This window comes from Bdellovibrio sp. (assembly GCF_036384735.1).
Lineage (GTDB): Bacteria > Bdellovibrionota > Bdellovibrionia > Bdellovibrionales > Bdellovibrionaceae > Bdellovibrio.
This window is the reverse complement of the sequence record NZ_DASVLT010000039.1, coordinates 1-55147: the sequence shown is the minus strand read 5'-3', so window position 1 is coordinate 55147 and position 55147 is coordinate 1. Positions and strand designations below refer to the sequence as shown.

The following is a 55147-nucleotide window of genomic DNA, read 5'->3' as shown; positions in this document are numbered from 1 at the left end:
CATGAAGCGTTCAAAGATCTGCCAGTTCGCCAAGGCATTAAAATCCAAACGCATTTTAAAACCAGCAGCTGCGATTCGCACTAAAGCCTGCGCTTCATCATGAAGATCTCGACCGATTTTTACTTTGATGGTGTCAAAGCCTTCTGACTTCAATTCATCAAGCAAACCATTTTCAAGATCTTCAATATGAGTCAGAGTGAAATTGTTTTTAACCGGAATTCCGAAATCAAAAAGATTTCTTTTCTTATCGCGAGCTTCAGCATCACGACGGGCAAGCCAAATTGTTTGTTCGATCTGTGAACTGATTTTTCCAGCTCGCAAGCCTGCTAGCTGCTCTTCTAAAGAGGCATCGCCCAGCTCGGGCCATGGTTGAAGATCACCATAGCCTGCAAGACCATCGGACCACTCAACTTTAAACAGCACCCCTTCACGCGGAGTCGGCAAACTCACAGCGTTCAAGGATGAAACTGGTTTAAGCGTATAAGGGCTGTAGCTGAGTTTAATCAAAAAGCTAATCCTAGAGTAATCAAAAGACCGAAGACTAAGTGAAGGCCTGCGGCCATGCCAAGGAACTTGTTATAAACAGGCCCCGGCTCGGTCGTGAAAACATTTTTGGTTAACTTAAAGGCCAACGGTAACGCCAACAAAGAAACAAGAGCGGCGATTTTATAACCTTCGAACCACCAGTAAAGATTCATCACAAATGGCAAGAAGGCCATTGCAGCGATTTCGTAACGAGCAAATTTTTTACCGAAACGAACAGCCAAAGTTTTTTTGTTCACAAGCTTGTCACCTTCACGGTCACGAAGATTGTTTACGGCTAATAAAGCCGTCGCGTGAAAGCCGATTTGCAAACCAAGGATCAGCGCTTCAATCATCCACTCGCCTGTGTTCAGGAAAACGATGCCCATCACAGCCAGGATACCAAAGAACACAATCACAAAAAGATCGGCAATTCCAAGATACGCCAAAGGGAAAGGTCCCGCTGTGTAGCAATAGGCCATCAGGACAGAAGCAATACCAATCGCAACGATGGTCATGCCTCCTTTCATCACTAAGGGAATTCCGCAAACAACGGCCAAGCCTAAAAGAATTGTGGCTAAAGCCATCACTTGATTTGCTGATAAAATTCCTGCCTGAGTGATGCGCTGAGGACCAATGCGCTTTTCAGTATCCGCACCCTTTTCAAAATCCACGGCATCGTTCACAAGGTTCGTTCCGATTTGGATAAGGAAAGAGGCTGCTAAAGCATAAAATAAAACGTGGCCATCCCAAGAAAGACCAATCGCTTTGACCAGAGCGGTTCCGGCCAGGCACGGCACAAGGGCCGCAGTCAGGGTTTTTGGGCGAAATGCGAGAATAATACTTTTAATTTGACTCATCCGCGCATCATACACTGTTTTTCCCATGACCTGAAGCACTTCTAATGGCAAAAACGGAACTACATTCTGGCTCTGCCAGAGTCATCGGAGGCTGTATGAATTTTGTAACCATTTTCGCGTTTATCGCCGGTGCGTTGATTGCAGGATTGGTGATCTATTTTAGATCCAAAGCCATTTCCGCATCTGAAAAAGCTGAAATGCAAGCCGAGCTCCAGGCTTTGGAAATGAAAAACGAACTTCTTACACAAAGCCTTTCTGAACAAAAAACTTTGATGACTGAAGCGCGCAAGCAGCAAGAGGCCTTGGCGGAGCGCATGAACGTGCAATTCGAAGTTGTAGCACAAAAAATCTTCGAAGAAAAATCCGCAAAATTCACAGATCAAAATCACAAAAATATCGCTTCGGTCCTCGAACCTTTGAAAGAGCGCATTAAAGATTTCGAAAAGAAAGTGGAAGAAACTTACTCTACGGAAAGATCCGAGCGCGGTGTTCTTCGCGGCGAATTGACAAAGTTGATGGAGCTGAACAAGGTCATGTCAGCCGACGCACAAAATTTGACAAAAGCACTTAAAGGCGAAGTGAAAACTCAAGGAAATTGGGGTGAATTGATTCTTGAAAACATACTTGAACGCTCGGGATTACGCAAAGGCGAAGAGTACATCGTTCAAGGAACAGACTTGGACTTGCGTGGCGAAGACGGACAAATTCTTCGCCCCGATGTCATTGTCAATCTTCCAGATGACAAACACTTGATCGTCGACTCGAAAATGACCTTGCTGGCCTACGAACAGTACTCTTCTGCGGAAACATCTGAAGATCAAGAACGTTTCGGCAAACTTCACATCGAGTCTTTGAAAAAGCACATCGATGGCTTATCAGAAAAGAAATATCACTCGGCTGATAAGTTATTGTCTCCTGACTTTGTCATCTTGTTCATGCCTTTGGAACCCGCTTTTGCTTTGGCGTTTAAGTTGAAGCCGGACTTGTTCCAATATGCCTGGGAAAAGAATGTCGCAATTGTAAGCCCAACGACCTTGCTTGCAACACTCAGAACTGTCGCAGCTTTATGGAAGCAAGATCGCCAAGAGAAAAACGCTTTGGAAATCGCAAAACGTGGTGGCCTTCTTTATGAAAAATTCGCTGGCTTGCTTAAAGATCTTCAAAATCTGGGAGAGAAATTAGGTGCGGCTCAAAAAGCTCATGAAGAAGTTATTAAAAAAGTTTCTGAGGGTCGCGGTAACTTGATCGACCAAGTCGAAGACTTAAAACGCTTGGGTGCTAAGACTGAAAAATCTTTGCCTCAACTAGAAACTACCTAATTCCACTTAAAGCATCAGGGTCTTTTGCCGCAGGCTCTGATGAAGACTGCGGAACAACTTTGATTTTCCCAGCGCTGATCCCATCTTGAATACGGCGAGACGAGCTATTGAAGCGCTCAAGTTCTCCGGAATTTGCACAGACGCTTTTCATCGCCATTAATTTTTTATTTAGCTCTACGGCCGAGGCCGTTCGTAGATCATTCACGGCACCATTGCCATTGGTAATGGCGTAACTGTCTTTTCCGCGCAAAGTGATTTTTTCCAAATCCCCTTGCAGATCTCTTTTGCCGTTTACTTCACTATAGAAATTCTGATGGCCATCGTTTTGTGCCTCAATTACCAAACGATCCTTACCTTTGGATTGCACAATCTTGTTAGACGTACATTCCATCTTTAAAGGCTCGGTAGAGTTCTTGTACCACTTGTAACCAAAGTAGCTCCCTACAGCCACGGTTGTCGTCACCAGGGCCGCCGTAACGCCAACAAACGAGAACAACATTGCATACAACGGCCCCCCATCGGCTCTGGCAGAGTTCATAAAGGGATTAAAGAAAGCCACAGGGAAATTGAGTTCTTTAAACTGTCCCCATGATTTACGCATTTCTTCGAAGTTGGCCTTAGTCGATCTTTTCGGATTGTAAATGTAGGTAATGCCTTTATACGAAAACTCGTAAGGTGAGGCGCCAACGATCACGGGTTCCGACAAACCTTCAAAACGAATTTTACTGCCATCGAATTGCATGCCGATAAATGGACTTCTGATGTCGACCTTGTAGGTCTTAAAAATCTCGCGAGTGTCACGCTCAAACCGATCCGACCCCGTTGCCGCTGTTACAAGACTCAATGCTGATTCGACAGAGGTCACTTCGTAAAATACCGGCGCTTGAAAGTTCTGTGCCGCCATCGCAGGCTGAGTTGCAAATTGCAAACACAATGGAATCACCAATGTCGTGACCAGAAACTGCTTAAGCATGATGAAAATGTTAGCATGCCCTAGAAATAAAAAAAGCCACTTGATGTAAGTGGCTTTTAAAACTTGTTAATGTCCGCACCAAGAACAGAGCTACAGTCCCCTCAGAGACTTAGACTGAAGCAGCTCTTAAAGCTCAGCGTCTTTCACAACATGCAACTTCGTCGCGACATCAATACCAGAGGACTGATTTTTGATTGCAACGGCTGGGTTTTGAACAACACGTTGTTGAAGCTTTGTGAAGATAGGTTCGCGGATTGCCAAGTTATTGTCTTGAAGCACACATTGGCGAGCGATTCTGTCAGCAACGTTCACAACAACTGGAGCCTTCAAGTTCGCAGTCATTTGTGTTGGATCGTCAGGAATAGTTACGATTGAGAAGTAACGAGCTTTATCTTGGCCAGAAAGTTTCAAGGCCTCAAGATCACTCTTCGTCAAACTTGCTTTGTATTGAGGAGCAAACAACTCTGGCTCCAAAACAGGGAATGCGATTTGTGGAGCTTCACAACTTTGCAACCAAGCAAAGATCTCGTCATTTGGATCATCTAGAAGAGCGAATTTTCTTAAGTCGGCAAAGCCCAAAAGACCTTCAGGAAATGTCAGAACATCTTCTTGTTTCAGCTCTACTTGGCCGAATCTCGATGTCGAAATGATCATTCGTTCCCCCTCTAAGAAAGCAGAACACACCTATAGTTTAGACACGCAATGACGCAAAACCGGTGCATTCATATATAAATCTGGACCTAAATCTAGGGAGACTCAATTAAATTGTAGTGGAATTGACGGAGCGCTTCAGGCTCCAGAAGCGGAAAAGGGGCTTAAGGGCCCCTTTTTTTGCGAATATTGCTCTTTAAGTTGCTTCAGCTTGCGTCCCTATCGGGACTCCAGCTCTGCCGGCTTCCGCCGTTATGGCTTTAGGAGTTTTGCTACGCTACGTGTTTTATCAGCGGAAACATCAGCAGACTGAACGTTTTGCTCTTGGATAGCGACGTAGACTTCCTCGCGGTGAATTTTTGTATCTTTAGGTGCTTCGATGCCGAGACGGACCTGCTTACCCTTGATTTGAACTACTCTAATTTTGATGTGGTCATCGATAGCGATGCTTTCACCCAACTTCCGTGTGAGAACCAGCATGACAACTCCTTTTGCTGCAGTCGTTATCGGTAAAATTTGGCGGAACTGTAGGTATTATTTTTATTTCAGAAAGTCAAGAAGGCTTGGCTGAATAAGCTTTCCCGACGTTTCGAGAGTCGCTTTGAGCGTCGCATCGGTCTTATTGATATCGGAAATTACCTGGAAGGCATCGGCATCTTCAAGTTGTGACGCCGTCGTTTTATTGTCCACCACAGCCTTTTGCAGGGAGTCCATGGTGTTATTGATGGCCATAATTCTGGACCCAACCTCTGAACGAGACAAAACCACTTGGGAAATAGCCTGATCGAGGGTGTCTAGGGCCTCTTGAACGCCCTCTTTATCATTGGAGCGCAAAGAAATCTCAAGCCCCTTCAAGACCGAGAAGATATTAACCCCACCACCGCCCGTCACTGGATCTTGCTTATCGGCGCGGCTTTGACGCAAATCTGAAGCAGGTCCACGGGTTTGTACGAAGTTTTGCTCAACCTCTTGGTTTTGCTGTTGGCGTTGGATTTCCTCGCTCTGGAACTCTTTAAGATCTTTAACTGTCGTCGGAGTTTCATAACGTGGACGCGAGATACCGTCTTGGCCCAAACCCCGGCCCAAAAACACCTGGTTGCCCGGAATATTCATGGCAACGAATGAGTCTTTTTGAGTTTGAATCTTCATGTCCCCGTCATTGCCGAAGTATTCGCCGGCATGATTGAACGGAGCCATTTGAGTCTTAGAGCCACCGAATACATACCGCTCGCCCAGCTTACGGTTTCCGATTTGCACGGATTGATTATAGATCTGTTCGATCTCGGAAGCTGTGACGTTGCGGGTTTCAGCATTACCGCTGGCATCATTCGACTGGCTGACTGCAAGTTCTTTTGCGCGAACTAGGATATCAGAAAGTTCCCCCAAAGATTGATCCGAGAACTCGAGGAATGATTTAGCGTTATTAATATTTTTAATAAATTGCGAGTTGCTGTGCTCTTCCGTACGAGCAGCAAGAACACGGGCTGTCGCCAAAGGATCATCGGAAGGTTTATTGATACGCTTTTGAGTCGCAGCCTCATTCTGTAATTCAGACATGTCTGCGCGATTCTTGCCCAGATTCTGATTCACTTGGTTAAAGGCCATTTTATCTGCGATTCTCATTGCGTATCTTTTTCCTTCTAAGTTGCTTCAGCTTACGCGACGTTCGTCGCTTCAGCACTGCCGGTTTCCGCCTATAGACGTTTCAAGTTTAAAACTGTGTCGAACATTTCGTCGGCAGTTTTGATCAATCTTGCAGAGGCATCGTAAGTTTTTTGGAACTCGATCATTTTCGTTGTCTCTTCATCCAGAGACACACCACTGATACTTTCACGCAAGTTGTGTAACTGACCCATGACGTTTTTTTGCGACTCTTGAGCTTTGACTGCTCTTTGAGTCATCGCACCGATCTGACCGACTTGCGTATTGTAGTAGTCGTCCATTGTCGACGTACCACCGTCCATCACTTGACGATACTGCAAGGCAGAGATCACGTTCGCCACGGCATTGTCACCCGGAGCATCCGGTTGACCTGCAGCTGCAATTCTAGAAACGTCATTGAAAACAGTTTTATTTAAAGCCAGCTGCGATGCCGCACCTTTTTCCTGATCCGGCATTTCGAAGAACAATACACCCGGCTTTCCGTTTTTATCGAAACCTTCTATGTGTGCTTTATTCACTTCAGTCGCTAATGTATAGGCCAACTTGTCCGCGTTCGCCAAAAGATCTTCGATCACGTGGTCACGGATATCCAAAGCACCACCGATACGACCGCCTGTGATTTGCTCTGTGATATTTGCTGGAGCACCCGTTCCCGTGAAGAAGACCTCCATGCGATCGTTCACGTCAGTTTGTTGCGCCTTAAGTTCTGACGAAGAGTTGCCAGAGACCAAGATCGCTGTTCTGCCAGCCGTGACAGACACTTGTCCATCCTTGCCTTCAGCCCAAGTGATATCGATTTTCTCGCCTAGTTTTTTAAGCAAAAGATCACGACGGTCACGTTCATCATTGGCAGGAACTTTTTGAATTTCTACGGATTGGATTTTTTCATTGAGCGACGCGATCTCTTTTGTGATCTCGTTGATCTCGCCTACTGTCGTTTGGATTTGACCATCGAGGTCTTCTTGAACGCCACGAAGCTGAGTTGTCACACGACCGAAATCCTTCACCATACCCACTGCAGACTCACGCACCATTGTACGAGATGCCAAACTTTCTGGATTGTTAGAAAGTTCACGGAAGCTGTTGAAGAAGTCTGTGACGTATTGGTTGAGACCTTTATTCGCTTGCTCGTTGTAGATTTGCTCTACGCGGCCCATCGCATCGGCACGAGAATCCTCGTAACCCATGCTCATGCCTTCTTTTTGGATTTGTTTTTCTAACCAAGGGTTGTTAACGCGAGTCACGACACCGGCACGGGCACCCATACCGATTTGCAGACCACCCTCACCAATAGGAGTGTTCGAAAGAAGTTCTACCCTCTGGCGAGAGTACCCTTCCGTGGATTTATTGGCGATGTTGTGTCCAACAGTTTGCAAAGATGTCTGAGAGTTCATCAGAGATCTTTTACCTGTGTCCATCATTGCCGAAATCTTCGACATTCTGTCTCCTGAGCCCGCCGTCCTAGCGAGTTATCTGGGGTTGCTTACGCTTCTTTGCTAACGAAATTACCTGAAACTTGTGGGCCTGACTTGTATTGGCCTTTTCTCTCGTATGTTTTCTTTCCGCTCAAAGTTTCTTTGATATTATCCAAAGCACCATTCAGAGTTTTAAGAGCAGATTGAGTGTACTCTTCATTTTCTTTGTTAATTTCAGTGATACGTTTAATCAAAATATCAAGAGCTGCGTGTTGAGTGCGCAAACGATCCGCACCTGGATGACCAGCCATTTTCTGAGCAAGCTCCAGTAATCGTGGATTTTCAACATCCGCACCAACAACAGTCGCAAGGTCCATCGCATAACGAGAGCGCAACGAATCTTGTGCTCTCAATCTGAAAAGCAATTCTTCTTTCACTGTGTTGTTTTCTTCTAAGGCTTCACGATCTGCTCTAATAAGGATTTCTTTTTCCTTACGAACAACATCAAGAAGGGCGCGGTAAATTTTTGTTAGTTCTTCCAGATTGGCTTCGAGCTTTTGATATGCTCTTTCTGCTGTTGTGTCCATCTTCAACATCCTTGGTGAAGTAGGTTTACTGATCACGCGCTACTTTTGGACTCCAGTCCTTTGCGCCACTCGCAGCAGCAATGCTGCTTCAGCCTACGCACCACCGGTGCTTCGGCTCTGCCGGCATCCGCCGCCGGATTAGAATTCTAAATGTTCGTCGACCATCTTGTCGGCGATAGATTTCGCATCAACTTTGTAAGTTCCTTTGTCGATCATCTCGCGGAACTTCGCAACTTTTGCTTCATCAACATCTGGAGCAGCCATTGCCAATTCTTTAATGCGTTTTGCTTCTTGAGCTTTTGGAGACAATTCAACTTTCGTAGAATCACCAAGCCCTGAAGACTGAAGAGCATCCGCTTTGGCCGAAGTCGCACCTTCCGTTGCTTTGTGAGCAATGTTAGTGGCTTTGTCGGCTTTGCCAGAATCTGTAAGATTCAGATTTTGACCAATTTTATTATGCGTGATTTTCATCGACAGCCTCCTCTAGTTCGAGTGTCGGAAGACACTCTTTTCATTCTTCTCATAGTACCACAATGAGACATTTCTACCAAATCATTCTGAGACAGTTTCTGGTCCAGGTTCTTTATCTTTTTCCACGGTCCAATAGAGCGATTTTGCTTCAGCACTTAAAACCCCAAGGGTCTCGCCAGCTTGGATCTTCTCCCCTGTCGAAATCTTGGTCAGCTCGCCTTTAAAAACCACCTGACTTTTAAGACCATTGTCGTGCTCAATTTCCAGCATGGTTTGCTTATCTGCCAAAGTTCGAATCCCCAGCAAAACCCCGTCCCATGGGGATTTCACCTCTCCCTTATCTTGGGCCGTCTGTGGAATAGCAACGCCTTCGACTTGATGTGGAGGAGCATTCTTCACTATGCGATAAGACAATGATTCTTTCTTACCAGGATGATGAAACTGATGAGCGGTATACTGACTTTTTTCATCCAAAGGAAGCGGTCCTTGTGGTTTGCTCACAGGTTTTTTAATTCCCATCTGCACACCAAACTTATCGATGAGTTGTTCATAGATAAGTTTCGAAAGACCAATGCCACCTTTTTCACTCCAACGATCCACGTACTGATCATCAAGTTGCTCACGGAAAATCTTCTCAGCCTGATTCTGCTGAATGAAGCCTGTTTCATGAACTGTCGAGCGCATTGCTTTCAACATCTCACGCAGAAAATGCTTCTCGTACATGTCAGAAACTTCATGAAGTTTTTCATCCGCATTTTTCTGAACAGGCTTCCCCATAAAACGACTAGGCAAAGCTTTAAATTTCGAACGATCTACTTGCTGATTCGCAGCTTGAGAATTTTGCACAGCTCCTTGCGCAACACTCCCCGTCCCCTGCGCAGCGGCCTGCAAAGCAGCAGCGTCCGCCCGCGACGGCGAAGCCGAGCCAGCAACCTGCGCCTGATTCAAAGCCGGCTTCTCATCATGAAGCTGAACAAACTCAGCCCGCGCAACACCACAAAACCCAACCACACCAAGAAGTACTCCACTCCCCATTTTCACCCACGCATTCAGCAATGAGCGATGATGAAGGAAGGCAGAGAGTTCTCTGATCAAGTTCCGCAGCATATGAAAAAAACTAAAAAGGAAAGAAGCCATCGAAGCAATCAACTGTGATCGAAGACGGACACCAAAAAGAGCGAGGACTGTCCGAAGAGCAGAGAACTCTCTGCCTTCCTTCATCATCGCGTCCGTCATTGCTAAAAAAGAGGAAAAGAAAAAGGGGAGTGGAGTCGGAGAATCTTGTGCATCCTGCACTTGACTCTTTAGAGTTAAGCCTCGGCTCAATTTAGTCACTCCGTGACCTTGCTGACCTATTGCTCCTGTTTCCTGCGAGAAACTTTTTACTCTTGACCATCCATGGTTCGCGATCTCTTCCTCACCCTCCCCGCGTCTCAAACACTTCCATGTGTCTGAAACATACTTACTTAGTTTATTAAATGCCGTGTCATTATGAAACAGAAATTTCATAATACTTCGAGTTCCCCGTGCAAAGCTCCAGCTGCTTTGATGGACTGAAGTATAGTGATCAGGTCTTTAGGCGTGACACCCAATTTGTTTAACGCCTGAACCAGATCACCAACACTGACGCCACTTTCAAGGACTGCGACCTTTTCATCGATCGTTCCTTTTTTGCCATCACCCACTTTCACTGACAGTGAACCGTGCGAGATCGCAACTTTTGAAATTCGAACTTTATCACCGATAACAATCGTTCCTGTTTTCTCGTTAATAACAACACGAGCTTTCATATCAGGATTGATATCAATAGCCTCAATTGTTGCCAACAATTCCACACCGCGATTCTCATAGGCAAACGGAGTGATAATATCGATTGTTCCTGCATCTTTTGCAGATGCATATTGGCCGCCCAATTCTTTGTTGATTGTAAGAACCGTGCGAGCTGCTGTTGTGAAATCAGGATTAATCAATGTCAGACGATACATTTTGCGAGAAGCAAAATCCGCTGTCATATCACGTTCAATGATTGCACCATTTGGCACACGACCCACAGTTGGATGCTGATCTTTGGCGTCCCCACCAATCAAGATGCTACCCTGTGCGACTGCATAAACCTGTTCGTTCGCAGCACGCAAAGGGGCTTGCAGCAATGTTCCACCTTGAAGTGATGAAGCATCGCCGATCGCACTCACAGTGACATCGATGGGATTTCCTGATTTGCCAAACGCAGGCATGGTCGCGGTGATAATAACCGCCGCCACGTTCTTGCTCGAAAATTCTGGAGAGTCCAATTTCATGCCCAGTTTATCAAACATGCGCACGACACTTTTGCTCATGAATTCATTCTTGCCGTCACCTGTACCTTTAAGGCCAACAACGATACCGTAACCGATCAGCTGATTTTCGCGCACACCACGAATGCTTGCGATGTCTTTCAAGCGAGCCGCATTGGCTTGATCAAAAGAAACAAGCAAGAACAGAGCTGATAAAACGATGATGCTTAAAATTTTATTCATTGCTCTTATTCCTTCTGATGCTGACCACGTCGTATTGTGGATCCAAAAGTTTTTGAGACGTGACGCCTTCATCATTGAAATCTTCTGGACGAATCATACCCGTCAAGATGACTTTGTATTCACGTTTTCCAATCATGAAAGGCTGCTGACCTTTCACACGATAGTTCCCGTCAGGCAATTTCTCGACGATACGAGAAGGAATGGCTTGCACGTCAGCAAGTCCCTCTTTATCGTCCTCTTTTTTCTCGTCAGGTTTTGCTGCTGGCGCCGCAGCGGCCGGTGCACGCCCTGCTTCCCCGTTCGCCGCCAAAGAGTTGCTTAACTCGCCACCTTGCTGTGGTGGAGGATTGTTTTGCTCTTCAAGTTGCTTCAAAAGTTTTTTGATAACAGAAACTTTTGTTTCAACTTGCTTCATTGCCGGAGCATCCAATTTCACATTCAACAAATCACCCTCACGGCGCATTTTGTTTTGAGAGAACAGATAAGCTCCTTGGCCTTCCATCACCCATGTTGATCCGGCATTGCTACCCAAATCAGATTCTTCTTCCATGCGACTTTTCGTCATGCGCTTGTACTGACGATCTGTTGGAACGCCCAAGTTTTGCGAATCAGAATAACGAGGTGACGCCGCAATTTTCTCAAGCGGTGGATTTTCTTGCTTGTGAAATGACGCCAAATATTCCTCAACAGTGGCGCAACCGGTGAAGAACACCAATCCTAATAAAACTAAAATTACCGAAGAAAGTTTGTTTATCATTGCAACTTCACCACACCTTTATCAGTCACTAGCCCAGAGAGGATTTTTTGCGTTTCAGGATTTTTTACTTTAATCAGATCCCCTACGAAGCCATTGTCTTGTGCTTCTACATTGGTAGAGATTTCGAAACCATCCTCACCAATGAGTGCCTTAACAATCTGTCCCTTCTTCGCTGCCGGTTCACGTTTGAGATCGGAAGTCCACACGGGACTCCCAACGGGAAGAGTGCGAGCGACAATTTGACCTTGCACATCTTCTAAACGAAGACCTGCATCCTTCGCAAACGTCACATCAACCATGGACATGCGAAGGTCTTTGGACAAAACCCTCTCTCCTTGTGAGATCATTCGAGTTGTCACTGGGGTTAATCGGGAAACGTGAATTTGACCAGAAATCCATCTCTGCCCGGCTCCGCTATCGCTTAATGGCAATAGAAAGCCGCCCTTAGCAGTTAATTGCGAGAAATCCAGATCCCATTGACGCGTATTTGGCGTCGGAACCGACTGAATGTTGATCTTGTACTCGCAGTCACCACAGCGAGCCGTCAATACATTCATCATCTTTCTTTCAACCTCTTCTTTGGAAATAGGAGTTGAAGCAAAGTTCACTTTTACTGTTTGCGGGATCTTGAAAGCTGGATTCAAAGCTTTAAGCGCCTCGTTGTTTTCCATTTCAGCTTTTACTTTCGCCAAAATCTCTTTTGACTCGAAATGCTGGCTCAAAAGTAGCTCACGGGCATCGTCGCGCAGAACCAAACTGTTCACTTGAGAAAGAAGTTCTTCTCCGCCACCTCGAACGATGGCGATATCACTTAAGCGCAATACAGGACGTTGAGACACCTCCACTGTTGATGGAATAGAGATCTCCGGTCTTGCGAAGGCTTGAAGGCTTAATAAGAAAACAGCTACGAATAATTTATTCATCATTTATTATTTATTATTTATTATTTCAAGTTATTGATTGATTGAAGCATTTGATCTGACGCTTGGATCACTTTCGAGTTGGTCTCGTAAGCTCTTTGCGCTGTGATCATATTCACCATTTCATCAACGATATTCACATTGCTGGCTTCAAGTTGACCTTGCGCCAAGTAACCTGTTCCGTTCAAGCCAGGACGAGATTGAATCGCCTGACCGCTCGAAGAAGTTTGTGTGAACAAGTTTTTACCCACAGCTTTTAAGCCCGCTGGATTTACGAAATTCACCACATCGATTTGACCGATTGTTTGTGGTTGATCACCCAGACCCGCAATGGTGCGCACTTCACCCGAAGGTGCCACTTCGATACCTGCAACATTCGGCGGAATTGTAATTTCTGGCTGTAAGGCATTTCCATTTTTATCGACAATCTTACCACTTGGATCTTTTTTGAAAGAACCATCGCGAGTATAAGCCGTCTCGCCATCTGGAGTCAGAACTTGGAAGAAACCTGCACCCTCGATTTCGATATCCAATGGATTTTTTGTGATCTGTGCAGAGCCACCTGTGAAATCTTTTTGAATCGCCGCCGTTCTAACACCCAAACCAGTTTGCACACCGTTTGGAGAGTACGCATTCAAACCAGTGGCAGCACCTGGCTCTTTTTGAGTTTGATACATGAGGTCTTCGAATTCAGCGCGAGATTTTTTAAAGCCAGACGTCGAAACGTTGGCGATGTTATTGGCGATCACATCCATATTTGTCTGTTGGGCCGCCATACCCGTTGCTGCTGTATTCAAGCTCTTAAGCATTTAGGAATCCTTCCGTGTGCTTTTTATTAAAATCTATTCACTGCTTCAGTTACGGCCTACCGGCCTACACTCTGCCGGCATCCGCCGATTTCAGTTACGGCCATCCTGGCCTGCACTCTGCCAACCACCGCTGACTAAGGAGTGGTTTTTCCAACTACGTTAACCATCTTCTCTGCCATTTGATCATAAGTGCTGATGGCTTTTTGCGTACTTTCGAAAACACGATTCGTCGAGATCATATCCGTCATCTCTTGAACGATATTCACGTTTGAGGTCTCTAAAAATCCTTGCTTCACACTTGGATTGTTAACATTAGACACTTCAGCATTCATGTTCGGTTTAAAGCCGTACAAAGAACTTCCTTGTTTTTGCAAAGCATCTGGATTGGCAACTGTGACCATAGACAGTTTACCCAAATTGTTATTTCCCTGAATAACGTCGCCGTTATCAGAGATCGTGATCGGGCCTGAAGCATCAAAGCGAATTACACGACCCGCTGGATCCGCAGCGTCCCCGCCAGCTTTCAAGACGGGAAAGCCTTCTTTAGTTACTAATTGTCCGTTGCCATCCATTGTGAAATTTCCGGCACGTGTTAAGCGCACTCCGTTTGGAGTCGCCACTTCAAAGAAACCCTTTCCATCAATCGCCACATCAAGTGTGTTGCCTGTTGGTCTCAAGCCACCTTGAGAGAAATCTGTGAAAGTTCCTTTTGTGTCGACATAGCTTTTGTCGCCACCCTGCATATTGTAGAAGCTTTCAATCGAAGCCACGTCACGCGGCACTTGAATCACTTCAGGAGGTTTTTCGTTGGCAGTTAGGTATTCTTGAAAGAGCTGTTGGTCGCGTTTAAATGCCGGAGTGTTCACGTTCGCCAAATTATTGGCGATCGTATCTAGCTTTGTACTTTGCGCCATGGCTCCACTGAGTGCTGTATAGACACCTTTTACGCTCATTGATTCTCCCTCAAAATGTTGAGCAGCAAGGCATGTGCCAGCTTTTGACAGGTCCGACTTCAGTCTAGGAAAAGAGTTCCTTTCAAGACCTTTATCCAGAAGAAAATTTATGGACTCAAGTTTTTTGCGATTTGACCGTGCGAAGGACCTTCGTCGATGGGGATGGATTATTGTCAGTTCCTTGTCGACAGTGTCAAAGAATCGACTTCATAATAATCTTTATGAGAACGTGGGTCCTCGCTCTTTTATTATCACTTCTGGCTTTCAGTGCTGTTGCAGAAACAGCGCCAACAGCTATGGCCCCCGCGCAAGATGCGCATTCATTGAAGGAAAAGCTGAAGGCCCTGACAGCCCGTTCAACACACGCTCATTCTGACAATCTGATTTTCGACTTACCAGTAACTTACAATAAGAAAGTCAGTAAGTGGATCGCCTACTATCAAGGGAACGGTAACAAATGGTTCCGCAACTGGTTGCAGCGCTCTTACAAATACATGCCTTTTATTCAGCAAGAGCTGAAGAACTCAGGCCTTCCTTTAGATCTTGCTTACATGGTGATGATCGAAAGTGGTTTTGCTCCGAATGCGACAAGCCACGCTGATGCCGTGGGACCTTGGCAATTTATCGAGCCAACGGGTGCTCGCTATGGTTTGGAAAAAAATTGGTGGCTTGATGAGCGTCGTGATTTGAAAAAAAGCACGGGTGCGGCGATTCGTTATTTGAAAGATTTGTATGCAGAGTTTGGCTCTTGGTATCTCGTTGCTGCGAGCTACAATATGGGTGAAAGCGGACTGCGTCGTCAGATCAAAAAATTCGGCACAAAAGATTACTGGACGCTCATAAAACTTTCTGCGCTGCCGCCTGAAACTCAAGAGTACGTTCCAAAGATTTTAGCCGCTATGTTGATTTCTAAAGCTCCTAATCTTTATGGTTTCAGAGATTTAGAAAAAATGGATCCCCTCGAATATGAAGTGGTCCTTGTCCCGGGCGGAACAGATTTGGATCATGTTGCTGATTTCCTCGGTGTAACACGAAAGTCACTAAAAGATTTGAACGCGGAGCTGTTTTTAGGATACATTCCTCGACAGGTTGAGAAACACTACATTCGAGTGCCAAAGGGTGCCGGTCGTATGGTTTCGAACTATGTGTATTCTAAGAATCAGAAAGTCGCGATTGAATGAAGCCCTTGATTGTTCAAAAGTACGGTGGTGCAACCCTCGCAGATCCTGAAAAGATCAAAGCGGTCTCTGCTCGCATCGCAAAACAGTCTCAAGAAAATTCTTTACTGGTTGTTGTCAGTGCCATGGGCAAGACGACAAATCAACTGATTGATCTGGCAAGCCAAGTTTCTTCTCATCCTCAACGTCGCGAAATGGATATGTTACTCACTGTGGGCGAGCGTATCAGTATGTCTCTGGTAAGTATGGCGCTGAACGATTTGGGTTGTCAGGCGATCAGCTTCACAGGAAGCCAAGCTGGCATTTTCACAGATGATTCCCATGTCAATGCTTTCATCAAAGACGTCAAAGGTTTCCGTGTTGAAGAGGCTTTGCAAAATGATAAAGTCGTTATTCTTGCTGGCTTCCAAGGTGTTTCTCCGATCACGAAGGAAATTACAACTCTGGGTCGCGGTGGCTCTGATACTTCCGCTGTGGCAATGGCGGCAGCCTTCAAGGCAGAACGTTGTGAAATTCTAAAAGACGTTCCTGCCGTATTTACTGCAGATCCTAATGTTGCAAAAGATGCTCGTCCCCTTCAGGAATTGAATTACGATCAATTGATGGAGATGACTTTCTGGGGCGCCAAAGTTCTTCACTATCGCTCGGTCGAGCTGGCAAAAGTTCGTGATGTGACTTTGTACATTGGCCCCGCTTCTAATAAAACTTCCGATGGGACTCTTGTTAAAAAAGGATTGAATATGTTTGAGTCATGCAAAGCTCTTTCTTTGAACTCTCACGAAATAGTTTTGAAAATCAATTCGCAAGAGAAGAACACGGCAAAGGCTTTAAAGAAGTTGCAAGACTTATTCGAAGCAAAACAAATCGCCTTCCCGCAGCTTTTACATTGTGAGATTTCTGAAGGCAATACCGAGATTCTGCTAACAGGCCCCCAAGAAATCATGGGTGCTGTAAAGCGTGAAATCCAAGCCCAGAAAGAATTTGCTCTGAACTCAACAGACTTTTCCACAGTGACTTTGACCTGCACGGGCGCCACTTCGCCTGAAATTCCGCAGAAGGTTTTAGAAAAAGTCGATGCCGCACAAATTCAAGCTCATAAACTTATTATGAGCGCGATGAGTGTGACTCTTGTAGTGAATGCAAGTGAACGCAAAAAAGCGATTGAAGTTCTTCACCCGCTTATTGCAGTTGATGCAGGTCGCACTGTCGCACCTGCTGAAGTTTAATTAAGGCATTAATGAAGGTCCGACGACCTGATACCTGTTTTGGATTTTTTGCCAAATATCTGAATGAGGCCCCGTAATTCCATCAGGTCCCGAAATGCCCGCAAGACCTCGAGCACGCGGATCCATATTTCCACCCGGAAGGAACTGACGCAGATTCACGCCATCTTTCTTTCCAGCAGCACCCGCAGCCATTGCGTAACGAGCTAAAGGATCACCCGATCCGCCGCCTCCACTACCACCGCCAAAGGATCCACCACCCCCAGCGCCATAAAAGCCGGCATTCACACCAACCTCGCCAGCAGGATCCCCAGCAGCGCCACCTTTTTTTGCAGCACTACCACCATCGCCGGCACTATTTCCACCAAGAGCCGCACCGGCCCCTTGTTTACCATCAACCCCAGGGTCATTTCCTGACGTGGGCATGTTGCCTTGGGCAATTTCTGGAGTTCCATTCAAATCACCACCAAAACCATCTGTCGAAGCGCTGCTTGCAGAAACTCCAGGCGTGGTTGAAGCACTCGTCGTCATGTTCCCTGCACTTTGGGTCGCCAAACAGGTCGGGTCATTGGGATTTTTAGAGCAGACACAAACTTTATTCGAAGCCATCGTCGGATTTGAACAATCCATATTGATCGCCGAACAACCCACCAAACTTGGATTCTGTAAGCAAAGCTCCGTCGTCACTGACGACGTGCCGCTGGTTAAGCTGTCACAATTTTTCGCCTGCATTGTCGTCTGCACAAAGTTATTAATCGCCTGCTGTGCCTGCTGCGCTTTCACATTGAATGAAGAACAGGTCTTCTGCTCATCTTTAATCGTACTTTGAAACTGAGTAATTGCATTCGTGGCCGTTCCATCTGGCGAACAGCCTTTTGTAGAATTATACAAAGACATCGCAGCAGAACAATCAGTAGAGCACGTGCCAACACTCGAAGAGCAACTCATTTGATAAGCGGCTGTGGCAGCATTCGCAGCCTGCGAGATATTTGCCATTGAAGAACAAGCTGCGGCTAAACTCGTCGATACTTGTTGACCAAGAATGACTGCCGCCTGCTGAGCCTGCGCAAGACCTGTATTTTGAGAGTCATCACAAGAGTTACGAGCCGCTTCCGTAGAATCTACACACTTTTGAATTGCCGTTTGCATCTGTTGCTGACAAGTCACATTCGAGGCAGTGTTAGTAGTAACTTGTCCATCACAAGAATATTTTCCAGAATGATTTGGATCAGAGATACAACGTTGGCTGCCCGGACACCCAATCGTCGGAAGACGACAATCCTGCATACCAGAACAGTTTTGCGCCCAGCATTCATTATAGTCCGCTCCACACATTTGCACACAATCATTGAACGTCGCCGGTCTTCGATCTGCATTCTGAGCAAATGTTTCGCTTGCAAGATAGAAAATTGCAAAGAAAGTTAGAACGAATCTACAAAGTGAAAGGTGCATTCCCATACCGAGACTTATCGGTAGTCAGTTCGATAAACTTAATTAAGATCAGAGCCTGTCTCGATATGAGACACACATCAAGGCATCAGTGTCGGTTGCACCACCTGATATCGATTTTGGATTTTCTCCCAAATGTTAGAGTTCGGACCTGTGATTCCATCAGGTCCTGAAACGCCAGCTAATCCTCGTCGAGGATCGAGTTGGCCACCAGGTAAAAATTGTCGCAAATCTGCGGCACGCTTCCTCAAGGCTCCCCCCATTCTTCGCATCAGGCCTTGAGAAGATCCACCCGAATCGCGGCCATAACCTCCGAAAGATCCACCGCTGCCACTACCGTAAAATCCAACACTCACGTCAGGACTATTGGCAGCCTCTTTATCTGCAGTTGCGGATTTCTTTCCTGAAGCACTTGCAGAATCACCATTAGAATTTCCGAAAGTCACTCCCGTACCTTGCTTTCCATCAGTGGCTGCATCATCTGCACTGGTGGGCATTGCTCCTTGGGCAGGATCCGGAATTCCATTGAGATCCCCAGAGAAATCTCCTCCGGCAGAGGTCGCTAGCTTTGATGCTGGATCTGCGCCACTGCTGGCTAAATTGCTCGAGCTCTGCGTGGCAAGACATGTTGGATCATTTGGATTTTTCGAACAAATGCAAACTTTATTGGAAGCCATCGCTGCATTCGAGCAATCCATGTTGATCGCAGCACATCCCACAAGATTTGGATTCTGTTGACACAATGTCGCGGTCACACCAGTTCCGCTGGAGCTATCCGAACAGTGAGCCGCATTTGCCGCAGTCGATGCATAATTTTGCACGGCCTGTTGCGCTTGCTGAGCTTTGACGTTAAACCCCTGACAAGTCTTCATCGAATCTTTCGCACTATCATAAAGAGTTGTCGGTGGAGTTTGAGGTGGCCCCATAGTCGTTGCACTCATTTGCTCAACACAAGCCTTTTGCTTATTCCAAAAGCTCACAGCCGTCGCACACAAAGAGTTGCATGAGTTGATCGCTGACGAACAGTTCGCCTGATAAGCTGCGACTGCTGCATTTGCTGCCTCAGAAAGACTTGCCATCTTTGAACACGCCGCCTGCACACTGGAAGCAGTCTGTTGCCCTAAAACCAAAGCCGCTTGTTGCAAAGTATTGATGGTGCTATTCAATGACGGATCTTCACTGTCGTTGCACGAGTGCGAAGTTGAATCCTCTTGGGCTGTACACTTTTCCACTAACTGAGACATCTGCGCCAAACACTGCGCCGTTGTCATGGCCGTTGCGGAAGTGTTGGCGCCTGATGACGCCACGTCGGACTGCCCCGCAGTCACGACCGATGCCGAGAACATTATGAATATAGAGATACCCAAAATTCCCGAATTCCCCATATGATAGTTTTATCGGCATAAAACATGAGGGGCTAAACACAAAGACGTATTGCCTTGAGAATAGTTTCCTAATTTTAATATGGAACGCTGAGGTGATTTATAGTTATTATTATCTCGAAATTGCAGTAAAGATTCACTCAAAGGAGTTTCTCAAATGAGTCAAACGATGCATTCCTTCAAAGTCAAAGCAGCAGACGGTTCTGATGTGTCTCTTGATAAATATCAGGGACATCCCGTATTGATCGTCAACGTCGCCAGCAAATGCGGATTCACCCCACAATACAAGGGCCTTGAAGAGCTCTATGAAAAATTCAAAGACAAGGGTTTCATGATTTTGGGTTTCCCCTGCAATCAATTCGGCTCACAAGAACCCGGCAGCAACTCTGAAATCCAGCAATTCTGCAGCCTCAACTACGGAGTCACCTTCCCTGTCATGGCAAAAATCGACGTCAATGGCAGCGACGCGGATCCTTTGTACAAATGGTTGAAGGAAGAAGCTCCAGGCATCTTAGGGACAGAAATGATCAAATGGAACTTCACTAAATTCCTAATTGGTAAAGACGGCAAAGTTCTTAAGCGCTATGCCCCAAATGACAAACCAGAAGATATCGTAGACGACGTGCAGAAAGCACTTAGCTAAATGTTTGAATCCTGCCTCTGCCTGTGAATATGATTCAGTATAGGCGGAGGCATTCTATGAAATTATCAAGAGTTCTTGCGGCTGGCGCGATGTTGCTGGCAGTTGCAGGTTGCAAAACAGTCGACATTAAAGATGGTAAAATCCCAAGCGGATATCTTTCTCAAGCTAAGAAAATCGAAGGTGTTTATACAGGCAAATTCAATGGAGTTGCCGGTGAACTTGTGATCTCTATCGAAGGGGATAAGCCAGTGGTCACTTATCGCAATGCTCAAGGTGGCGACGATATCTTGAATAACAACTGCCATTCGTTCTTTGGTGATCTTCAAAAAGTTTATTTGAAAGGTAGCAACAGCAATCCACAGGTTTCTGGTGTTGAGTTTGCTTTCAATGCTGGGGCATGCAGCTTGATGATCAGTGGTCGTGAAGCAGAGATCGACATCAAACAAAATGGCAACTCTGTGAAATTGAATGTCTCGATCCTTCAAAGAATCGATCAACGCCAAGTGTGCACTTGGACACCAGGTGCCCCACCAAATGTGCCGCCTTCGCAAGTATGCAACTGGCAGCAAAATCCGGTTTATGTGTACGGCACTTTCTCTCGCTAGTTCCTAACACAATCTGAACAATCCAAACCCACTCTCGACAGAGTGGGTTTTTTATTTCCACCCATGGATCTCGCAATGAGACAGGGCATGAATCATGTATTACCTCTCTGCAAGAGGAACAGTTATGATTCGCCGATTTGTTCAATTTGCTTTTATCTTCACTGCATTGCCATTTTACGTCCAAGCTGGACAAAGCGTATCCAATCGCTGCGAAAGTTTGTTTACAGTTCCAGAACTTTATACGGACTCCAGATTACAGGGGCATGAACTGAAACAGTGGAAAGCCGAAATTGCTCAACGCTTAAATCTGCCAATTGAAAAAATATCGCATAAAAATTTCGACGGCATTTCCGACGCTTTAGCGAAACTCTCCCCCGAACAGAAAGATGAACTTTTAGAACTTGTTACCACTATCTATCGCGACGTTAGCTTCAATAAATATAAAGACCGAGAGTACTCGCACACAAAACGCGTTTTGGACCTGATTGTTTCTCGAACTCTAGATCCTATTAGCTTTTTCAAAAAGCGCATTGTCGAGGGAAAATCGCCAGTTGAAATCTATGATGCTTATTTAAGCTTAAGCTTAGCTAAAACAGGAATTCTAACTAAGTACAGTGGTCACGATGTCCTGCATTTCCTTCGCTGGGTGCAAAATGAAATTCATCGCGAGACTTATACCGATTATGATGCAAGAACGTGGCGCTTGGTATTTTACGGCAGCTTCTTCAATGGTCGCGCGATTCTGCATATTTCAGATATTGATACAATCGCTTCGAGTAAGTCCCAAGATCGTTTTCTGCAAAATCTGACGGACAAATATTATTTTAAGAGACAACCCTTGGACCATGTCTCGAGCAACTCGATGGAAAAATTCACGATTCGCAACGCTGCCCAAATTAATCCAATTGTCTTCGTAGTTTCTCAAGATGCAGTTGAGATGCGCGTTTATCCCGAGGTGCGCGCTGACGAACTCAAGGACACGACAAAACCCGTAGAACCTTTAGTCTTTACCATCGATGGAACTAAGTTTACTTGGTAATAGTATTCCATTTTCTTCTGTCTATTAGTACTTTTGAAGCAAGTCTCCTCTCTGCAATAAAAAACCCACAGGAACACTGCGGGTTTTTAGTTTTAAAAAGTCGCTTCAGCCTTCGCGCCGATCGACGCTCCGGCACTGCCCGCGTTCGCGGACTAGTGCTTACCTTTTTTAGATTTCTTAGGTGCAGCTTCTTCTGCTTCAACTGGTTCAGTGCCTTCATGGTCTTCACCACCGTTGTTGCCTTCAGCATCTACCAAAAGTTTGCCGATACCATTCGCAGCCAAGATTTTGCTACGAAGTTCCGTCATGTATGCTGGGTGTTCTTTCAAGAATTGTTTCGCAGCATCGCGGCCTTGGCCCATGCGCTCACCATTGATAGAGAACCAAGCGCCTGATTTTTCAACGAAGTTCGCAGTCACTGCCAAGTCTAGCAAGTCACCTTCTTCAGAAATACCTTCACCGTACATCAAGTCGAATTCAACTTTAGTGAACGGCGGAGCCATTTTGTTTTTCACAACTTTAACTGCAGTACGGTTACCAGTCACATCTTCGCCATTCTTAATAGCGCCAACACGGCGTACATCCAAACGAACTGAAGAGTAGAATTTCAACGCGTTACCACCAGTTGTCGTCTCTGGGTTACCGAACATCACACCGATTTTCATACGGATTTGATTGATGAAGATAACAAGAGTGTTTGAACGGTTGATCGCCGCAGTCAATTTACGAAGAGCTTGAGACATCAAACGAGCTTGAAGACCTACGTGAGAATCACCCATGTCACCTTCGATCTCTGCACGAGGAACCAAGGCTGCTACAGAGTCGACAACCAATACGTCGATGGCGCCAGAGCGAACAAGAGTTTCAGTGATTTCCAACGCTTGTTCACCAGTGTCCGGTTGAGAGATCAAAAGATCTTCTGTGTTCACGCCCAATTTACGAGCGTAGTTAACGTCCAAAGCGTGCTCTGCATCGACGAATGCAACTGTGCCGCCTTTTTTCTGAGCTTGAGCAATAACTGACAAGCAAAGAGTTGTTTTACCAGAAGACTCTGGACCATAGATTTCAACGATACGACCTTTAGGAAGACCACCGATACCAAGAGCGATATCCAAGCTCAATGCACCAGTGCTGATAGCCTCAACGTCTTTAACCAAAGACTCGTTGGCGCCCAAACGCATGATAGAACCTTTACCGAATTGCTTTTCGATAGTCGAAACTGCCAATTCCAAGGCTTTTGATTTTTCTGAATTTGCTTTGCTGTCTACAGTAGCATTTGCCATCTGTGTTCCCTCTCCTTGTGGCACCTGCCACAACGCAACCATTTCTGGCTAATATTGTTATTAATAATCTAGCAGCCGGGGGCTACTTACTTCTATTTCCTGCCGAGAACTTCACACAGCCAACGAACAGAATAGTCTACGGATGCCTGCTGGATGCCTTTGCGATCTCCCGAAAAGAATTCCTTTCGCGAGTCTTCAAAGTCAGGCCCAGCAATAGCAATACATACAGTGCCCACAGGTTTCGTTGGTGTTCCACCAGTCGGACCTGCGATGCCTGTGATTGCCACAGACCAATCGGTTTTCAGCTGTCGACGCACTCCGTGCGCCATTTGACGAGCGACTGACTCGCTCACCGCACCCTCTTGCATGAGAGTGTCTCGACGGACCCCCAGAAGATCCACCTTCGCCTCGTTAGAGTAAGAAACCACAGAGCCTAGAAATATGTCGGACACGCCTGCTTGCTCTGTTAAAAAAGCCGAAAGTGCACCTCCAGTACAACTTTCCGCAAAACCCACTGTGAGTTTTTGGTCGCGAAGGGATCGAATAAGTTCTTGGAGTTTCTCGTCTCGTACGGCCATTTACGGAACCAGTATCTGAGAGCCCAACCAATTGGTACGGGTGTAGAGAACCTGCATGATGAGACTAGCAACAATGCCTGCCGCGATGTCATCGATCATGACGCCAAGACCTCCTTGGATCTTCTTATCTAAATATCCTATGAATAAAGGCTTCGTAATGTCCAGCAATCTGAACAGCACAAATCCGATTAAAATGGCCTGCCATGTCATAGGCAGCCAAACCATTGTAATCAGGAAGCCAACAACCTCATCGATCACGATTTCGCTGTGATCATGACCACCCTTGTCTTGTTCATAAATCTCTGCGGCCAAAATTCCGACAGGGAGCAGCACAACAATCGCTGCCATATAAACCAATGGCCCCGCCCAACTTAACAGCACCACAAGAGGAATTGTCGCAACAGTCGCCACCGTTCCAGGCGCTTTCGGACTCAGTCCAACACCAAAAAATGTAGCCACCTTTTTGAGGAAGTTTCTCATGCTTAAAGAGGTACGCCGTACCTTTTTGCCATGCAATGCAAAATGATTAGCGTCATGGCGAGTTATTCTTATGGGAGACATCAAAATTAGCGATTCGACTTCAGGGCTCACCTTCCCCATACTGGGCCCACTCTTGGGGGAGTTACAATGATGATCCGCTGGATTGTTTTTCTCTTTGTTCTTGGAGCCGTCACGGACGAGATTGCCTTCGGACAAGAAGTAACTCACCAAGAGATTGATTTATCTAATACAGCGAAGCTCTCTACTCGATGAAGTGCACTTTGAAGACTCGCACTTCTTGAGAGCTTCGCATATATCTCTAAACTCAATCCGCAAACTAGAATTTATAAAATTGCTCGATATCACTGGCGTCGACGTATTTCGATAGAACTTTTCGTAAAGATCCATCAGCAACCATTTCCTTCAATGCTTTTTTAAAGCGTTCACGCTCAGAGGCAGAAATTCTTTTCTTGGAACTATAAATTCCAATCGGCATCAAAGTATTTGTGTCGTGAAAGACTCTGACTTCATTATTCAGATTTAAAAGCTTCAGATGATAGCGACTCAACACGGGTGTGCCGATGACAGCTTGAACTTTTTTATCTTTCAGAAGTTTGAAAGCCGCTTCCAAATTTGAAGCTTCAATATAACGACCTTGCGCAATCAAAGATTTTTTCTCGGCTTCAGAAATCACTGTCGGCACCGCCGCCGTAATCTTGATAGAGTGATCCTTAAGAACGTCCGCGACAGATTTGTTTTTACCCGCAGCTTTCTTTTCCACGACGACCATGCGACTTGAAGAATAGACCTTGTCGAAATTCGCGTGCTCATTCCACTGCGGAACTTCAGCTGAAAATGCATAAAAATCCAAACGATATTGAGATAACTCTGTCGTGGCCTTTTGAATGGAAAGAGGATCTTGATTCAAAGTACAACCTGTGTGCTTTTCGAGCTCTTTAATAAGTTCGTAACTCAATCCAGAGGTTTTGCCATTATCAGCAAGTTCGTAAAATGGAGCTTCAACACTCAAACCAACGCGATAACGAGCCTCGCATTTCGATTCCGCTGCAGAAATACTTGGAACAACAAAGATCAAAGTAACCAGAGACAAAAAGAGCTTCATGAGTATTGTGTTACGCCAATGAAGCTCTAAAGACAAAAATAAAAATTTTGCGGCCACAAGCTAAATCGCTAATGATTTAGAGTAGTTAAGAAGCTGTTAAAGATTAGAACTTAAGTTATAAGCCAGGAAATCTAGAGACCCCAAAATAGACGTCCCCTCATTCGGCGAAGTCGAAGTGTAAATCAGTCCTGCTCTATATACGGGATTTCTACGATCGCGCGAATTCCTTTTCGAGCCATCATAGCAGAGATCACAGCGCGAATTCCGCTGATATTTTTCCCTTTGCTTCCGATCAACTGACCTAAGCTTTTAGGGTGACAATCCACTTTATAAATTGTTGTGCGATCGCCCACCGTATACGTTACCGAGATATCGCTAGGGTGATCCATAATCTCACACAGAATTGCATGAAGAAATGTACGTCCCTTCTCGCGAGCCACTTCATTAGCAGCCTCATCTGATTTAGAGAGGGTGGTTTCAGGAAAGCGTGCCACTTTAACTACTTTAACTTCCTTATCCCCTGACATAAACATCGACCTTTCGATTAATACAAAATTGCTGTTGTATTAATCGGTCAGGTGGACATCGAACTAAAGTAATCCGTCCTGGAAAAAGGTCTAAAAAATAACAATCGAGTAATCCTTCATGATTTGTTAAGGAAGATCTTGGGCCCATGTTTCAGGGAGAGTCGCTCTCGCATCTTCTTCCCAAAATTCGTATTGAGATTTGTCATTACTTGTCCGTTTTTCTTGTTCTCTTTTTATCAACTCATTCCTAAGAACAAGGCCTTCTTCACTCTTCAATAAATCATGAAATTCCACTCTGCGCACACGTTTAAACGGAGCCAATCGCGATCGAGAGAAATTCATAATATCCACTGCAACTTCTTTCGATGGCTCAATATCCTTAGCGAGCACAACAATCGCTTTCGGAACTGCATAACGAACTGGATCTGCACTTGGAATCACAACGACATCGCGCACTGCTGGATATTCTTTAAGAACGGCTTCGATTTCAAAAGGACTTACACGATAATCCGAGCATTTAAATAAATCATCGGTTCGGCCTACATACGAATAGTGACCGTGGTCATCAAGCTTCGCAATATCTCCGGAATGATAAGGACTTGTCGAAAGAATTTCCGAGATCACGCAAATCTCCCCTTCTTTGACTTCACGTCCATCACTGTCGAATAAACGAATTTGGTAACCGGGCAAAGCCTTGCCCAAGGAACCGGAATGAGTGGACTCACCAGGAGTCACACCGATCATCATTGTCGTTTCAGTCTGGCCATAACCGTCGCGAATCTCTACTCCCCAAGCTTCTTTCACTTGTTGAACAATGTCATCGGTGAGTGGCTCCCCTGTACTCAGTGCTTCACGGATCGAGACGCGGGAATTTTTCAAATCAGCTTGCAACAAACGACGCCACACCGTCGGTGGCGCACAGAAGGTCGTGATGCGATAATGCTCCATCGTATCGAGAAGGATTTTTGCGTCAAAGCGACTTAAGCGATCAACGAAGATGGTAGCCTCTGCATTCCACGGAGCAATAAAATTATTCCAATCATGCATCGACCAACCCGGCGAACTTACACCCAAGTGAATATCGCCAGGGCGAAGTCCCATCCAGTACATCGTTGAAAGATGCCCCACTGTTGCCGTTTGAATAGAATGCTGAACAAGTTTGGGTTTCGCCGTTGTTGAAGAGGCAAAGTACAGAAAGCATGGATCTGTCGCCTTCGTTCTTTCGCCACTTTCAAAATCGACACTTTCACGAGTGGCATCAGCATAATCTTGCCAACCCTCTTTAGCTCCGTCGACGATCAGTGCGATTGCAGATGTTGAATCGATTTTGAAGCGATCCCCATTTTCTTTGTTTGTCACAACCATGCGAACGTTTCCGCGTTGCAGGCGATCCTCTAACTCTGCTGCCGACAAGTAAGGACTTGATGGGATAATAATGGCTCCTAACTTCATTGCGGCGAGCATAATTTCCCATAAGGCCGTTTCATTTTTTAGCATGACCAGAATGCCGTCACCCCTATGGACTCCCAATTTCCTTAGATAATTTGCGACTTGATTCGAGCGTTGAGACATATCGGCGAAGCTGTATTTCTCTTCCTTGCCGTTTTCATCGATGATCCATAAGGCTGTGTTTTCATTGCCGTCTGCCATGACGTCAAAGTAATCCAAAGCCCAATTGAAGTTGTCTAATTGAGGCCATGCGAAGTGATTGTAAGCATGTTCATAATCAGCACGATGAAGGATTAAGAAATCACGAGCTTGTTCAAAACCGCCACGCATATTCATGGGTACCTCCGCCAGATTCAGACTAACATTCTGCCGCTTATTGTTGGATTTGTGTTTTCGCAGAATTCTGTGCAAAGGCATTCAGGGCATGCTAAAAGATCTCATGGGCATTTTTAGAGTCATCCTATTAGGTCTTTTCGTTGTCGTCTTTGTCTATGTCACTCATCAACTCACAAGATTTGCGGGCCTTCCATTGTGGGAAGTGCTTCTGGCGAACTTGTTCGTCTTAGCGATTCTTGCCTTGGTTGCCTCAATGCCGTTGTTCTTCTGGTCAGAACGTCGTCTTGAACACAAACCTTGGCACGATCGTCTTTTCGGTGGCGCTCATTTTGGAATGGCTTATATCAACTTCCTTCTTAGTTTTGTGATCATTCGAGATATTGCAAGTTTTGTTGCAAGTTATTCGGTGCCATCATTTGACGTGACGGTTTTGTATAATGCGGATTCGTTGTGGATCATGCTTCTTCTTCCATTTATCTTGATCCTCCTGGGCAATATGGTTGTCCGCTCGGGTCCAAGAATTAAGAATGTCACTCTTCGTTTTTCGAATCTGCCAGACGGTTTGAAAGATCTGCGCGTGATGCACATCACGGATTTGCATATCAGCTCAAGCGTTCCAGTCAATTTTATCGAAAAGCTTGTGAAGCGCGTAAATCACATCAAACCTGACCTTATAGTCTATACGGGCGACATCTTAGATAGCCAAGCGTCTCGCCACCCAAAAGAGTTTGAACTACTCACGCAAATGCGCGCAGGTTTGGGGAACTTCTATGTTCCGGGCAATCACGAATACTATTGGAACGTCGATCAGGCACTAGAGGCTTTTAATAAGATTGGCTTTAAGATTTTGATTAACGAAGCGACAGAGGTCGAAATCAACGGGTCATCGCTGCAAATCGCGGGCGTTCCAGACCCCGCATCCCACACCTTCCATAAAGAAGAGCCCAACTTTGATAAGCTGGCTTCTCAATTGAAGCCGGGAAGTTTTAAAATTCTGCTTTCCCACCAGCCATCTTTGATCAAGGTTTCAAGCACCAAGGGCTACGACCTCCAGTTATCTGGACACACTCACGGTGGACAATTCTTCCCGTGGAACTTGCTCATTGGATTTTTCGAGCGTTACTCGAAAGGTCTGTACAAAGTGAACGGCATGCAGCTCTATGTCAATCAGGGGACCGGTTATTGGGGACCTAGTTTGCGCTTAGGGACGTACTGCGAACTCACTGTAATTACTCTGAAAAAAGCATGACTCCCTCCCGCAGTCTGAGGTAGATTTTCTCTCGCATGTCTGACGAGAAAAATCCGCTCAAAACGAAGCAAGCTGCGAAAAGGAAGGTCATGGACCTTCTTGCCCGCCGTGATCATTCTGAAAAGGAACTCAGAAAAAAGTTGCGCGAGAAATTCTCTGACGAAGACGACGGTCTTGAGGCCGTTGAAGAGGCCATTGCCTACGCCAAGGACAACAACTGGCTAGGTGATCCTTCCATCCTCGCCTATCGTATGGCGGACATGCTTCACCGTCGCAACAAAGGGATTCACTATATCAACCAGTACCTCAAAGAAAAGGGACTGCCCTCTGTCGAGACCGACCGTGACTTGGAGCTTGAAAAGGCTCTGGCAATTGTCAAAAATAAGTACGACGAAGATTATGACTTCACTCGTGAAGATAAAGCTCGCGTTGGACGCCTGCTTGCTTCCCGAGGTTTTGATTCCGAGACCGTGAGAAAGGTTATTTATGAAAAGCTCTGAGATTAGAAATGCGTTTATTGAATATTTCAAGCGCAATGGTCACACGCATGTGCCCTCTTCTTCTTTGATTCCTGAAAATGATCCGACGTTGCTTTTCGCCAACGCCGGTATGAACCAATTTAAAAATACGTTCTTGGGTCTTGAAAAGCGTGATTACACTCGCGCCGTGACATCGCAAAAATGCGTGCGCGCCGGCGGTAAACACAATGACTTGGAAAACGTTGGCTTTACGGCCCGCCACCACACATTCTTTGAAATGCTGGGTAACTTTTCTTTCGGCGATTATTTCAAGAAAGATGCGATTCACTTTGCATGGGAATTCCTAACGAAAGACTTGGGCATCCCTAAGGAAAAACTTTACGTCACAGTTCATACCTCTGACGATGAGGCGGCCGACATCTGGCATAACCAAGAAGGCGTACCTCGCGATCGCATCTTCCGTTTCGACAAAGACAACTTCTGGAAAATGGGTGACACCGGTCCTTGCGGTCCTTGTACTGAAATCTTCTATGATCACGGTCCAGATGCTGGAACTATTGCTGATCCATTCAAAGGCATCGAGGCCGGTGAAGATCGTTTTGTTGAAATCTGGAATTTGGTCTTCATGCAATACTTCGAAAATCCCCCAGGCACACTGACTCCACTACCAAAACCATCTGTGGATACGGGTTCTGGTCTTGAGCGCGTAACAGCGGCGATGCAAGGCAAGTTCAACAACTACGATACGGATTTGTTCCAACCCATGATTCAACTTGCTTGCAAGATTGGTAACTTGGAATACATCACGGATAAAAGAATCTTAGCGCAAAATCCGAAAGCCGCTGAAACAACATCAGCTCTTCGTGTGTTGGCGGACCATTGCCGTTCGACTTCATTCCTGATCGCTGACGGCGCTTTACCTTCGAATGAAGGTCGTGGTTACGTTCTTCGCCGTATCATGAGACGTGCAATTCGCTATGGTCGTAAATTGTCTGCAGATAAATCATTCTTGCCTGGCATGGCGGAAGCTTTAATCGAAACAATGGGCAAAATTTATCCAGAGCTTGTTGAACGTCGCGATCATATCTTGAACACGATCCGTGACGAGGAAGATCGTTTCTTGGCCACTCTTGATAAAGGCACTGAAATCCTCATGACAGAGCTTGCGAAGGCAAAAGCCAAAGGCGTAAAAGAACTTTCTGGCGAAGTTGTTTTCAGAATGTACGATACTTACGGTTTCCCTGCTGATTTAACTCGCGTGATTGCGAATGAAAATGGCGTTGAGGTTAACGAAGCCGCTTTCGAAAAAGAGATGGAAGCAAACCGTGCAAAATCAAAAGCATCTTGGAAGGGCAAAGCTCTTGGTGCCGATGAACAACACATGATCAAGTTCGCAAAAGATTATGCCACCGGCGGCAAGAACGTTCAGTTCTTGGGCTATGAAGGTACAATCGGTGATGGTCACGTGATGGCTCTTTCAAATGGGCACGAGACGGTAAAAGAACTTAAGACAGGTGACACTGGATTGATGATTCTTGATAGCACAACCTTCTATGGCGAAGGTGGCGGTCAAGCAGGTGACGTTGGTTACATCATGCTTGATACGAATCGTGCTCGAGTTTTGAACACAACCAAAATCGACGACATCTTCTTGCATCACGTGGAAATTGAACACGGTCATTTCCAAATTGGAAACACTGTTGTGACTGGCGTTGATCCGGTCGAAAGAAGAAATACAGCAAGCAATCACTCGGCCACTCACTTATTGCACGCGGCCCTTCGCAAGGTTTTAGGTGTGCACGTGACTCAGGCGGGTTCTTTGGTGGATGCTCAGAAAACTCGTTTCGACTTCACTCACAATAAACCTTTAAGCTCTGAAGAGATCAAAAAGATCGAAGACCTCGTGAACGAACAAATTGCTCGCTCACTAGAAGTTAAGACAGAGACAATGCCTCACAAAAAAGCCATCGAAAAAGGCGCTATGGCCTTGTTCGGTGAAAAATACGCCAACGACGTTCGCGTACTGACAATGGGTGATTTCTCTTGCGAGTTGTGCGGTGGTACACACGTAAAGAACACGGCTGCAATTCGCTTATTCAAGATCACTTCCGAAAGCGGTGTCAGTGCTGGTGTTCGCCGTGTAGAGGCCATCACTGGTGACTTGGCTGTGAAATTCATGATGAGCGCCGTTGAACATTTGGATGACGCTTTATCAGCAGCGGGTTTGCAAAAGTCTGCTCACTATTTGAAAAATTTGGAATCAAATGTTGAACAAATCGCGATTGATTCTGAGGCTTATAAAAAATCAACTTTGGCTGGAAAAATCGAACAGTTGAAAGACCAATCAAAAGCTCTTGAGAAAGAAATCAAGAAACTTCAAGGTGGAGCAATCAACGTCGATGATCTTGCAGCGAAGGCCTTAGCTTACAAATCTAAATCTGGCGTTGCCGCTAAATTGGTTCTTGCCGATGTAGCTATCGATGACCGCGAAGTTTTGGCGAAAGTGACTGATGATCTTAAAAACAAAATCCACAGCGGCGTTGTCATCGTTGTCGGTCACGGTGAAGGCTCAAATCCAATCATCGTCAGTGTTTCCAAAGATATTACGGCCGACAACAAAGCCGGCGATCTTCTAAAAGAGGTTGCAGGCGTTATGGGTGGTAAAGGCGGCGGTCGTCCAGACTTCGCTCAAGGGGCTGCTCCTGATCGTACAAAGATCAACGAAGCCTTCGGTAAAGTGAAGTCTCTCTTAGGGGTTTAAAACGCGGATCTAAAGTGGCAGCTCTCTAAAAAGAAAAAGGCACTGATGTTGAATCAGTGCCTTTTGTTTTTGTTCTTTTAAAAAATCACTGTGCACAGCTCATCGATTGATAGTTCTTCGCAATGTAATCGACCAAACCACGGAAGGAATCCCCTTGCGTGCCGCAGAAGTCTTTATAACCTTTTCCACAACCGTCAAATGATTCACCTAGATTCAACTTCTGACCATCTACGATCAAACTCGCATAGCCAGCAGTATAAGACTGTGTGCACACGTCTCCGGAAGAGGTTTTGCCACAAAGATTGTAGCTCTTCGTATAAGACTGAAGTTCTGCAAGATCGTGGGAGTTCAAACAAGCACTTTGAATAACTTGATTCTGGTTATCCACCAAAGTGATCGCACCGGTGTCCACTTGCACTGTCAGCGGACCACTTGCTGTCGGAACTTCAACAGCAGTTACCGGAGATGTTGATGATTCATCCGTTCCGTCCACGGCATCTGTCGCCGCAATCGCGGAATTTGCACTTGAACTTGAATCAGGCCCGAAGCCATTGCGGCCACAATTTTGGAATCCCAAAATGAGACAGCCTACGATGATTAAAGTCCAATTTCTGATCATGGATACTCCCTGAAGTACATTTCGGCATAACTTCAGGGAACTTGACGTTGGTATGTTAGTTTGTGACCGGATTTCTTTGTTCTTCTGAACAATACTTGGTCACCAGGTCGATAAGCGTTTTCTTACGAATTGGTTTTCCGCAATGTTCGTCGGCTCCGACGGCCATGCTTTTCTCCCAATCCTCTGTAAAATTATTAGCCGACACCACTATGATAGGGACCCGAGCCAATCCGTCTTTCTTTTCGATTTCACGAATCTTGCGAATGGCGTCCAGTCCTGAAATCTTTGGCATTTGTACGTCCATCAATATCAAGTCGTAGCTTCCGGACGTATACTTATCGATGCTTTCATAGCCATTGAAGGCTGAATCAATTTCCAAATTATCAAACGACTTCAAATACGCCTTTAAAAGGGCATGATTTTCTTCCATATCATCCACCAGTAAAATGCGCTTTTTCTTCGTGCTTTCCGTCTGTGGTCCTTGCATCGCTTGCACCGGAATCGTCTGATACTCAAGTTCGCGGGCTAACCAAAGACCTGACATCTTCACAGGCACCTCAATATAAAAAGAGAATGTCGATCCCACAAACTGAGTGCTTTGACATTTCATTTGTCCATCCATCAACTCGACAATTTTCTTAGAAATACTAAGGCCCAACCCCGTACCGCCAAACCTGCGAGTGACCGAAGAGTCTTCCTGGCCAAATTCATCAAATATACGTTCCAGATTTTCTTTTGAAATTCCAACGCCGGTGTCTTTCACTTCGAAATGCAGACGGCGTTTCGTGGAATTTTGCAATTCCGTCAGACGAATCGAGAAATCAACACTGCCTGTATCCGTAAATTTCACAGAATTCCCCAGCAAGTTCAAAATCACCTGCTTCAAGCGAAGGGCATCCCCCGTTACCAGGCAATCCATTTTAGGATAATGCACGTGGAACTGCAGACCTTTGCGATAAATGGAAGGCATTACCAGTAACTCTGCTTCACGCACAATTTCACTGAGCAAGAACTCTTTCGATTCCAAAATCATCTTACCGGCTTCGATTTTTGAAAAATCCAAGATATCATTCAGAACTCGCAACAAAGACTCGCCAGCGCTTAACAGCGAATTCACATATTCGCGCTGTTCGTGACTTAGGCGTGTTTCTGTTAAAAGATCCGCAGAGCCCAACATCGAATTCAACGGAGTGCGAATCTCGTGACTCATCGTCGAAAGGAATGCTGATTTTGCTTTTGTCGCGGCTTGCGCACTGTCGCGAGAAAGGCGCAGTTCTTCGAAATCATTTTTTTCGCGTGAAATCACGTAGCGACCCGTTAGATACAAAGTCAAAGAACCCAGCAGATACGCACCGAAAACCGACATAATCAGAATAAGCAAGCGATGGTAAAGACCACCATAAGCTTCGGTTTTATCTTGATAAAAAACCAAGAACCAATCATGACCTTTGATAGATACCGGCTTCGCTATAGTTAGATAGGTATGATTATCTGCCCCCGAAAACTCTTGCATCTTTGTATCGCCGATAGCCAAGGATTTGCTAAATAACCGAGGCATCGACTGAAACTGTGAATGTGTCGTGGCTTTCTCGTAGCGATACCCCAGCATTGGGATATCACGAGCAAGCAACGGCAATACCGCGTGACCTGTTTCATCAACAACGATCAAACCACCCGTTTTTCCAAGCTGAAATGCATTTAATTTTTTCGCAATTTCAGACGTCAGAGTATCAATGCCCACCACGCCCAGAAGCTGGCCTTCTTTGTAAAGACCCGTGGCTGTCGTAAACATGACCTTTTCCATGTAACCTTTATCGAAATAAAAGTCGCTGAAGTTCAATCCGGGACTGTATTTGTTCATCGCCCACCATTGAATCGAAGGGTCTTTGTCGTAGCCAGGAGTATTGAATTCCTCGCTGATGAAAGATCCCGCCTCCATGTATTTAGGACTTCCCTCGATGGCAGCGTTACGATGAACAGTTAAAACATAGGCGTTGCGGTGAAAATATTTTTTAGACAGCTCTGGGCCCAATGCAAAGAATGCATTGTATTCCATCGGAAATGGCGCCAGAGTTTCGCTCGCGAAGTCTTTAAAGCTTTTCGCACGGACGTTCATCGGCATGAATTCGAGCATCTGCACGACGTTTTTTAATTTTTGAACATTATTTTCCAGATTCACGAAGCCCGTTTTCAGGCGCTCGGCTTCTTGAGAAAGGCGCGGTTCAATTCTCTCGCGCACAGACCGCTGTTCCAGATTCACAAGGTAAGCACCATAGGCACCGATGACGCCAAGGACTATCACAGTCAGCACAAAATGATTGAGCAAGAATAAGTGCAGAAAAGTGATTTTTCTCTTCATGGTCCCCTAAGAAATCAGTTCGACAGCCATTCCATCATAAACCAATTTTCCCTCAGTTGTGCGTTACAACATGGTACTTGGACTTACCTCTGGGGAATAAAATTGGGGCCACTTTGGACACCTGTGGATCTTCCTTAGTTTTCGCATTGCATTTGATTTGCCTAGTTCATGGACAGTGACTAGCCTTCACGGGTCCAGTAAATCCTAAAGGAGAATTAAAAATGAAATCATTGATCTTGGCTTCTTTGCTCATCGGTTCTTCAGCTTTCGCTGATACAACTCTTTTCAACTGCGTTGTTCCCTCTCAAACTAACTCTGTGAAGTTGACAGTGACTTTGGCCGCGGACCAATCTGCTGACTTCGTAACTGTTAACTTGGTTGAGAAAACTGGTACTTCTCAATTCTTCACTCAAGCAGACAAAGGTGCTATCACATCGCAAATTGCTCAAGGTGCTTTGCAATTCTTGGCGATGACAGACAAGACATCTCAAACTGCTGAAGGTGTTATCACTAATGCAGGTATTTTCTCTATCAACAAAGGTCAAGATGGCAACTTCACTGGTCTTTTGCTTGCGAACAGCAACATCTACCAATTGAATTGCACTAAATAGCCTTAATCAAAGTTCGGCTGGAAAGACCAGCGACCGATCTTATTAAAACCCACAATTCTAACGAATTGTGGGTTTTTTCTTTGCAGAACAGACACTGAAATAAAAAAAGCCCCTTGGTTCACAAGGGGCCCACCTCTTACTCGATACAAGTTCGAGGATACAACTAAGTTCGATTTCTAGAAATCTACACGCAAGTGTGCGTAGTATGAGTTGTAGTCAGCTGCGCTGATTGCAGCATCAGTGTCAGATTTTGTGATCAAACGGTAGTAACCCATACGAAGACCGATGTTGTTGGTCAGTCTTTGTGTCGCAAAGATGTGGTAACCTTTACTGTTAGGCTGAGAGTAGAATGGGATCAACTCAAGAGCCGCTGATTCATCAAGATAGTAGTACTTATCTGTATTGATGTACTCAGCACCGATGATAGTTCTGCCATTCGCGCCAAATGCCTTAGACAAAGAGAACAAGTATGATGAAGCCCAAGTGTCTTTAGGCGGGTTGCCATCAACATAGTGAGATCCATAAAGCTGAGTGCTCACAGAACCAGAAATACCAGTCATTGCGATATCATCAAGACCTAGATAAAGCATGTTGGCAGTTCCATCGTAACGGTTCGGTCCACCAGTGATTGTCTGATTGTTATTCGCAGTTTTCGGAGAACTTGGGTTGTCGCCCCACCAGTAGAAATTCTGGTAGTTGTACCACATGTACTCGGCACTGAACTTCTTGAATAGAGAACTTCCAGTGTAAGCATAATCCGCTAGGAACGTGTACTGAGGAGTTGTTCCTGTTTTATAGTTGCCGTTGTTAGTATCTTGCCACTGATGAGTGCGGTCATAAGGATCGACGTTCACCCATGGAGTGTAGAAGAAGCTCGCTGACAACGTATGTCCTTCGGGAAGCTTGAAGTCGTAAGACAAAGCCGCGCCATCGAAGATAGCGTTGTAAGCAAAACGAGGGTACGTTCCTTGACGAGCGATACCATCAAGCTGATTGATCGGCATACCATTGTTTGTTGGCATACGCCCAATGGAGAAAGTTAATGGAATGTCGAACTTGTAAGCCAGGTAAGCTCTATCGAAATATGGCGCAGAACCATTCATCTGATAAGAACCTTCTTCTGACTTCTTCCAGTTTGGCCAAGATTCGTTACGGCCTTCTAGATTCCAGAACTTACTCATCGCGATCGTTGTATAAACCTTAGTTTTTTCATTGATCGTGAAATCACCGTTAATAGCAACGGCAGTAGAATATCCATCCAACGTATCAGTGGATGTCATGTTGTTGTTTGTAAAATGCTCGTAACGGTTGATCAAAACACCTGACCAGATAACGTTTTGAAGAATGTTTTGAGTTTCAACGTCAGAAAGACGTTTTTCCATTTCATCCAAACGGGCTTTCATTGTTGCCATGTCGTCAGCCGCTGCAAAAGCTACAGAGTTTGCTGCGACCAATGAGGCGAATACTGTTGCAAATAATTTTGTAAATTTCATTGTATGTCTCCTCACTATTGTCCGATGACTTTACCGCCGGCAGACTTCATGCAGTTCAATGAACAGCCTGCTTCGACTTCAACTTTAGTTCCCTCTGTACATGCTAGATAAAGCTGTTTTACCAGCCTTAATGCATCGTTTGAGGAGATATCTTTTCCGCATACTTTTTTAACTTCTGCTTGGATATCTTCGGTTTTTCCCGCGTGAGCTGGCTGAATCGCCAAAAAGGTATTGAATATTGCGATCAGCAATATCACTCTTCTCATAAGTTCTCCCTGTAATTTCCTGTTGTTTGAAAACGAGTATTTCAAAACGCTATTTTATTTCGCATTCATGCTGCAACTGTTTTGAATAATGCAAAGCAAAAACAAAAGAGCTTATTTTAAAAATCGCAAACCATCTGATGAGACGAGTAAGAGTAACAAACATGAACTGACGAGCAGGAATTAAGTCTTTAAGACCACTTCTCATATTTTGATAAATAACATTGAAGGTCTTTGCTTAAGGACCTTTGATGAACTTCACAAGGTCCTTGGGGTCTTTATCAGCTCCGACCTGTTGTCCCCGAATTACACCGTTATTATCCAGAACGGTAATGATGAACGAGTGATCAAAATATCCATCTTCAACTTTTTTATATTTAATTCCGAGAACATTGGCGATTTCCCGCAGAGATTTATCCGACTTCCCGGTGTAAAGTCTCCAGTCCGATCCAAGCTTTTTCTTTTCCATATATTTTTGCAGACTTTGAGGAGTGTCATTCTGAGGATCAAAACTGACTAAGACAAAACGCACGTCTTTTATTTCTCGCTTTTGCAGTTCTTTTTCTAATTGCTGCATTTGCGACAAAATCAGAGGACACGTGTAAGTGCAACGAGTGTAGGCCATCGAGATCACGACGGGATGTCCTTGCAGTTCGGATAGCGAGACCTCTTGCCCCGAAGTATTTAGAAATTTGGAAGAAATATTATAAATGGATTCCTCTGGGACTTCGGCAGAGGCTTTGGCCGCAGTTATCATCGCTATAGAAATTGCTATTGTTGCAAACATTATATTCAGAAGTTTCATACCCTCACTCCTTGTCTTTCACACATCGAAAACCTAAATTTTGAACTGTATATTTCGCCTGCAGGCTGCTGCGGAATGCATAGCGCATGAAGGCCGCATAGTCTGATGGATCCATACCGACGGCTCCGGAACCACAGTATAAATTTTTATCCAGCGCACTGTCCGCACGGGATTCTCCTGTGACAAGAGAAGAATTGAAGTCTTCAACCCATTCCCAGATAACCCCATGCAGATCATAGAGCCCGAACAAATTTGGCGAACCCTGCATAACCGGTCTTAGCGGCCAACGAGCGGTTTCGCCGTACCACTCCAGAATAAGAGACTGAATGCTGCCCCCCTTTTTAAAAGGGATGGTTCCTACATACTCCCACTCTTCAATGGTCGGTAAACGCTTCTGCAAGCTGTCGCAATAAGCACGGGCAGCGAACCAACTGACTTCAACCACCGGAGCATTTTTAAAATTCCCAATGCCAAAGTCATTATCCCGGTGCCAATATTCCAAATAGTTTTTATCGGCGAATATTTTCTTTACTTGGGACTTTTTCCATTCAGGATGAGACTCAGTAAAAATCAGGAACTCTTGGTTGGTTACTGCATGCTCATCCATCCAAAACGCCTTCACTTTGCGCGGAGCTTTCTCCTTCATCGCCGGCATATTAAATTCACCTTCAGGCACAAGCTTCATGCCCTGATGACCGTCGGCACGAACGTCGACAGTCATCACAAGAAGACAAATAAACAAGCACACACCCGGCAGTTTCATATCATTACTTTCCAGATCTTACGGCCTTCACTTCTTCAGCCGTTACAGACTTCTTCGAATTACCCCAAGCACTATATACATAGCTAAGAACGCTTGAGATCTCGTCATCATTCAACACCTGAGCCGGCATAACAGAATCAAATTCTTTTCCGTTCACCTTCACTTTGCCCTGCAAACCGTGCAAGACGACGCCAATGGCGCGTTTCTTATCAGCATTCAGGAAGTCGGATTTTGCAAGCGGAGGGAAGGCGCCAGGCAATCCCTGACCGTTCATCTGATGGCAAGCAAAACAAGTTGTCTCGAAAATTCGTTTCCCGTTTTTAATTCTCTCTTCCAATGTTCTAACAGGAATTTCTTCTGGGACCGCGCCGCCCACGTCTTGAATGGTAGCGCCCTCTGGAAGATAGATACCATCCGATGTTTTGCCTGAATAGATTTCTGGATTCTTTTCGCCGTCAACTTTGATCATTGCCAGAGCCCCTTTGTTGAAGGCTCTTGTGATAGAGTGATCGACCATAATGAAAGTTCCAGGACCTTTGGGTTTAAATTCTACGATCGAAGATCCTCCAGCAGGAATCAAAGTCGTTTGAACATTTTCGTTCACTAGCTTTCCGCCTTCGACATAGACCTTATCGAAGATTTGACCAATAACGTGGAAAGAAGAAACCATATTCGGTCCTCCGTTTCCGACGAATAGGCGAATGGATTCGCCAGCTTTTGTTTTCAAAGCTTTATCACCGATAAGAGCTCCGACACTGCCATTGAAAACAACGTAATCAGGCTTTTCATCAACAGCCTTTTGCATGCTAAAAGGTTGCAAACCAGGGGCGCCATTTTTTCCTTTTGTATAGAAATCCCCTTGCATCACATAAAATTCATGATCCACTTTGGGAAGAGCCTCTTTCGGCTGAACATAAATCAAACCGTACATACCATTGGCGATATGCATGCCTACTGGAGCCGTTGCACAGTGATAGACAAATAATCCCGAACTCAAAGCTCTAAAACTGAAAGTGGAACTGTGTCCTGGAGCTGTAAAGGAACCTTCCGCACCACCGCCTTGCCCTGTCACTGCGTGAAGGTCGATATTATGTGGCAGCTTGTTGGAGGGATGATTCATAAGATGAAACTCAACAAGATCCCCTTCACGAATTCGAATGAACTTTCCAGGTACTTTGCCACCGAAGGTCCAAAAGTTATACTCTACTCCGTCCGCAAGACGCATTTTCACTTCGCGGGTTTCAAGTTGTACGATGACCTTTGTAGGATGATTGCGTGTAATAGGCGGCGGGACCTCAGGTGCGTCTGTCAGGACGGCTTTCTCCTCACCTTGGATCTTGTCATCAGCTAATGCATAAGCAATAGAGAATAAAACTGTCATCGCCATGAAAATCTTTACTGCTGCAGACTTCATAAGTTCGCTCCTTATTTCCCGAGTTTCTACAGTCTTAGATTAAAACCCTTCCTCATATGAAAATATGATCAGGATCACGAAATGCTCTTTTTGCCTTTGATTTAAGGCGCCTTCCATCTAGGCCTCCCCGATGGAGATTCCAATTTGATACGTTCGTCCCCACTCCGATCGAAGAAATTATGGTATGGTTGTAAAAAAGAGGGAAGGGCTATGCTTAAGACACAAATTCAAGGACCTCCTACCGCAAACTGTCCCATCTGCTCCACTCAAGAGGCGAAGGTCGCTGATGAAATTTTGGAGATCCTGATAAAAAAGGAGTTCAAGAAGGGAACTCAAATATTTGGCCAGGATGAGGTGGCTCACGGAATTTTTCTTCTTGCGAAAGGCTCCGTCAAAATTTACCGATTGTCTGCCAACGGCAAAGAAATCCTGTTGGACATTCTTCACCCCGGTAGCACCTTCGGAGAAAACAGTCTCTTTGGGGCAGAGAAATATTCTGACAGCGCTGTCGCTAATGTGGCTTGTGAAGTCTTCTATATACCTAAGATGCATTTTAAGCCGATACTTTCAAAGCATCCCGAGCTCGCACAATCCGTCATTAAAAGCATTTGTCTGTGGATGGACAAACTGAATGCCATCATTGAAAACATCAACTCACCTTCGGCACGTGAACGGGTCTGCAATTATTTAAAACGCCTTCGCGATGACCAAAGCGCCTCTCTTATCCACCTCACTGGAAAGAAGCATGAAGTAGCTCTCATGTTGGGTCTGCGTCCCGAAACTTTTTCAAGAGTTCTCAGTGATTTAGAATCAGAAGATCTTATAAAAATGAATCACAAGCAGATCCAAATTCTGAAACAAGATTTTTAAATTTCCATTCCGGAACGAGCAAAGCAAGATTGATGTAGATCACGGTCTTTACTCGTTCCCGCTGCATTTAGTGTTGCAGATCACTGAAAGCCACAATACTTAGTGCACCCGCGAGCGCCTCCTGCTTAATCTTTTGAAAGAAGCAGGATCGAGGTGCCTCGTGAAAATTTACAAATACGACATCGTTTTTCAAGAAGTTCCTAACGAAATCAGTCTCGCCTTCTATGTGTGTGGTTGTCCCTTACGCTGCAAAGGTTGTCATTCTACTGAACTATGGAGCGAGCGCAATGGAACTTCACTGAGTATCAATTTCTATCAAGAACTTTTAAATCGCTATCAAGACAAAGCCACTTGCATTCTCTTTCTTGGCGGAGAATGGCACCCCGATACCTTACAGCTCTATTTACAAATCGCAAAAGGGCAGTCATTCAAAACAGCCCTTTATACAGGACTCGACGATATCACGCAGAACATACGTGCTCAGCTGGACTATCTAAAACTTAGCCCTTGGATCGCAGAAATGGGAGGACTTAGCTCCCCCACCACCAATCAAGTTTTCTGGGATCTCCGCACGGGAAAAAAATTAAATCATCTATTTTTAAATCAACATGAATAAGGAGGACATCATGTTCATGCAACTGACAGAGCAACAACTTCAAAAGAAAATGGATTTTATCAACCACTACATTTCTTCAAAGAATGCAGCCGACGGCTCAAAGCTTGACGCTAATGCCAACGTAACCCACAAAAATATTGCGACCCTGGAAGCAGAAATCAACAAGGATATCAATATTCAGATCAATCGCAGATTGATCGCTAAAAAAATTGGTGATCTCTTCGGACAAGATCTGGCTGACGAATACCTCAGACAAATTGAGGCTCACGAGATCTATGTTCACGATGAAACCTCCTTGAAGCCTTATTGTGCCTCCATTTCAATGTATCCACTCTTACTTAATGGCTTGGTAAGTTTAGGAGGAGAGTCCAAAGCTCCCCGACATCTTGAAAGTTTTTGCGGCTCTTTCATTAACATGGTCTTCGCCATCTCTTCTCAATTTGCTGGTGCCATCGCTACGGTCGAGTTCATCATGTATTTCGATCACTTCGCACGAAAGGATTTTGGCGCGAACTATTTGACGACTGCACGCAAAAGAATCGAAAACCACCTGCAACATGTGGTCTACGCCATCAATCAGCCAGCAGCGGCACGCGGCTATCAATCCGTATTTTGGAATATTTCCTTGTATGACAGATACTATTTTAAATCTCTCTTTCAGGATTTTGTCTTTCCTGACGGAGAACGCCCTCAATGGGACAGCATTGAAGAACTTCAGGAATTCTTTCTTAGTTGGTTTAATGAAGAAAGAAAAAAATCTATTTTGACCTTTCCGGTGGTCACCGCAGCCATGCTTGTTGAAAACAAGACTCCAAAAGATCTTCGCTTCCACAAAATGTGTGCTGAACAGTTGAGCCAAGGCAACTCTTTCTTCATGTATATGAGTGAATCTGCCGACAGCCTGGCGAGCTGTTGCAGATTGCGCAATGAAATTTCCGATAACACTTTCAGTTACTCACTGGGGGCCGGCGGTGTCTCCACAGGATCTATCAACGTCATAACTATTAACATGAACAGATTGGTGCAAACCAACATTTCACTGGGCGAGCAGGTCCGCAAAATTCACAAATACCAAGTCGCTTATCGCCGCTTAATGGAGGATTATGAAGCCGCGGGACTTCTGACAGCATACTCAGCTGGCTATATTCAACTGAAAAAGCAATTTCTTACCATCGGAATCAACGGCATGGTTGAAGCGGCTGAATCCCAAGGTCTTCGCGTTGCCGACACCTCTGAATACAAACAGTTTGTTCAGGAAAAATTAAAAATTATTTTTGATCTGAACAGAGAAGCCCGTGAACAATACCATTATATGTTCAATACCGAATTCGTCCCCGCAGAAAACCTGGGGGTTAAAAATGCCAGCTGGGATCGCCAAGACGGTCTTTTCAGCCCCAGAGATTGCTATAATTCTTATTTTTATATCGTCGAAGATGACTCTGTAAATGCCCTCGATAAAATGGTCTTGCACGGAGAAGCAATGATGAAATATCTCGACGGCGGCTCAGCTCTTCACTTGAATCTTGAAGAAAAGCTAACCACAGAAGGTTATTTCCGCTTGATCCACGCTGCCGCCATCACCGGCTGCAATTACTGGTGCGTCAATGTCAAAATCACCCTTTGCAATGAGTGCGAACATATCGACAAACGAACGCTTTATCACTGTGCAAAGTGCGGTACAGATAACGTCGATCATGGAACACGGGTGATTGGATATCTAAAGAGAATTTCAGCATTCAGCTCGGCTCGACAAAAGGAAGAATCCAAAAGATTTTATCATCGAAATGAGCGATCAGAAACTCGCAGAGCACTTGAAACAGTAGAGATGGAGGCCTAAGGGCCTCCCCTTAAAATTCTAGGAACGAATACCATCGCCCACAAAGCAACGGCTACACACCAGACCGTGGCGGCATAGGCAAGATGACTCAGATAAACCGCAGGAATAAATCCAGCACTCAATCTTGTCAAAGCCGCCGCAAATACAAGTCCGATGACCGTGGGAATCACTTTAGATTTAGATTCCAAAACCAAACCATGATTTCCATGAGATAAAATCACTCTCACTGCAATCATAAATGTCATAAGCCCTAAGCCACCGATGAAAAATACGTGCAAGAAATGAATTCGATACATCGACCAAAGGCTTCCCCATAAGCCGATCAACATCAACCACGCTGAAATAATCAATCCCCAAGCCAAGCGCGTACGCTTCACCGGAAGAACATGAATTTTCCAGTAAGAAAGCATGACAAATAAAACCACGGCACTTCTAAGAAGAAGCCCGCTGTTCAAATCGACAAAGGCCTCTATCAGATAAGACAGCGCAAACCCAAACATCAAAATAAAAAACGGACGCAACCTTAAAGAAGGTGTTGCCGCTTGCGCTTGATTCGGCAAGGCGGAATGTCCAAGAAGGGCTGGCACCAAACGACTTCCGACTCCAACAATCAAACTTAGAATATAACCTTGCAAGTAGAGGGATCTTACAAAATGGAAGACCTGATCAGGAAGTTGGAAAAACTCTTCAGTGAGCATACCCAAAGATCCCAACAAGCCCATGCCCAAACCAAGCCCGATAAAAACAAAGGGAGCTGGAGGATTCTGCGTGCGTCTTACAAAACGTCTTAGAAAGTAAGCAATCAAAGTAACAAAGGTCACAGCACTGCCGAGATAGAAGATCTTGGCATTAAATAACAATGAAGACGCAATTAAAAATAAATTGAGGAAAATACTCCAAGCCATTTCACAGGAGGTCATTGGAAAACTTCCCGTAAATTTAGGAGCCGCCGTCATCAGAAATCCGCAAACGAACGACAGCAAAAACCCACCCATCATCAATGCCGGATGGGCCACGACAGGATAGGGCCCTTGATGCAGATAAAAAAGAATCCACACCCCAGCACCCCACAACCCAAGTAGAACACCAGTTAGAAAGAAAATGCGATATGGCTCAAATGTTGGGAGTTTCATAATCCTAATCTCCTAGGTTGAGGTTAATTTAAAACGTCCCTTTCTTTTTAAACTTGATCCAGATCAAGTTCTTTCACAATGAAGTTGGAATCCTTCCAACCCTTCTATTAACTGAAGATACCACGAATAGCACTTGCCAAACATAAGGAGATCTCATGCACCCTACAGAGTTGAAACTCAGCAGTCTGCCGGCTTTTGAGACCTGCCCTCTTGAAGCTCTCTTGGAACTTCAAGAGAAGTCCGATTTTGTAACCTATAAGCCACGAGCAGTTATTGCAGAGAAAAAGCACGCCGCCGACTTCGTGTTTGTGATCCTATTTGGTACAATCAAATTGCAACAAAAATTAAATCCTGCCGAGACTGTCATCTATCATTTTCTTTCCCGTGGAGATATCTTTGGTGCTTCTATCGAAAACAGTTCATCTGGCACTTACCTGAGTGATGCCGTGGCCGTTGATCACTGCGGACTCCTGAAAATTCCGACCTTGGATTTTCATAAGACTCTTCATAGACACAACTCTATTATGAAGGCGTTGTGGACACAGATGTCCATGCATCTCTCAGATCTGCAATTGGATCATGCCTTTCAAAAAAAGACCGTCCCTCATCGCATTGCCGAATTTTTATTACGCATGCACCAACGGCAAGCACCTATTTACGGCAATAAAATCAAAATTCCCCTCTCACGTCGGGATATCGCTGCCAAGATCGGTTCGAAACCAGAGACCGTCGCTCGGGTTTTAAGTGACTGGACCCGCAAGGGTTGGATTCACACCCAGGATAAATTTCTTGAACTCCTCGATTTAGAAAGCTTAAGGGCGGTAAGATGAAGAATCTCTTGGATGAACTTGAGCAGGAACATATTTGGATCGAGAAGGAAATAGCCGAGCTTCAAAATGCTCCTCTTGATAAAACTCAATTCTTAAAATTTTTAAATTTCGTTGAGACTCATCATGAAAAAGAGGAAAAGCAACTCTTTCCATGGATCGCCGAACAAACCTGGCTTACCCAGGGAGGACCGAAATGCACTTATTTTATGGGACTACGATTGGACTTCAATCATTCGGCTGCAGTACAAACCGCTTTGAAGCGGTTTGTACTCTCGTATCCAGATTTTAAATTTAATGATCCGGAATATTTCACGTGGCTTCAGTCAAGCAGCCCGCTCAGCATTCCGATGGAAGAGCATCAATTAAGCAGTCGGCTCAAAGAATGTCTTCTTTATATTTTAGATTGTGATCCGCAGCAGATGACAGAGGATCAGTCCTTGGGAAAAAAACTTTTAGATAATTATGTCGATCTTTTAAAAATTCATCTCGTTAAGGAAAGAGACTGTCTCTTTGTTCTCTGTCGACAGAAAACTCAGCTTTGACTTCAATCGAATCCGGCACCCAGTGCCGTCACTTCTAGTCACAGCATCCGCAACAACCTTCGACTTTATTTTTGATAAAGCGAACCTGCCATTCTGTAGGTCCCTTTGCCAGATACTCAATACCCAATTGAGGGCCGTGAATATCCTGCATCTGTCGAATCAACGGAATGGGATCGTGAGTATTAATAATGACTAAAGCTTCACCTGGTTCAAGATTTTCGAAGCTTTGTAAAATAAAGGAATGCCTTTGCGGCCCGGGGATCTCTTGGGCGCGGATTGCAAATTCTTTCATAAGTCCTCCTCCAAGAAATGTACCTAGCTGGTAGAAGGAAATCCTTGATCACGATCAAGAACAGAAGTTTCTTGAGAGTATTTCAATAAAAAAGGCCCTTGGATACCAAGGGCCTTATTAAGTCAGGAAACGAAAACTGACCTAATTAGAAATCCAATCTCATATTTGCGTAACCAGTTTGGATCTTTCTATCCGAGTCTTTGTTTGCACCAAGACCTGTCGGAGTCCACTTATACTCTTGATCCATATAACCTACACGAAGAGACAAGTTGCTTGTGAACTTCTTAGTCACGTAAAGATGGTAAGCATCACCTTTTGTACTGTAGAAACTCGTCAAATCTTCTTCATTCGCCGCATAATAGAATGAATCTTTTGATCCATTTACATACTCAGCGCCTAGGATCCAAGAACCCAATCTGTAGCGAGTAGAAAGCAACAACACGCCGCCATTCATTGAATCATCCGCAGCTGCCGTTCCAAATCCCATGCCATACATAGAGCCGTGAGATTTCAAGTTAGACAGTAAATAAGATGCAGACAAATCCCAACCTGTGTGCGCGATACCGTTGAACTCAGTCGCGATAGTTGTACCACCAACGCTCAAGTTCAGAGATGATGCACCACCTGCCGCACCACCTGATGTATAAGCTGGATTTGGATAATACAAAGAACCTGTTTGGAAATACATCAACACCAAACCAAAGTTATCCATACCCCACTTGTTGTCGTTAGAGTAATCAATCATCGCAGCTGTTGTATCAACTTGCGTGTTCAATTTCTCTCCAAGCTGATTTGTTACTCCAGAAACATAGCCGTCAGTTCCCACATTGTATTGAGAAAACGGAGTATAAATCACACGCGCTGCCAACTTATGATCTGTCGGCATGTATTCATCAGCTTTGTAAGTCAAAGCGAAACCATCCAAGACAGAGTCATAGCTCAATTGAGGGTATGTACCCATTCTTGCGCGACCGTCTTTGTAGTTTTCCGGCTGACCGTCAACAGTCGGCAAGCGACCAATTGACAAGGTAAAGTTTGTATCTGGGATCATCAAATCTACGTAAGCTTTTTCCAAGAAGACCGCTGAACTTCTGTAATCACTTGGCGCCGTCAAGTCGTTACCACCAACATCCGTACTTGCATAACCCTGCTGATAGAAAGAGTTAAACTGCTTAGTTGCCGTTAAGCGAGAATAGAATTTGATATACTTAGAAACATTCGCATCAATTTCCAATTGAAATTTCATGCGCATATAGCTTTCGCCCTTACGATCAACAACTGCGCTTTGTCCCAAGTTATCAGTCGCTGGAGAATTTTGCTCAAGTTTGATCAAATCATCCCAACGAGTTTGGAAAGTACCAGAGAAGCTGAAAATATTAAGCGATTGATTCGCTTCCAATTCAGAAACACGTTCTTCCAAAGATTTAGTTTGTGCAAAAGCTTGCGGTGCCATCAAAGCACCAGCTACCAATACTGCAGAAATTTTTTTAAAATTATTTTTCATGTGTGTTCTCTCCAAAAAAAATTATTGTCCAACAACCGCGCCAGAGTTCTCTTTAAGACATGGAACTTTACATCCATCCACATCTACTTTGTCGCCTGGGACACAAGAGAGAAATAAACCCTTCACGAGACGAAGAGCTTCGTCATTAGGGATATCTTTTGAACAAGCTTTTTTAACTGCTACTTGAACAGCCTCGACTTTTCCTTCCGCGAATGCTCTTCCAGAAATCAAAATCAAACATGACAGAGTCAACAAGACCCAGTTCTTCATAAACACGTCCTCCATGAACTTTTGATAAAGAGAGACTGAGGGGGCCTTAGGAATTAAGCAATAAATCTTAACAATATATGACTAAGGTCAGGATCTTTCGCCAGACATATGTCCTGAGTCCGTTCAGATGGCCGCGAGGCTAGACCTGGAGTTGGATAAATTTCCGATATTTTAGAGCTTTTTAAAGTTTGTTAATTTTTAACCGAAAGGTACTACGCAACTTAAAGGAGTTCACGTGTTCAAAAAATTCGGAATTGGTAAGGCTCTTTTTATTTTCAATTGCGTATGTGCGCTCTTCATCGTGTTCGTTGGAACTGCATTTTTTTACACGAGCAGGACTGCTCTGGATTCAGTTTTAAAAGCGAGCGATCACGGAATTACGAATCTACAAAGACAGAGTGCCTTAATCAAATCTATGGCGCTTGTTCATTCAAATATTCTTCCGCTTGCAGCGGATCAAGACAAAGACTCGCGCGACATTCGCGTTGAACTGGTTGGCGGATTCTGGAAAGAGTTAAAAACTCTAGTTTCCAAATGCGGCGATCAATGCAAACCGATCGAAGGTGATTTAGCAAAGTATGAAAAAACTTGGAGTGATGTTCAAGCCAAGCTTGCGAAAAATGACCTTCCATCTGCTTCGAATTTAATTCTCAATAATTTGAATCCAATCTCTGAATCTGTATTTGATAAGCTTGATAAAATTGCCTCTGAAGCTAACAAGGCGACAACTCAAATGTTGAATCAAGCTCAAACAGATAGCGCCAAGAAAGAAAATTTATTGATTGGCCTGATCGCCGCTTTGGTTGTTTCGATCATGGGTCTTGGCTTCATTTTCCAAAAGAAACTAGTCAATGCTTTGCAAGCTGTGGTTGAACGAGTTCATCACTCAGTTGTCGAAACGAACTCCAAGTCCATTAACATCTCAAGCTCGAATGAAAAGCTGTCTCAATCTTCTACGACTCAAGCAGCTTCCATTGAAGAAACTGTCGCCTCTATCGAAGAAATGTCGAGCATGATCCAAAGAAGTGCAGAAAGTGCCCGTTTAGCTGCCGACCTTTCCAGCCAAAGCTCTGATGCGGCCACAAATGGTGGCCGAGAGATCGAGACTTTGATCACATCAATGAAAGAGATCTACTCCGGTTCTAAAAAAATCGGTGAGATCATCGCTGTGATCGACGACATCGCTTTCCAAACAAATCTTCTAGCCCTGAACGCCGCTGTCGAAGCCGCCCGTGCAGGTGAGCAAGGTAAAGGTTTTGCTGTCGTAGCGGATGCTGTTCGCACTCTGGCCCAAAGATCAGCGGACTCTGCGAAAGAGATCCATGCTTTGATTAAAGCCAGCGTTGATCAAGCAGAGCGCGGAACTCGAGTTGCCGATAACTCAGGTGAAGCACTCAATAAAATCATAAGTTCTATTCAAAAGGTTTCTTCATTAAACGTGGAAATCGCAAGCGCCTGCCAAGAGCAAGCACAGGGAATCAAACAGCTAAGCCAGGCGATGAATGCCATCGACAAAACAACTCAAACGAATGCATCTGTAGCAGAAGATCTTTCGCAATCATCAGCAGTGTTATTGCAAGAAGCTCAATCTTTGGGCTCAGCAACGAACGAACTAAATTTGATGTTGAAGGGTCACAAAGCCGCAAATGAACATCTTGAAGAGCAAAAAGACGCCGCTTAGAAAGTCTCGATTTGAGGTTTGAAAAACCTGGGTTCTATCGGATTAGGATCGTTATTAGAAATAAAAAAAGGGAGCTGAAACAGCTCCCTTTTTCCATTCCAGATCCACTGTGAAGTGAACCCCAAAACGCTTGTTTGAACTCCGGCTCTGCCAGAGTGAGAATTAACGTTTTGAGTATTGGAATCTGCGACGTGCACCGGCTTTACCGTATTTTTTACGTTCAACCATGCGTGGGTCACGAGTGATGAAGCCAGCTTTTTTCAAAGTAGCTTTGAATTCAGAATTGAAAGCGATCAAAGCGCGAGTGATACCCAAACGGATCGCACCAGCTTGACCAGACTCACCGCCACCAGCAACAGTGATTTTCGCATCAAACTTACCAATTTGGTTCAACAAATCTAGAGGTTGTACGATAACCATGCGTGATTGCATACGAGTCAAATAATCGTCAGCTTTTTTGCCGTTGATTGTGATGTTGCCTTTACCAGGCTTCAAGAAAACACGTGCAGATGACGTTTTTCTTCTTCCAGTAGCATAAAAGAATTTTTCAGTTGCTGCCATTGTCTACCTTCCCGATTACTTCTTAGTTGGAAGAGTTAGAAGTTGAGGCTTTTGAGCAGCATGAGGATGCTCAGCACCAGTGTATGTCTTCATTTTCATGATGATGTGACGAGAAAGCTTGTTTGTTGGAAGCATTCCGCGAACAGCTTCGTGAATGATGAACGTTGAATCGTTCTCTTTCGCTTGAGCTGCTGTCATTTCTTTCAAAGAACCGAAGAAACGAGAGTGACTGTAGTATTTTTTGTCATCCCATTTAGTTCCTGAAAGTTCCATCTTGTCCGTGTTGATAACGATAACGAAATCGCCAGTATCAACGTTTGGAGTGAAGATTGCTTTGTTTTTACCGCGAAGGATATTCGCTACGTGAGTCGCAACACGACCAACCTTTTGGTCAGCGGCATCAACGATCCACCATTTTCTTTCAACTTCATCTGCTTTTGCATTGAAAGTTTTCATTGAGAGTCTCCAGTTTCTATTGAATGACCGGTTTTACCGTCCGTTCATTCGGCAAAAATATGTTTGAGTTTAACAACGGGCTCTTACACTATTTTGCGGGAAGGGATGTTTTAAAGTTCTAGGCACCTGTTGTCAAGGTCCTGAGGATAATAAACCCTCATCAAATAAAGACCCTGAGCCGGAGCTGGCGGACCCGCTTTTTTGCGGTCCTGAGCGTGGATAATCTCCTGCATTTTAGAGGGGTCTAAGCCCTTTCGCTCCAGCATAAGCGAGGTTCCTACGATATTACGAACCATCTGTTTCAGGAATCCATCGCCAGTGACAGTGAACTGCAAAACCCCAGGTTTGCGCCACTCCCAGTCTGCACGGAAGATCTCGCGGATGGTGTCTTTGACCGGTGTTCCTACCGATTGAAAGCTCTTAAAGTCATGATTTCCCACAAGAAATTTAGAACTTGCGTGAAGATGATCGATGTTAATTGGTAAACGCACCCACTCGGCATAGCGGTTTAAATGAGCGCTCGGGCGAGGGCGATTGAGGATCAGATATCTATATGTCTTGTGAGTTGCCGACAAAGTCGCATGGAAATCCTCGGGAGCAATCCAGGCTTTTTTTACAACCACCGATGGCGGCAAGTGAGCGTTCAAAGCCCAACACAGGTCCCACTTTTTAGCAGGATCAATGTGGCGCTGCGTAGAAAAGTGGCAAACTTGGTTCAAAGCATGAACCCCAGCATCGGTACGACCTGAAGCAAACAAGACAATCTTTTCATTAAAGACCTTCGCCAGCGCCTCTTCAATAACCTGAGCCACAGAAACCTGATCCTCAGGCTTCTGCTTCTGCCACCCACAAAACCCGGTGCCATCATAAGAAACAGTAAATCGAACTTTCGTCATCGCAACGGGTGTACCACACCAAAAAGGTGTCTGCCACTTTTTTGGGTCTACAGCGCGTTATTTCAGAGGTGAAGACAAGGAGTCTTCGAAATGTATTCTGGCGTGATTGACTCGCCGGACTCGTGAGGTACGCTCATCTCCGGCGCCAGCAAGAAGCTAGAATCAAAAATTTAATTCAAAGGACATGAGGTTTTTATGAAATTAATTATCGCGTTCACAATTCTACTTATCGCTTCCATCTCTTTTGCTCAGTCCCAAGGTGAGCTTCCTTCCGCCCCGGTTTATAGTCATGGCAAAGTGAAAGTGACGATTCAAAAATCTAGGATCGTTCGCACGGGTGATCGTTTCGACTCTGTTGAAGAGAATATCTGTACAAAAGAGTTAGACATTAACGTTTGGGACATTCGTCAACCTGAGGGACAATGGGGGACTTCGGGTGTTACATGCAAGACTCAATATGAAAACAAAAATATCGAGGCCATCGTAAATTTTCAAGCAGCCATAGAAATGGTCAACCTGCACGGAGAAGCTGAAAAAACCCCCGTGTTTTCCCTTATGGGAGTAATTGTGCTTGCCGATTCAGATGCACAGAACTCACCAACTAAATCCTTTTCTTTCGTAACACTTTCAAAAGACCTTAATACAAAGAGCATCGTTAACGTTGCAGGCCCAGAACAAAGTGTTGTTTGCGACCCTACCCAAAACTCATCCCAATCGAAAAATTGCACGATCACCAATCCTGAAGTTATTAACGCTACCGTTGAATTTATAGGTCAATAATGAAAAACCCATTCATTATTACTCTTTTTCTTCTTGTCGCAGCGTTATCTGCACAAGCTGTGTCTCGAATTGGCGGCGGAAAAATACAAAGTGTGAGATCTGGCTTTGAAATGAACATTAGCGGTCTATTCAAAATCGCCGATATTCAAAATGACTCCGTTCGCTGCTTGGGACCTGTCTCTATAATTCAAAGAGGCCTGACTTCTAGCATGGGAACTCAGTTCTTTGAGATTTCTGAGTTCTCCAATGAATTTGCAGATGCGACCTCTTTATCTGCAGAGAAAATCGTCGCCCGTTTTGAAAAAAGTGGGTGGAAGAAGATTTCGTCACCATCCTGTCAGGTCGTGATGAAACTTCACACAAATGGCGCGATTGCTTATCTCGCTACATGGGGTTCGGGTAAAGGCTTTGTCATGAAAGGCACGCCGACAGCACAAACAGAGCAAGTGATGCGCGAAGCACTCACCTCACTGACTATAAGTGGAGGTTGCTCATGGAAGTAGTTCCTGAAAAAACAAAAAATCCATATCCCGAAATCGCGCGGTACTCTTGCTACCGCGTCTTCTTGCGTGATTTTTTTGATTATAAAAAATCTTTGCGCGCTGGATTTTCCTATCGTCAGTTCGCAAGCCTTGTGGGATTAAAAAGTCCGAACTATTTGCAGCTCGTGATTCAAGACAAAAGAAATCTGACAGAAACTACAGCCCGTCGCCTTGCTGAAGCTTTGCGCCTAAATGCAAAAGAAGTAAATTACTTCGAAGCATTGGTGCGCTTGCAAAATGCAGAAAACCAAGAGGCCTTGGTCAAAGCACAAAAACATTTGCATGCATGTCTTAAAAAACTTCTTACGAATTTTGTGCAGCTAGATGGTTCCGAGATCTTAGCCAAGTGGTACTTTATGCCTATTCGCGAGCTGGCTTTGCTTCAAGGCTTCGAACCCAGTGGCGAATATATTGCGGCTCAATTACAAAACATCATATCGTCTGAAGAAGCTGAAGATGCTTTGAAGTTTTTGTTAGCAAGCGGATATTTAAAACAAGAAGGCTCACGCTTTCTGCAAACTGAACCCGTACTTGATACAGGATTGGATATTTTCAACCACAGTTTCATGCAGGAATATCACGCGCAAGTTTTGAAAGTTTGGTCTCAACACATCGACAAATTAGGGTTCGAAAATCAAGAGCTGGGCTTGCTCAACATTCCCGTTCCCAGAAATAAACTGCCCGAGCTGCAGGAAAAGATCCGCCAATTCCAAGATGAAATTATCGGTTGGAGCCAGACATTGGAAAGCCACGAAGAGCTTGTTCAGATGGGAACTTATCTAATGCATTTTCAAAATAAAAAATAGCCGTCGAAATTCGGACGATTATCTCTGTAGAAAGCCGATAGAACAGAAAATCACTCTATTAACGCATTGTAGACCCAAAAAAATGGCAGGCACCTTTTAGTAATCGACGCCGATGCCGAGGGAGATTACTCCCGTTGTGAAGTCCAATTGGTCGTTGAATGTTTTCATGTAGCGGAACTCTGCTGTGAGCCATAGGTTGGCGATGTCGTATTCATTGCGCAAGGTGAAGGCCGTGTCTTTACTGATAGAAGAGATGCTGAACATTGCACCCGCAGCTCCGTAAACTCCGGGTGTGCCTGTGCCGTGTGGACTTGAGTCATCATCACGAAGTTCCGCCACAGGAATGTACATTCCTCCGCCGGAGACATAAGGAACAAACCACTGTCTATCAGCATATTGGAAACGATAGGTAAGACCTGCATCCAAAGGAATTGCCAGGAAAGTGTATTTCTCTTTTGCTTCTTGGCCATCTACAGAGCAGCCATTACATGAGAAGCGACCGTTACCTTGGGCATACAACAAGCCCATTCCAAATTGACCGATGATTTGCGGAATTGATTTGAACGGTCTCATCTCGTAGTCGAAAAGGAAAATAGGAACCGGAGCTCCTTGATACATCATCGTGAACGTCACTCCGTTCGAACCAGTGATCTTCGGTGCATCTGTCATGGAACCCACACGGAAAGTTCCCGTTGTGCTGTATCCGGTTTTTTCAGATGTCTTGTAAACGTAGGTGCCATCCGGCTCAATACGCAATAAGCCCTTAGCGGCCTGCGGATGATGAATATACTCAACGCCACCTTTTGGTGATTGGCGAACCGTGTCTTCAGCTTTCGGCGCATAATAGGGAGCCACTTGTGTTGGTGCTTCCTCAGCAGGAATCACCGCGGGCTGTTCTTTTGCGGATTGTTTTTCCGGCTCGACAGGAATGACGTTGCTCTCGATTTCAGCTTTGCCACCAGCCTCGGGAACATTTTCATTCAAGTTTACAGGACCTGATTGTTC

General features: G+C 44.9%; 56 protein-coding genes and 1 pseudogene. 19 read left to right on the top strand and 38 right to left on the bottom strand.

Annotated features, from left to right (window positions below):
* A pseudogene (locus tag VF412_RS11620) lies at window positions 1-507 on the bottom strand (hypothetical protein); the annotation flags it as partial.
* On the bottom strand, window positions 504-1382 hold the full coding sequence (gene menA / locus VF412_RS11615; RefSeq protein ID WP_331339411.1) for a 1,4-dihydroxy-2-naphthoate octaprenyltransferase: 879 nt from the start codon (window positions 1380-1382) through the stop codon (window positions 504-506). The pseudogene VF412_RS11620 and the gene menA, both read right to left, overlap by 4 nt.
* 95 nt (window positions 1383-1477) lie before the next feature.
* On the opposite strand from menA, the gene VF412_RS11610 reads away from it, so the two are divergent.
* The gene (locus VF412_RS11610) at window positions 1478-2701 is read left to right on the top strand and encodes a DNA recombination protein RmuC (RefSeq protein WP_331339410.1); all 1224 of its coding nucleotides are present in this window, start codon (window positions 1478-1480) and stop codon (window positions 2699-2701) included.
* Here the strand turns inward: VF412_RS11610 and VF412_RS11605 are convergent.
* The 13 genes from VF412_RS11605 to flgF all read right to left on the bottom strand — a co-directional run bounded on the left by VF412_RS11605 (window position 2694) and on the right by flgF (window position 14415).
* On the bottom strand, window positions 2694-3674 hold the full coding sequence (locus tag VF412_RS11605) for a hypothetical protein (protein WP_331339409.1): 981 nt from the start codon (window positions 3672-3674) through the stop codon (window positions 2694-2696). The genes VF412_RS11610 and VF412_RS11605 overlap by 8 nt on opposite strands.
* Before the next feature lie 126 nt (window positions 3675-3800).
* The gene (gene fliW, locus VF412_RS11600) at window positions 3801-4328 is read right to left on the bottom strand and encodes a flagellar assembly protein FliW (protein WP_331339408.1); all 528 of its coding nucleotides are present in this window, start codon (window positions 4326-4328) and stop codon (window positions 3801-3803) included.
* 249 nt (window positions 4329-4577) lie between these two features.
* Window positions 4578-4805, bottom strand: a complete 228-nt coding sequence (gene csrA, locus VF412_RS11595) for a carbon storage regulator CsrA (RefSeq protein WP_142695059.1) — start codon at window positions 4803-4805, stop codon at window positions 4578-4580.
* Between the two features lie 60 nt (window positions 4806-4865).
* A complete protein-coding gene (flgL, locus tag VF412_RS11590; protein WP_331339407.1) occupies window positions 4866-5948 on the bottom strand; it encodes a flagellar hook-associated protein FlgL in 1083 nt (360 codons plus the stop codon).
* A gap of 71 nt (window positions 5949-6019) precedes the next feature.
* Complete coding sequence (gene flgK / locus VF412_RS11585) at window positions 6020-7426, bottom strand: flagellar hook-associated protein FlgK (protein ID WP_331339406.1); 1407 nt, start codon at window positions 7424-7426, stop codon at window positions 6020-6022.
* 44 nt (window positions 7427-7470) lie between these two features.
* Window positions 7471-7989, bottom strand: a complete 519-nt coding sequence (locus VF412_RS11580) for a flagellar protein FlgN (protein ID WP_331339405.1) — start codon at window positions 7987-7989, stop codon at window positions 7471-7473.
* 138 nt (window positions 7990-8127) lie between these two features.
* Entirely contained in the window at window positions 8128-8460 is a 333-nt protein-coding gene (gene flgM, locus VF412_RS11575; protein WP_331339404.1) for a flagellar biosynthesis anti-sigma factor FlgM, read from the bottom strand.
* Between the two features lie 81 nt (window positions 8461-8541).
* The gene (locus VF412_RS11570; RefSeq protein ID WP_331339403.1) at window positions 8542-9555 is read right to left on the bottom strand and encodes a rod-binding protein; all 1014 of its coding nucleotides are present in this window, start codon (window positions 9553-9555) and stop codon (window positions 8542-8544) included.
* A gap of 410 nt (window positions 9556-9965) precedes the next feature.
* Window positions 9966-10976: a flagellar basal body P-ring protein FlgI gene (locus tag VF412_RS11565; RefSeq protein WP_331339402.1), complete on the bottom strand. Its 1011-nt coding sequence runs from the start codon at window positions 10974-10976 to the stop codon at window positions 9966-9968.
* On the bottom strand, window positions 10969-11733 hold the full coding sequence (locus VF412_RS11560; RefSeq protein WP_331339401.1) for a flagellar basal body L-ring protein FlgH: 765 nt from the start codon (window positions 11731-11733) through the stop codon (window positions 10969-10971). Before VF412_RS11560 ends, VF412_RS11565 begins: the two co-directional genes overlap by 8 nt.
* The gene (gene flgA / locus VF412_RS11555; protein WP_331339400.1) at window positions 11730-12659 is read right to left on the bottom strand and encodes a flagellar basal body P-ring formation chaperone FlgA; all 930 of its coding nucleotides are present in this window, start codon (window positions 12657-12659) and stop codon (window positions 11730-11732) included. The genes VF412_RS11560 and flgA overlap by 4 nt, the downstream gene beginning before the upstream one ends.
* A gap of 17 nt (window positions 12660-12676) precedes the next feature.
* Window positions 12677-13462, bottom strand: coding sequence for a flagellar basal-body rod protein FlgG (gene flgG / locus VF412_RS11550; RefSeq protein ID WP_331339399.1), 786 nt, complete (start codon window positions 13460-13462; stop codon window positions 12677-12679).
* A 134-nt stretch (window positions 13463-13596) separates the two neighbouring features.
* Window positions 13597-14415, bottom strand: coding sequence for a flagellar basal-body rod protein FlgF (flgF, locus tag VF412_RS11545; RefSeq protein WP_331339398.1), 819 nt, complete (start codon window positions 14413-14415; stop codon window positions 13597-13599).
* 221 nt (window positions 14416-14636) lie between these two features.
* Here flgF and VF412_RS11540 point away from each other — a divergent pair, with 221 nt between their 5' ends.
* Both VF412_RS11540 and VF412_RS11535 read left to right on the top strand, forming a co-directional pair.
* On the top strand, window positions 14637-15596 hold the full coding sequence (locus VF412_RS11540; protein WP_331339397.1) for a lytic transglycosylase domain-containing protein: 960 nt from the start codon (window positions 14637-14639) through the stop codon (window positions 15594-15596).
* Complete coding sequence (locus VF412_RS11535) at window positions 15593-16819, top strand: aspartate kinase (protein ID WP_331339396.1); 1227 nt, start codon at window positions 15593-15595, stop codon at window positions 16817-16819. The genes VF412_RS11540 and VF412_RS11535 overlap by 4 nt, the downstream gene beginning before the upstream one ends.
* Here VF412_RS11535 and VF412_RS11530 read toward each other — a convergent pair whose 3' ends face one another.
* Window positions 16820-18274, bottom strand: a complete 1455-nt coding sequence (locus tag VF412_RS11530) for a hypothetical protein (protein ID WP_331339395.1) — start codon at window positions 18272-18274, stop codon at window positions 16820-16822. It abuts the gene before it with no gap.
* 71 nt (window positions 18275-18345) lie between these two features.
* Window positions 18346-19650 carry a hypothetical protein gene (locus VF412_RS11525; protein WP_331339394.1) on the bottom strand — a complete coding sequence of 435 codons (1305 nt, stop codon included), beginning with the start codon at window positions 19648-19650 and terminating at the stop codon, window positions 18346-18348.
* Between the two features lie 154 nt (window positions 19651-19804).
* Between VF412_RS11525 and VF412_RS11520 the strand changes: the two genes are divergently transcribed.
* From VF412_RS11520 to VF412_RS11510, 3 genes are all read left to right on the top strand, one after another.
* Window positions 19805-20290 (top strand): glutathione peroxidase, encoded by a 486-nt coding sequence (locus VF412_RS11520; RefSeq protein WP_349259005.1) that lies wholly within the window; start codon window positions 19805-19807, stop codon window positions 20288-20290.
* Window positions 20291-20346: 56 nt separating this feature from the next.
* On the top strand, window positions 20347-20895 hold the full coding sequence (locus VF412_RS11515; protein WP_331339393.1) for a hypothetical protein: 549 nt from the start codon (window positions 20347-20349) through the stop codon (window positions 20893-20895).
* A gap of 124 nt (window positions 20896-21019) precedes the next feature.
* Window positions 21020-21934 (top strand): hypothetical protein, encoded by a 915-nt coding sequence (locus VF412_RS11510; RefSeq protein ID WP_331339392.1) that lies wholly within the window; start codon window positions 21020-21022, stop codon window positions 21932-21934.
* A 152-nt stretch (window positions 21935-22086) separates the two neighbouring features.
* On the opposite strand, the gene recA is transcribed toward VF412_RS11510, so the two are convergent.
* From recA to VF412_RS11480, 6 genes are all read right to left on the bottom strand, one after another.
* Window positions 22087-23217: a recombinase RecA gene (recA, locus tag VF412_RS11505; RefSeq protein WP_331339391.1), complete on the bottom strand. Its 1131-nt coding sequence runs from the start codon at window positions 23215-23217 to the stop codon at window positions 22087-22089.
* Window positions 23218-23309: 92 nt separating this feature from the next.
* Window positions 23310-23795 carry a CinA family protein gene (locus tag VF412_RS11500; protein WP_331339390.1) on the bottom strand — a complete coding sequence of 162 codons (486 nt, stop codon included), beginning with the start codon at window positions 23793-23795 and terminating at the stop codon, window positions 23310-23312.
* Window positions 23796-24503, bottom strand: coding sequence for a phosphatidylglycerophosphatase A (locus VF412_RS11495; RefSeq protein WP_331339389.1), 708 nt, complete (start codon window positions 24501-24503; stop codon window positions 23796-23798).
* A 109-nt stretch (window positions 24504-24612) separates the two neighbouring features.
* Window positions 24613-25398, bottom strand: coding sequence for a substrate-binding periplasmic protein (locus tag VF412_RS11490; protein WP_331339388.1), 786 nt, complete (start codon window positions 25396-25398; stop codon window positions 24613-24615).
* A 182-nt stretch (window positions 25399-25580) separates the two neighbouring features.
* Window positions 25581-25892 (bottom strand): KH domain-containing protein, encoded by a 312-nt coding sequence (locus VF412_RS11485; protein ID WP_331339387.1) that lies wholly within the window; start codon window positions 25890-25892, stop codon window positions 25581-25583.
* A 159-nt stretch (window positions 25893-26051) separates the two neighbouring features.
* Window positions 26052-27710, bottom strand: coding sequence for an AMP-binding protein (locus VF412_RS11480; protein WP_331339386.1), 1659 nt, complete (start codon window positions 27708-27710; stop codon window positions 26052-26054).
* 103 nt (window positions 27711-27813) lie between these two features.
* Here VF412_RS11480 and VF412_RS11475 point away from each other — a divergent pair, with 103 nt between their 5' ends.
* From VF412_RS11475 to alaS, 3 genes are read left to right on the top strand one after another with little or no spacing between them, the layout of a single operon-like run.
* Window positions 27814-28959, top strand: a complete 1146-nt coding sequence (locus VF412_RS11475) for a metallophosphoesterase (RefSeq protein WP_331339385.1) — start codon at window positions 27814-27816, stop codon at window positions 28957-28959.
* A gap of 35 nt (window positions 28960-28994) precedes the next feature.
* Window positions 28995-29459 (top strand): regulatory protein RecX, encoded by a 465-nt coding sequence (locus VF412_RS11470; protein WP_414640839.1) that lies wholly within the window; start codon window positions 28995-28997, stop codon window positions 29457-29459.
* The gene (alaS, locus tag VF412_RS11465) at window positions 29446-32199 is read left to right on the top strand and encodes an alanine--tRNA ligase (protein ID WP_331339383.1); all 2754 of its coding nucleotides are present in this window, start codon (window positions 29446-29448) and stop codon (window positions 32197-32199) included. The genes VF412_RS11470 and alaS overlap by 14 nt, the downstream gene beginning before the upstream one ends.
* Window positions 32200-32284: 85 nt before the next feature.
* On the opposite strand, the gene VF412_RS11460 is transcribed toward alaS, so the two are convergent.
* Both VF412_RS11460 and VF412_RS11455 read right to left on the bottom strand, forming a co-directional pair.
* Window positions 32285-32818: a hypothetical protein gene (locus VF412_RS11460; RefSeq protein WP_331339382.1), complete on the bottom strand. Its 534-nt coding sequence runs from the start codon at window positions 32816-32818 to the stop codon at window positions 32285-32287.
* A gap of 55 nt (window positions 32819-32873) precedes the next feature.
* On the bottom strand, window positions 32874-35177 hold the full coding sequence (locus VF412_RS11455; protein WP_331339381.1) for a hybrid sensor histidine kinase/response regulator: 2304 nt from the start codon (window positions 35175-35177) through the stop codon (window positions 32874-32876).
* Between the two features lie 221 nt (window positions 35178-35398).
* On the opposite strand from VF412_RS11455, the gene VF412_RS11450 reads away from it, so the two are divergent.
* The gene (locus VF412_RS11450) at window positions 35399-35788 is read left to right on the top strand and encodes a hypothetical protein (protein ID WP_331339380.1); all 390 of its coding nucleotides are present in this window, start codon (window positions 35399-35401) and stop codon (window positions 35786-35788) included.
* Window positions 35789-35964: 176 nt separating this feature from the next.
* Here the strand turns inward: VF412_RS11450 and VF412_RS11445 are convergent, their stop codons facing one another.
* The 5 genes from VF412_RS11445 to nirK all read right to left on the bottom strand — a co-directional run bounded on the left by VF412_RS11445 (window position 35965) and on the right by nirK (window position 40499).
* Window positions 35965-37281 (bottom strand): DUF3373 family protein, encoded by a 1317-nt coding sequence (locus VF412_RS11445; RefSeq protein ID WP_331339379.1) that lies wholly within the window; start codon window positions 37279-37281, stop codon window positions 35965-35967.
* A 14-nt stretch (window positions 37282-37295) separates the two neighbouring features.
* Window positions 37296-37547 (bottom strand): hypothetical protein, encoded by a 252-nt coding sequence (locus VF412_RS11440; protein WP_331339378.1) that lies wholly within the window; start codon window positions 37545-37547, stop codon window positions 37296-37298.
* Window positions 37548-37782: 235 nt separating this feature from the next.
* Entirely contained in the window at window positions 37783-38349 is a 567-nt protein-coding gene (locus tag VF412_RS11435) for an SCO family protein (protein ID WP_331339377.1), read from the bottom strand.
* Window positions 38350-38353: 4 nt separating this feature from the next.
* Window positions 38354-39112, bottom strand: a complete 759-nt coding sequence (locus VF412_RS11430) for a formylglycine-generating enzyme family protein (RefSeq protein ID WP_331339376.1) — start codon at window positions 39110-39112, stop codon at window positions 38354-38356.
* 4 nt (window positions 39113-39116) lie between these two features.
* Window positions 39117-40499: a copper-containing nitrite reductase gene (gene nirK, locus VF412_RS11425; RefSeq protein ID WP_414640840.1), complete on the bottom strand. Its 1383-nt coding sequence runs from the start codon at window positions 40497-40499 to the stop codon at window positions 39117-39119.
* Between the two features lie 237 nt (window positions 40500-40736).
* Here nirK and VF412_RS11420 point away from each other — a divergent pair, with 237 nt between their 5' ends.
* The 3 genes from VF412_RS11420 (at window position 40737) to nrdD (ending at window position 43849) form a co-directional block, all read left to right on the top strand.
* Window positions 40737-41396, top strand: coding sequence for a Crp/Fnr family transcriptional regulator (locus VF412_RS11420; RefSeq protein ID WP_331339374.1), 660 nt, complete (start codon window positions 40737-40739; stop codon window positions 41394-41396).
* A gap of 160 nt (window positions 41397-41556) precedes the next feature.
* Window positions 41557-42012: an anaerobic ribonucleoside-triphosphate reductase activating protein gene (gene nrdG, locus VF412_RS11415; RefSeq protein WP_331339373.1), complete on the top strand. Its 456-nt coding sequence runs from the start codon at window positions 41557-41559 to the stop codon at window positions 42010-42012.
* A gap of 10 nt (window positions 42013-42022) precedes the next feature.
* Complete coding sequence (nrdD, locus tag VF412_RS11410; protein WP_331339372.1) at window positions 42023-43849, top strand: anaerobic ribonucleoside-triphosphate reductase; 1827 nt, start codon at window positions 42023-42025, stop codon at window positions 43847-43849.
* Here nrdD and VF412_RS11405 read toward each other — a convergent pair.
* A complete protein-coding gene (locus VF412_RS11405) occupies window positions 43846-44982 on the bottom strand; it encodes an NnrS family protein (protein WP_331339371.1) in 1137 nt (378 codons plus the stop codon). The two genes, nrdD and VF412_RS11405, sit on opposite strands and share 4 nt — an antisense overlap.
* Window positions 44983-45137: 155 nt before the next feature.
* Between VF412_RS11405 and VF412_RS11400 the strand changes: the two genes are divergently transcribed.
* Both VF412_RS11400 and VF412_RS11395 read left to right on the top strand, forming a co-directional pair.
* Entirely contained in the window at window positions 45138-45812 is a 675-nt protein-coding gene (locus tag VF412_RS11400) for a Crp/Fnr family transcriptional regulator (protein WP_331339370.1), read from the top strand.
* A gap of 8 nt (window positions 45813-45820) precedes the next feature.
* Entirely contained in the window at window positions 45821-46354 is a 534-nt protein-coding gene (locus VF412_RS11395) for a hypothetical protein (protein WP_331339369.1), read from the top strand.
* A 34-nt stretch (window positions 46355-46388) separates the two neighbouring features.
* On the opposite strand, the gene VF412_RS11390 is transcribed toward VF412_RS11395, so the two are convergent.
* The 3 genes from VF412_RS11390 to VF412_RS11380 all read right to left on the bottom strand — a co-directional run bounded on the left by VF412_RS11390 (window position 46389) and on the right by VF412_RS11380 (window position 48420).
* Window positions 46389-46646, bottom strand: a complete 258-nt coding sequence (locus tag VF412_RS11390) for a DUF2249 domain-containing protein (RefSeq protein ID WP_331339368.1) — start codon at window positions 46644-46646, stop codon at window positions 46389-46391.
* Between the two features lie 145 nt (window positions 46647-46791).
* Window positions 46792-48150, bottom strand: coding sequence for a DUF3373 family protein (locus VF412_RS11385; protein ID WP_331339367.1), 1359 nt, complete (start codon window positions 48148-48150; stop codon window positions 46792-46794).
* A gap of 21 nt (window positions 48151-48171) precedes the next feature.
* Window positions 48172-48420, bottom strand: a complete 249-nt coding sequence (locus VF412_RS11380; protein WP_331339366.1) for a hypothetical protein — start codon at window positions 48418-48420, stop codon at window positions 48172-48174.
* Window positions 48421-48655: 235 nt separating this feature from the next.
* Between VF412_RS11380 and VF412_RS11375 the strand changes: the two genes are divergently transcribed.
* Window positions 48656-50101: a methyl-accepting chemotaxis protein gene (locus VF412_RS11375; RefSeq protein WP_331339365.1), complete on the top strand. Its 1446-nt coding sequence runs from the start codon at window positions 48656-48658 to the stop codon at window positions 50099-50101.
* 162 nt (window positions 50102-50263) lie between these two features.
* Here the strand turns inward: VF412_RS11375 and rpsI are convergent, their stop codons facing one another.
* From rpsI to truA, 3 genes are all read right to left on the bottom strand, one after another.
* Window positions 50264-50662, bottom strand: a complete 399-nt coding sequence (rpsI, locus tag VF412_RS11370) for a 30S ribosomal protein S9 (protein ID WP_331339364.1) — start codon at window positions 50660-50662, stop codon at window positions 50264-50266.
* A 15-nt stretch (window positions 50663-50677) separates the two neighbouring features.
* Window positions 50678-51118: a 50S ribosomal protein L13 gene (rplM, locus tag VF412_RS11365; protein WP_331339363.1), complete on the bottom strand. Its 441-nt coding sequence runs from the start codon at window positions 51116-51118 to the stop codon at window positions 50678-50680.
* Window positions 51119-51228: 110 nt separating this feature from the next.
* Window positions 51229-52014 carry a tRNA pseudouridine(38-40) synthase TruA gene (gene truA / locus VF412_RS11360; protein ID WP_331339362.1) on the bottom strand — a complete coding sequence of 262 codons (786 nt, stop codon included), beginning with the start codon at window positions 52012-52014 and terminating at the stop codon, window positions 51229-51231.
* Between the two features lie 195 nt (window positions 52015-52209).
* Here truA and VF412_RS11355 point away from each other — a divergent pair, with 195 nt between their 5' ends.
* From VF412_RS11355 to VF412_RS11345, 3 genes are read left to right on the top strand one after another with little or no spacing between them, the layout of a single operon-like run.
* Window positions 52210-52794: a hypothetical protein gene (locus VF412_RS11355; RefSeq protein WP_331339361.1), complete on the top strand. Its 585-nt coding sequence runs from the start codon at window positions 52210-52212 to the stop codon at window positions 52792-52794.
* Window positions 52794-53297 carry a hypothetical protein gene (locus VF412_RS11350; protein ID WP_331339360.1) on the top strand — a complete coding sequence of 168 codons (504 nt, stop codon included), beginning with the start codon at window positions 52794-52796 and terminating at the stop codon, window positions 53295-53297. The genes VF412_RS11355 and VF412_RS11350 overlap by 1 nt, the downstream gene beginning before the upstream one ends.
* On the top strand, window positions 53288-54142 hold the full coding sequence (locus VF412_RS11345; protein WP_331339359.1) for a TIGR02147 family protein: 855 nt from the start codon (window positions 53288-53290) through the stop codon (window positions 54140-54142). The genes VF412_RS11350 and VF412_RS11345 overlap by 10 nt, the downstream gene beginning before the upstream one ends.
* A gap of 96 nt (window positions 54143-54238) precedes the next feature.
* Here the strand turns inward: VF412_RS11345 and VF412_RS11340 are convergent.
* On the bottom strand, window positions 54239-55147 hold a 909-nt coding region (locus VF412_RS11340; RefSeq protein ID WP_331339358.1), incomplete at its 5' end, for a hypothetical protein.

Coding starts and splice junctions, on each gene's coding strand:
- menA (WP_331339411.1), bottom strand. CDS start 1,382: ATGAGTCAAATTAAAAGTATTATTCTCGCATTTCGCCCAAAAACCCTG.
- VF412_RS11610 (WP_331339410.1), top strand. CDS start 1,478: ATGAATTTTGTAACCATTTTCGCGTTTATCGCCGGTGCGTTGATTGCA.
- VF412_RS11605 (WP_331339409.1), bottom strand. CDS start 3,674: ATGCTTAAGCAGTTTCTGGTCACGACATTGGTGATTCCATTGTGTTTG.
- fliW (WP_331339408.1), bottom strand. CDS start 4,328: ATGATCATTTCGACATCGAGATTCGGCCAAGTAGAGCTGAAACAAGAA.
- csrA (WP_142695059.1), bottom strand. CDS start 4,805: ATGCTGGTTCTCACACGGAAGTTGGGTGAAAGCATCGCTATCGATGAC.
- flgL (WP_331339407.1), bottom strand. CDS start 5,948: ATGAGAATCGCAGATAAAATGGCCTTTAACCAAGTGAATCAGAATCTG.
- flgK (WP_331339406.1), bottom strand. CDS start 7,426: ATGTCGAAGATTTCGGCAATGATGGACACAGGTAAAAGATCTCTGATG.
- VF412_RS11580 (WP_331339405.1), bottom strand. CDS start 7,989: ATGGACACAACAGCAGAAAGAGCATATCAAAAGCTCGAAGCCAATCTG.
- flgM (WP_331339404.1), bottom strand. CDS start 8,460: ATGAAAATCACGCATAATAAAATTGGTCAAAATCTGAATCTTACAGAT.
- VF412_RS11565 (WP_331339402.1), bottom strand. CDS start 10,976: ATGAATAAAATTTTAAGCATCATCGTTTTATCAGCTCTGTTCTTGCTT.
- VF412_RS11560 (WP_331339401.1), bottom strand. CDS start 11,733: ATGATAAACAAACTTTCTTCGGTAATTTTAGTTTTATTAGGATTGGTG.
- flgA (WP_331339400.1), bottom strand. CDS start 12,659: ATGATGAATAAATTATTCGTAGCTGTTTTCTTATTAAGCCTTCAAGCC.
- flgG (WP_331339399.1), bottom strand. CDS start 13,462: ATGCTTAAGAGCTTGAATACAGCAGCAACGGGTATGGCGGCCCAACAG.
- flgF (WP_331339398.1), bottom strand. CDS start 14,415: ATGAGCGTAAAAGGTGTCTATACAGCACTCAGTGGAGCCATGGCGCAA.
- VF412_RS11540 (WP_331339397.1), top strand. CDS start 14,637: ATGAGAACGTGGGTCCTCGCTCTTTTATTATCACTTCTGGCTTTCAGT.
- VF412_RS11535 (WP_331339396.1), top strand. CDS start 15,593: ATGAAGCCCTTGATTGTTCAAAAGTACGGTGGTGCAACCCTCGCAGAT.
- VF412_RS11530 (WP_331339395.1), bottom strand. CDS start 18,274: ATGGGAATGCACCTTTCACTTTGTAGATTCGTTCTAACTTTCTTTGCA.
- VF412_RS11525 (WP_331339394.1), bottom strand. CDS start 19,650: ATGGGGAATTCGGGAATTTTGGGTATCTCTATATTCATAATGTTCTCG.
- VF412_RS11520 (WP_349259005.1), top strand. CDS start 19,805: ATGAGTCAAACGATGCATTCCTTCAAAGTCAAAGCAGCAGACGGTTCT.
- VF412_RS11515 (WP_331339393.1), top strand. CDS start 20,347: ATGAAATTATCAAGAGTTCTTGCGGCTGGCGCGATGTTGCTGGCAGTT.
- VF412_RS11510 (WP_331339392.1), top strand. CDS start 21,020: ATGATTCGCCGATTTGTTCAATTTGCTTTTATCTTCACTGCATTGCCA.
- recA (WP_331339391.1), bottom strand. CDS start 23,217: ATGGCAAATGCTACTGTAGACAGCAAAGCAAATTCAGAAAAATCAAAA.
- VF412_RS11500 (WP_331339390.1), bottom strand. CDS start 23,795: ATGGCCGTACGAGACGAGAAACTCCAAGAACTTATTCGATCCCTTCGC.
- VF412_RS11490 (WP_331339388.1), bottom strand. CDS start 25,398: ATGAAGCTCTTTTTGTCTCTGGTTACTTTGATCTTTGTTGTTCCAAGT.
- VF412_RS11480 (WP_331339386.1), bottom strand. CDS start 27,710: ATGAATATGCGTGGCGGTTTTGAACAAGCTCGTGATTTCTTAATCCTT.
- VF412_RS11475 (WP_331339385.1), top strand. CDS start 27,814: ATGGGCATTTTTAGAGTCATCCTATTAGGTCTTTTCGTTGTCGTCTTT.
- VF412_RS11470 (WP_414640839.1), top strand. CDS start 28,995: ATGTCTGACGAGAAAAATCCGCTCAAAACGAAGCAAGCTGCGAAAAGG.
- alaS (WP_331339383.1), top strand. CDS start 29,446: ATGAAAAGCTCTGAGATTAGAAATGCGTTTATTGAATATTTCAAGCGC.
- VF412_RS11460 (WP_331339382.1), bottom strand. CDS start 32,818: ATGATCAGAAATTGGACTTTAATCATCGTAGGCTGTCTCATTTTGGGA.
- VF412_RS11455 (WP_331339381.1), bottom strand. CDS start 35,177: ATGAAGAGAAAAATCACTTTTCTGCACTTATTCTTGCTCAATCATTTT.
- VF412_RS11450 (WP_331339380.1), top strand. CDS start 35,399: ATGAAATCATTGATCTTGGCTTCTTTGCTCATCGGTTCTTCAGCTTTC.
- VF412_RS11445 (WP_331339379.1), bottom strand. CDS start 37,281: ATGAAATTTACAAAATTATTTGCAACAGTATTCGCCTCATTGGTCGCA.
- VF412_RS11440 (WP_331339378.1), bottom strand. CDS start 37,547: ATGAGAAGAGTGATATTGCTGATCGCAATATTCAATACCTTTTTGGCG.
- VF412_RS11435 (WP_331339377.1), bottom strand. CDS start 38,349: ATGAAACTTCTGAATATAATGTTTGCAACAATAGCAATTTCTATAGCG.
- VF412_RS11430 (WP_331339376.1), bottom strand. CDS start 39,112: ATGAAACTGCCGGGTGTGTGCTTGTTTATTTGTCTTCTTGTGATGACT.
- nirK (WP_414640840.1), bottom strand. CDS start 40,499: ATGGCGATGACAGTTTTATTCTCTATTGCTTATGCATTAGCTGATGAC.
- VF412_RS11420 (WP_331339374.1), top strand. CDS start 40,737: ATGCTTAAGACACAAATTCAAGGACCTCCTACCGCAAACTGTCCCATC.
- nrdD (WP_331339372.1), top strand. CDS start 42,023: ATGTTCATGCAACTGACAGAGCAACAACTTCAAAAGAAAATGGATTTT.
- VF412_RS11405 (WP_331339371.1), bottom strand. CDS start 44,982: ATGAAACTCCCAACATTTGAGCCATATCGCATTTTCTTTCTAACTGGT.
- VF412_RS11400 (WP_331339370.1), top strand. CDS start 45,138: ATGCACCCTACAGAGTTGAAACTCAGCAGTCTGCCGGCTTTTGAGACC.
- VF412_RS11390 (WP_331339368.1), bottom strand. CDS start 46,646: ATGAAAGAATTTGCAATCCGCGCCCAAGAGATCCCCGGGCCGCAAAGG.
- VF412_RS11385 (WP_331339367.1), bottom strand. CDS start 48,150: ATGAAAAATAATTTTAAAAAAATTTCTGCAGTATTGGTAGCTGGTGCT.
- VF412_RS11380 (WP_331339366.1), bottom strand. CDS start 48,420: ATGAAGAACTGGGTCTTGTTGACTCTGTCATGTTTGATTTTGATTTCT.
- rpsI (WP_331339364.1), bottom strand. CDS start 50,662: ATGGCAGCAACTGAAAAATTCTTTTATGCTACTGGAAGAAGAAAAACG.
- rplM (WP_331339363.1), bottom strand. CDS start 51,118: ATGAAAACTTTCAATGCAAAAGCAGATGAAGTTGAAAGAAAATGGTGG.
- truA (WP_331339362.1), bottom strand. CDS start 52,014: ATGACGAAAGTTCGATTTACTGTTTCTTATGATGGCACCGGGTTTTGT.
- VF412_RS11355 (WP_331339361.1), top strand. CDS start 52,210: ATGAAATTAATTATCGCGTTCACAATTCTACTTATCGCTTCCATCTCT.
- VF412_RS11350 (WP_331339360.1), top strand. CDS start 52,794: ATGAAAAACCCATTCATTATTACTCTTTTTCTTCTTGTCGCAGCGTTA.
- VF412_RS11345 (WP_331339359.1), top strand. CDS start 53,288: ATGGAAGTAGTTCCTGAAAAAACAAAAAATCCATATCCCGAAATCGCG.